General features: G+C 42.8%; 53 protein-coding genes and 1 other RNA gene. 32 read left to right on the top strand and 22 right to left on the bottom strand.

The annotated features are described in order from the left end of the window. Positions 1 to 129: 129 nt before the first annotated feature. The 8 genes from recG (at position 130) to C6H00_RS00440 (ending at position 6,881) form a co-directional block, all read left to right on the top strand. Entirely contained in the window at positions 130 to 2,007 is a 1,878-nt protein-coding gene (gene recG, locus C6H00_RS00405; RefSeq protein ID WP_104749088.1) for an ATP-dependent DNA helicase RecG, read from the top strand. Positions 2,008 to 2,102: 95 nt separating this feature from the next. Further along, positions 2,103 to 3,605, top strand: coding sequence for a cytochrome-c oxidase, cbb3-type subunit I (gene ccoN, locus C6H00_RS00410; protein ID WP_104749229.1), 1,503 nt, complete (start codon positions 2,103 to 2,105; stop codon positions 3,603 to 3,605). A gap of 9 nt (positions 3,606 to 3,614) precedes the next feature. After that, positions 3,615 to 4,358 carry a cytochrome-c oxidase, cbb3-type subunit II gene (gene ccoO, locus C6H00_RS00415; RefSeq protein WP_104749089.1) on the top strand — a complete coding sequence of 248 codons (744 nt, stop codon included), beginning with the start codon at positions 3,615 to 3,617 and terminating at the stop codon, positions 4,356 to 4,358. A gap of 2 nt (positions 4,359 to 4,360) precedes the next feature. Beyond that, on the top strand, positions 4,361 to 4,570 hold the full coding sequence (locus C6H00_RS00420) for a cytochrome c oxidase, cbb3-type, CcoQ subunit (RefSeq protein ID WP_104749090.1): 210 nt from the start codon (positions 4,361 to 4,363) through the stop codon (positions 4,568 to 4,570). Then, complete coding sequence (ccoP, locus tag C6H00_RS00425; RefSeq protein ID WP_104749091.1) at positions 4,571 to 5,434, top strand: cytochrome-c oxidase, cbb3-type subunit III; 864 nt, start codon at positions 4,571 to 4,573, stop codon at positions 5,432 to 5,434. It abuts the gene before it with no gap. Further along, entirely contained in the window at positions 5,434 to 5,628 is a 195-nt protein-coding gene (locus C6H00_RS00430; protein ID WP_104749092.1) for a DUF4006 family protein, read from the top strand. Before ccoP ends, C6H00_RS00430 begins: the two co-directional genes overlap by 1 nt. 106 nt (positions 5,629 to 5,734) lie before the next feature. Beyond that, a complete protein-coding gene (locus C6H00_RS00435) occupies positions 5,735 to 6,340 on the top strand; it encodes a hypothetical protein (protein WP_199769129.1) in 606 nt (201 codons plus the stop codon). Further along, positions 6,330 to 6,881: a hypothetical protein gene (locus C6H00_RS00440; RefSeq protein WP_104749093.1), complete on the top strand. Its 552-nt coding sequence runs from the start codon at positions 6,330 to 6,332 to the stop codon at positions 6,879 to 6,881. The genes C6H00_RS00435 and C6H00_RS00440 overlap by 11 nt, the downstream gene beginning before the upstream one ends. On the opposite strand, the gene C6H00_RS00445 is transcribed toward C6H00_RS00440, so the two are convergent. Both C6H00_RS00445 and C6H00_RS00450 read right to left on the bottom strand, forming a co-directional pair. Continuing rightward, positions 6,871 to 7,722, bottom strand: coding sequence for an outer membrane protein (locus tag C6H00_RS00445; RefSeq protein WP_104749094.1), 852 nt, complete (start codon positions 7,720 to 7,722; stop codon positions 6,871 to 6,873). The genes C6H00_RS00440 and C6H00_RS00445 overlap by 11 nt on opposite strands. 88 nt (positions 7,723 to 7,810) lie before the next feature. Then, the gene (locus tag C6H00_RS00450) at positions 7,811 to 8,485 is read right to left on the bottom strand and encodes an outer membrane protein (RefSeq protein WP_233704344.1); all 675 of its coding nucleotides are present in this window, start codon (positions 8,483 to 8,485) and stop codon (positions 7,811 to 7,813) included. A 503-nt stretch (positions 8,486 to 8,988) separates the two neighbouring features. On the opposite strand from C6H00_RS00450, the gene C6H00_RS00455 reads away from it, so the two are divergent. Next, entirely contained in the window at positions 8,989 to 10,692 is a 1,704-nt protein-coding gene (locus tag C6H00_RS00455; RefSeq protein ID WP_104749096.1) for a BspA family leucine-rich repeat surface protein, read from the top strand. Here the strand turns inward: C6H00_RS00455 and pseC are convergent. Together pseC and C6H00_RS00465 are read right to left on the bottom strand one after the other, a co-directional pair. After that, the gene (pseC, locus tag C6H00_RS00460; protein WP_104749097.1) at positions 10,689 to 11,813 is read right to left on the bottom strand and encodes a UDP-4-amino-4,6-dideoxy-N-acetyl-beta-L-altrosamine transaminase; all 1,125 of its coding nucleotides are present in this window, start codon (positions 11,811 to 11,813) and stop codon (positions 10,689 to 10,691) included. The two genes, C6H00_RS00455 and pseC, sit on opposite strands and share 4 nt — an antisense overlap. Positions 11,814 to 12,088: 275 nt before the next feature. Then, a complete protein-coding gene (locus C6H00_RS00465) occupies positions 12,089 to 12,628 on the bottom strand; it encodes a phosphorylase family protein (protein WP_104749098.1) in 540 nt (179 codons plus the stop codon). A gap of 52 nt (positions 12,629 to 12,680) precedes the next feature. Between C6H00_RS00465 and C6H00_RS00470 the strand changes: the two genes are divergently transcribed. The 8 genes from C6H00_RS00470 (at position 12,681) to C6H00_RS00505 (ending at position 22,059) form a co-directional block, all read left to right on the top strand. Then, positions 12,681 to 14,294 (top strand): inorganic phosphate transporter, encoded by a 1,614-nt coding sequence (locus C6H00_RS00470; protein WP_104749099.1) that lies wholly within the window; start codon positions 12,681 to 12,683, stop codon positions 14,292 to 14,294. Between the two features lie 61 nt (positions 14,295 to 14,355). Then, the gene (locus tag C6H00_RS00475; RefSeq protein WP_104749100.1) at positions 14,356 to 15,645 is read left to right on the top strand and encodes a hemolysin family protein; all 1,290 of its coding nucleotides are present in this window, start codon (positions 14,356 to 14,358) and stop codon (positions 15,643 to 15,645) included. 30 nt (positions 15,646 to 15,675) lie between these two features. Continuing rightward, positions 15,676 to 17,100, top strand: coding sequence for a TolC family protein (locus C6H00_RS00480; RefSeq protein WP_407645514.1), 1,425 nt, complete (start codon positions 15,676 to 15,678; stop codon positions 17,098 to 17,100). Positions 17,101 to 17,107: 7 nt separating this feature from the next. Beyond that, entirely contained in the window at positions 17,108 to 18,094 is a 987-nt protein-coding gene (locus tag C6H00_RS00485) for an HlyD family secretion protein (RefSeq protein WP_104749102.1), read from the top strand. Continuing rightward, positions 18,094 to 19,161 carry an ABC transporter permease gene (locus C6H00_RS00490; protein ID WP_104749103.1) on the top strand — a complete coding sequence of 356 codons (1,068 nt, stop codon included), beginning with the start codon at positions 18,094 to 18,096 and terminating at the stop codon, positions 19,159 to 19,161. The genes C6H00_RS00485 and C6H00_RS00490 overlap by 1 nt, the downstream gene beginning before the upstream one ends. Further along, positions 19,146 to 20,243 carry an ABC transporter permease gene (locus C6H00_RS00495; RefSeq protein WP_104749104.1) on the top strand — a complete coding sequence of 366 codons (1,098 nt, stop codon included), beginning with the start codon at positions 19,146 to 19,148 and terminating at the stop codon, positions 20,241 to 20,243. The genes C6H00_RS00490 and C6H00_RS00495 overlap by 16 nt, the downstream gene beginning before the upstream one ends. A gap of 531 nt (positions 20,244 to 20,774) precedes the next feature. Beyond that, positions 20,775 to 21,284, top strand: coding sequence for a hypothetical protein (locus C6H00_RS00500; protein ID WP_104749105.1), 510 nt, complete (start codon positions 20,775 to 20,777; stop codon positions 21,282 to 21,284). 301 nt (positions 21,285 to 21,585) lie between these two features. Further along, positions 21,586 to 22,059: a lecithin retinol acyltransferase family protein gene (locus tag C6H00_RS00505; RefSeq protein WP_104749106.1), complete on the top strand. Its 474-nt coding sequence runs from the start codon at positions 21,586 to 21,588 to the stop codon at positions 22,057 to 22,059. 19 nt (positions 22,060 to 22,078) lie between these two features. On the opposite strand, the gene C6H00_RS00510 is transcribed toward C6H00_RS00505, so the two are convergent. The 8 genes from C6H00_RS00510 to C6H00_RS00545 form a co-directional block, all read right to left on the bottom strand. Next, entirely contained in the window at positions 22,079 to 22,405 is a 327-nt protein-coding gene (locus C6H00_RS00510) for a hypothetical protein (RefSeq protein ID WP_104749107.1), read from the bottom strand. A 2-nt stretch (positions 22,406 to 22,407) separates the two neighbouring features. After that, positions 22,408 to 23,274 carry a 16S rRNA (cytosine(1402)-N(4))-methyltransferase RsmH gene (gene rsmH / locus C6H00_RS00515; protein ID WP_104749108.1) on the bottom strand — a complete coding sequence of 289 codons (867 nt, stop codon included), beginning with the start codon at positions 23,272 to 23,274 and terminating at the stop codon, positions 22,408 to 22,410. A gap of 10 nt (positions 23,275 to 23,284) precedes the next feature. Then, positions 23,285 to 23,604, bottom strand: an RNA gene (rnpB, locus tag C6H00_RS00520) — RNase P RNA component class A. 30 nt (positions 23,605 to 23,634) lie between these two features. After that, a complete protein-coding gene (locus C6H00_RS00525) occupies positions 23,635 to 24,183 on the bottom strand; it encodes a hypothetical protein (protein WP_104749109.1) in 549 nt (182 codons plus the stop codon). A gap of 33 nt (positions 24,184 to 24,216) precedes the next feature. Next, positions 24,217 to 25,773, bottom strand: a complete 1,557-nt coding sequence (locus C6H00_RS00530) for a phospholipase D family protein (RefSeq protein WP_104749110.1) — start codon at positions 25,771 to 25,773, stop codon at positions 24,217 to 24,219. A 17-nt stretch (positions 25,774 to 25,790) separates the two neighbouring features. After that, positions 25,791 to 26,519: a fumarate reductase iron-sulfur subunit gene (locus C6H00_RS00535; protein ID WP_104749111.1), complete on the bottom strand. Its 729-nt coding sequence runs from the start codon at positions 26,517 to 26,519 to the stop codon at positions 25,791 to 25,793. Next, positions 26,516 to 28,501, bottom strand: a complete 1,986-nt coding sequence (locus tag C6H00_RS00540; RefSeq protein WP_104749112.1) for a fumarate reductase flavoprotein subunit — start codon at positions 28,499 to 28,501, stop codon at positions 26,516 to 26,518. Before C6H00_RS00540 ends, C6H00_RS00535 begins: the two co-directional genes overlap by 4 nt. Next, positions 28,498 to 29,274, bottom strand: a complete 777-nt coding sequence (locus tag C6H00_RS00545; RefSeq protein ID WP_104749113.1) for a fumarate reductase cytochrome b subunit — start codon at positions 29,272 to 29,274, stop codon at positions 28,498 to 28,500. The genes C6H00_RS00540 and C6H00_RS00545 overlap by 4 nt, the downstream gene beginning before the upstream one ends. On the opposite strand from C6H00_RS00545, the gene C6H00_RS00550 reads away from it, so the two are divergent. From C6H00_RS00550 to C6H00_RS00560, 3 genes are read left to right on the top strand one after another with little or no spacing between them, the layout of a single operon-like run. Beyond that, positions 29,273 to 30,103, top strand: a complete 831-nt coding sequence (locus C6H00_RS00550) for a triose-phosphate isomerase (RefSeq protein ID WP_233704332.1) — start codon at positions 29,273 to 29,275, stop codon at positions 30,101 to 30,103. The two genes, C6H00_RS00545 and C6H00_RS00550, sit on opposite strands and share 2 nt — an antisense overlap. Then, the gene (gene lpxD / locus C6H00_RS00555; RefSeq protein ID WP_104749115.1) at positions 30,100 to 31,119 is read left to right on the top strand and encodes a UDP-3-O-(3-hydroxymyristoyl)glucosamine N-acyltransferase; all 1,020 of its coding nucleotides are present in this window, start codon (positions 30,100 to 30,102) and stop codon (positions 31,117 to 31,119) included. Before C6H00_RS00550 ends, lpxD begins: the two co-directional genes overlap by 4 nt. Beyond that, the gene (locus C6H00_RS00560) at positions 31,107 to 32,363 is read left to right on the top strand and encodes an MFS transporter (protein WP_104749116.1); all 1,257 of its coding nucleotides are present in this window, start codon (positions 31,107 to 31,109) and stop codon (positions 32,361 to 32,363) included. Before lpxD ends, C6H00_RS00560 begins: the two co-directional genes overlap by 13 nt. Here the strand turns inward: C6H00_RS00560 and murA are convergent. Genes murA through gltX form a run of 6 tightly spaced genes read right to left on the bottom strand, consistent with a single transcriptional unit; the run spans position 32,352 to position 38,129 of the window. Continuing rightward, positions 32,352 to 33,629, bottom strand: coding sequence for a UDP-N-acetylglucosamine 1-carboxyvinyltransferase (gene murA / locus C6H00_RS00565; RefSeq protein ID WP_104749117.1), 1,278 nt, complete (start codon positions 33,627 to 33,629; stop codon positions 32,352 to 32,354). The two genes, C6H00_RS00560 and murA, sit on opposite strands and share 12 nt — an antisense overlap. A gap of 8 nt (positions 33,630 to 33,637) precedes the next feature. Continuing rightward, positions 33,638 to 34,036, bottom strand: coding sequence for a hypothetical protein (locus C6H00_RS00570; protein ID WP_104749118.1), 399 nt, complete (start codon positions 34,034 to 34,036; stop codon positions 33,638 to 33,640). Then, positions 34,036 to 34,857, bottom strand: coding sequence for a UTP--glucose-1-phosphate uridylyltransferase GalU (galU, locus tag C6H00_RS00575; protein WP_104749119.1), 822 nt, complete (start codon positions 34,855 to 34,857; stop codon positions 34,036 to 34,038). Before galU ends, C6H00_RS00570 begins: the two co-directional genes overlap by 1 nt. A 1-nt stretch (position 34,858) precedes the next feature. Then, a complete protein-coding gene (locus C6H00_RS00580) occupies positions 34,859 to 36,499 on the bottom strand; it encodes a lytic transglycosylase domain-containing protein (protein ID WP_104749120.1) in 1,641 nt (546 codons plus the stop codon). Continuing rightward, entirely contained in the window at positions 36,499 to 36,792 is a 294-nt protein-coding gene (locus C6H00_RS00585; RefSeq protein ID WP_104749121.1) for a YggT family protein, read from the bottom strand. Before C6H00_RS00585 ends, C6H00_RS00580 begins: the two co-directional genes overlap by 1 nt. Continuing rightward, entirely contained in the window at positions 36,792 to 38,129 is a 1,338-nt protein-coding gene (gltX, locus tag C6H00_RS00590; RefSeq protein ID WP_104749122.1) for a glutamate--tRNA ligase, read from the bottom strand. The genes C6H00_RS00585 and gltX overlap by 1 nt, the downstream gene beginning before the upstream one ends. Before the next feature lie 104 nt (positions 38,130 to 38,233). Here gltX and rpmE point away from each other — a divergent pair, with 104 nt between their 5' ends. From rpmE to C6H00_RS00635, 9 genes are read left to right on the top strand one after another with little or no spacing between them, the layout of a single operon-like run. After that, entirely contained in the window at positions 38,234 to 38,437 is a 204-nt protein-coding gene (gene rpmE / locus C6H00_RS00595) for a 50S ribosomal protein L31 (RefSeq protein WP_013468550.1), read from the top strand. Between the two features lie 4 nt (positions 38,438 to 38,441). Then, positions 38,442 to 39,290 (top strand): 16S rRNA (cytidine(1402)-2'-O)-methyltransferase, encoded by an 849-nt coding sequence (gene rsmI, locus C6H00_RS00600; protein ID WP_104749123.1) that lies wholly within the window; start codon positions 38,442 to 38,444, stop codon positions 39,288 to 39,290. Next, positions 39,287 to 39,970, top strand: coding sequence for a TrmH family RNA methyltransferase (locus C6H00_RS00605; RefSeq protein WP_104749124.1), 684 nt, complete (start codon positions 39,287 to 39,289; stop codon positions 39,968 to 39,970). The genes rsmI and C6H00_RS00605 overlap by 4 nt, the downstream gene beginning before the upstream one ends. Next, positions 39,970 to 40,923 (top strand): hypothetical protein, encoded by a 954-nt coding sequence (locus tag C6H00_RS00610; protein WP_104749125.1) that lies wholly within the window; start codon positions 39,970 to 39,972, stop codon positions 40,921 to 40,923. Before C6H00_RS00605 ends, C6H00_RS00610 begins: the two co-directional genes overlap by 1 nt. Continuing rightward, positions 40,923 to 41,753 (top strand): hypothetical protein, encoded by an 831-nt coding sequence (locus C6H00_RS00615; protein ID WP_104749126.1) that lies wholly within the window; start codon positions 40,923 to 40,925, stop codon positions 41,751 to 41,753. Before C6H00_RS00610 ends, C6H00_RS00615 begins: the two co-directional genes overlap by 1 nt. A 60-nt stretch (positions 41,754 to 41,813) precedes the next feature. Beyond that, the gene (locus C6H00_RS00620; RefSeq protein WP_104749127.1) at positions 41,814 to 42,368 is read left to right on the top strand and encodes a YceI family protein; all 555 of its coding nucleotides are present in this window, start codon (positions 41,814 to 41,816) and stop codon (positions 42,366 to 42,368) included. A 1-nt stretch (position 42,369) separates the two neighbouring features. Then, positions 42,370 to 43,683: a glutamate-1-semialdehyde 2,1-aminomutase gene (gene hemL, locus C6H00_RS00625; RefSeq protein WP_104749128.1), complete on the top strand. Its 1,314-nt coding sequence runs from the start codon at positions 42,370 to 42,372 to the stop codon at positions 43,681 to 43,683. Further along, positions 43,673 to 43,936 carry an AtpZ/AtpI family protein gene (locus C6H00_RS00630; protein ID WP_104749129.1) on the top strand — a complete coding sequence of 88 codons (264 nt, stop codon included), beginning with the start codon at positions 43,673 to 43,675 and terminating at the stop codon, positions 43,934 to 43,936. The genes hemL and C6H00_RS00630 overlap by 11 nt, the downstream gene beginning before the upstream one ends. Further along, positions 43,929 to 44,297 (top strand): hypothetical protein, encoded by a 369-nt coding sequence (locus C6H00_RS00635; RefSeq protein ID WP_104749130.1) that lies wholly within the window; start codon positions 43,929 to 43,931, stop codon positions 44,295 to 44,297. Before C6H00_RS00630 ends, C6H00_RS00635 begins: the two co-directional genes overlap by 8 nt. Here the strand turns inward: C6H00_RS00635 and C6H00_RS00640 are convergent. The 4 genes from C6H00_RS00640 to mltG form a co-directional block, all read right to left on the bottom strand. Further along, positions 44,287 to 45,018: an outer membrane protein gene (locus C6H00_RS00640; RefSeq protein ID WP_104749131.1), complete on the bottom strand. Its 732-nt coding sequence runs from the start codon at positions 45,016 to 45,018 to the stop codon at positions 44,287 to 44,289. The two genes, C6H00_RS00635 and C6H00_RS00640, sit on opposite strands and share 11 nt — an antisense overlap. 344 nt (positions 45,019 to 45,362) lie before the next feature. Continuing rightward, on the bottom strand, positions 45,363 to 46,514 hold the full coding sequence (locus C6H00_RS00645) for an amidohydrolase (protein WP_104749132.1): 1,152 nt from the start codon (positions 46,512 to 46,514) through the stop codon (positions 45,363 to 45,365). A 12-nt stretch (positions 46,515 to 46,526) separates the two neighbouring features. Beyond that, positions 46,527 to 46,763, bottom strand: a complete 237-nt coding sequence (locus tag C6H00_RS00650) for a hypothetical protein (RefSeq protein ID WP_104749133.1) — start codon at positions 46,761 to 46,763, stop codon at positions 46,527 to 46,529. A gap of 91 nt (positions 46,764 to 46,854) precedes the next feature. Further along, on the bottom strand, positions 46,855 to 47,769 hold the full coding sequence (mltG, locus tag C6H00_RS00655) for an endolytic transglycosylase MltG (protein WP_233704333.1): 915 nt from the start codon (positions 47,767 to 47,769) through the stop codon (positions 46,855 to 46,857). On the opposite strand from mltG, the gene C6H00_RS00660 reads away from it, so the two are divergent. The 3 genes from C6H00_RS00660 to nth are packed head-to-tail and all read left to right on the top strand — an operon-like array spanning position 47,756 to position 51,553. Next, positions 47,756 to 50,731: a YhdP family protein gene (locus tag C6H00_RS00660; RefSeq protein WP_233704334.1), complete on the top strand. Its 2,976-nt coding sequence runs from the start codon at positions 47,756 to 47,758 to the stop codon at positions 50,729 to 50,731. The two genes, mltG and C6H00_RS00660, sit on opposite strands and share 14 nt — an antisense overlap. Continuing rightward, the gene (locus tag C6H00_RS00665) at positions 50,685 to 50,912 is read left to right on the top strand and encodes a FeoA family protein (RefSeq protein WP_104749135.1); all 228 of its coding nucleotides are present in this window, start codon (positions 50,685 to 50,687) and stop codon (positions 50,910 to 50,912) included. Before C6H00_RS00660 ends, C6H00_RS00665 begins: the two co-directional genes overlap by 47 nt. Beyond that, positions 50,909 to 51,553 carry an endonuclease III gene (gene nth, locus C6H00_RS00670; protein ID WP_104749136.1) on the top strand — a complete coding sequence of 215 codons (645 nt, stop codon included), beginning with the start codon at positions 50,909 to 50,911 and terminating at the stop codon, positions 51,551 to 51,553. Before C6H00_RS00665 ends, nth begins: the two co-directional genes overlap by 4 nt. Positions 51,554 to 51,644: the final 91 nt, after the last annotated feature.

The following is a 51,644-nucleotide window of genomic DNA, read 5'->3' on the forward strand; positions in this document are numbered from 1 at the left end:
GACTTGGCCGTATCCTTACAAGCTCCCAACAGTAATACGCACAACACGGCAAAGGCGCAATATTGAAGCAAGCCGGCCATGGATCTCCTTTTTGGGCTATAATAACATGAAAACTTAAATGGATGTGGTGTGCCAAAAATAATTGAGGAAACAGATTTAAATCTTAGTTTGCCCCTATCTGATTTTTTGCAGCTTCTCCTCCAACCGCCTAAAGGTTACACCGCTTACACTTTATTAGAAACACTTCAAATTGGTCAAGAGGGTTGCCTAGAAGTGCGTAAACTTGGCACTCATGCGGGCAAAATTCTTAAAATCAAAGCCTTAGCTCTTGCCTTTAATCAAGAGATTGATCTCATTTGTTTTAACTATACCCCTTACCATAGCAAGGCTTTTTCACAATCTCGCTATTTTGTCTATGGCAAAATCAGCGTAAATCCCTATTCTAAGAACCTCCAAATTGTTAATCCTACAAGAATCGATCAACCTCAAAGTATCGCCTTACATTTTAAACCAAATGCACGGCAAATCCCCGCCTTCAAAGAGCAAAAAACTAAGAATTATCAAGCGTTTTGTCTAAGTGTGATCCATGCTAATAGTCTTGCTAAACTGACACAAATAGGTATCCCTGCCAAAATCATAGATGCGTTAGAGAGGATTTTTTACCCCACTTTGGAATTCGTAGAGCAATTCAAAGCGCATAAGGGATTTTTTGGAATTTATCTACAAGCACTCAAGTATATAGAAGCTTTTGTTTATATGCGTGCCTTGAACACTAAGAAGTGGAGGTTTCAAAGCAAATTTAGCGGACATGCTAACTTAGAAACCCTGCAGAATTTTCTTACAGCCCTACCCTTTACTCTCACCTCAGATCAACAAAAAGCCATTGCAAACATCCAAACAGATATGCAAGGCGAAATGGCGACAAAAAGACTCATTATGGGTGATGTGGGATGTGGCAAAACAATCGTCATTCTAGCTAGCGTGGCTTTGACCTTCCCTTATAAAAGTCTTTTGATGGCTCCTACGAGTGTACTAGCCAAACAACTCTATCAAGAAGCTCTGAAATTTCTCCCCCCCTATATTAAGGTATCTCTTCTCTTGGGAGGCAACACATCTAAGAAAATTAGAGAAGAGGTGAATCAAAGCACTTTTATTGTTGGCACCACTACCTTACTATATGCCTCATTGGATACAAAAGAAGTGGGGCTTGTGATCAGCGATGAGCAACACCGCTTTGGAAGCAAGCAACGCCATGATTTGGAACTCTATGCGCGCTCAGAAATAGGGGGTTTGGTCTGTAGCCCGCATTATTTGCAGTTTTCAGCCACACCTATCCCACGCACTTTAGCCATGATGGAGGCGAAGTTTATTAAAACAACCTTGATTAAGAATAAGCCCTATGCAAAGGATATTGCTACAATTCTTATTGACAAGACTCATTTTCAAGCTCTCTTGCGCCACATCCACGCTCAGATCAATTCTAGTAAACAGGTCGCTATTATTTACCCTCTTGTTGAAGAGAGTGTGCGGCAAGATTATATGTCTCTTAGACAAGCAGAAAACTATTGGAAGACACATTTTGAGGGTGTGTATACCGCAAGTGGTAAAGATGCTAACAAAGAGGAAATCTTAGAAAGTTTTGCCAAAGAAGGACATATTCTGCTAGCTACAACCCTCATTGAAGTGGGGATTAGTTTACCTAAGCTCTCAACCATTGTCATTGTTGGGCCTGAACGCTTGGGGCTGGCCACTCTGCACCAGCTTAGAGGTCGTGTGGCAAGACTTGGAGGAAAAGGGTATTGTTTTCTATTCACTCATCATATTCACGACACTCGCTTGCGCGCTTTTAGTCAAACCCTAGATGGGTTTGAAATCGCCAATTTAGACCTTAAGCACCGGAGTGCAGGCGACCTTCTGCAAGGTACACAACAGAGCGGGGCGCATTTTGATTATTTGGATTTAGCCACCGATCAAGATGTGATCGCACAAGCGAGCATTTTATTTTAGATATGAACCTAAAGACTATTGTATTATCCATGTCTATTGTGCTATACTTAACTTTTCAAACTCTAGTTTATTGAGGAGCATATATGGATATTAGCATGCAAGGGAGCTATGCCAAACCCACTGAAGTGGGTCGCGTAGCTGAGTACGATTACTCCATCGCCCGCCTTTTCATTATCGCTATGATCGCCTTTGGTGTCGTTGGCATGGTGATTGGCGTTATTTTGGCTTTTCAATTGGCCTTTCCAAAGTTGAATTATATTTTGGGTGAATATGGCATCTTTGGGCGTTTACGCCCCTTGCATACTAATGGGGTAATCTATGGTTTCACTTTAGGAGGCATTTGGGCAAGTTGGTATTATATTGGACAAAGAGTCCTAAAAATTACCTACCACGATCATCCTTTCTTAAGAGCTGTGGGCTACTTGCATTTTTGGCTTTGGATTGTTGCTCTTGTGTTGGGTGTTTTGAGTCTGTTTGCAGGCATTACGCAGAGTAAGGAATACGCCGAATTGGCTTGGCCTTTGGATATTTTGGTCGTGATCGTGTGGGTGCTTTGGGGAATTAGCATGTTTGGGAGCATGGGTGTGCGCCGTGAAAATACCATTTATGTTTCTTTGTGGTATTACATTGCCACCTATGTGGGTATTGCTGTGCTTTACATTTTTAATAATCTTTCCATCCCAACTTATTTTGTTGCCAATATGGGAAGTCTTTGGCATTCTATTTCTCTTTATGCGGGTAGCAATGATGCTTTAGTGCAGTGGTGGTGGGGGCATAATGCTGTAGCCTTTGTTTTTACAAGTGGCGTGATTGGTACAATTTATTATTTTTTGCCCAAGGAAAGCGGACAGCCTATTTTTTCCTACAAATTGACTCTTTTCTCCTTTTGGAGTCTCATGTTTGTCTACATTTGGGCAGGCGGACACCACTTGATCTATTCCACCGTTCCTGATTGGGTACAAACCCTCTCTTCTGTTTTTTCTGTGATTTTGATCTTGCCCTCATGGGGGACAGCGATCAACATGCTTTTGACCTTGCGGGGGCAGTGGCATCAACTCAAGGAATCTCCTCTTATCAAATTCTTGGTTTTAGCTAGCACCTTTTACATGCTCTCTACCCTAGAAGGCTCTATCCAAGCGATCCGTTCAGTGAATGCGCTAGCTCACTTCACCGATTGGATTATTGGACATGTGCATGATGGTGTGCTAGGTTGGGTAGGTTTCTCCCTCATTGCTGCGGTTTACCACATGGTGCCCCGTGTTTTCAAAAGAGAAATTTACTGCGCCAAATTGATGGATATTCAGTTTTGGTTGATGACTTTGGGGATTGTGCTTTACTTCTCCTCAATGTGGGTAGCAGGTATCACGCAAGGAATGATGTGGCGCGATGTGGATCAGTATGGCAATTTGGTCTACCAGTTTATTGATACTGTGCGGGTGCTTATCCCTTACTATGTCATTCGTGGAATTGGAGGCAGTCTCTATCTTGTAGGCTTTTTCATCTTCCTATATAATGTGTTGATGACTATCCAAAAAGGACGCGTGCTTGAAAAAGAGTCTGCTTACGCCACCCCCATGCACGGCTGTAGCTCGCATTAAGGAGACCTCATGTTTAGTTTTTTAGAAAAAAACCCTTTTTTCTTTACTTTAGCATTCGTAGTTGCTTTTGCGATTGCGGGGATCGTAGAAATTCTGCCTAACTTTTTCAAATCAGCGCGCCCCATTGAGGGACTCAAACCCTACAGCGTTTTAGAGACAGCAGGTCGCCAAGTTTACATTCAAGAGGGATGTTACAATTGCCATTCTCAGCTCATTCGTCCTTTCCAAGCAGAAGTGCAACGCTATGGAGCTTATAGTTTAAGTGGAGAGTACGCCTATGATCGCCCCTTTTTGTGGGGGTCTAGGAGGATTGGCCCTGATTTACATCGTGTGGGTGATGTACGCACCACTGCATGGCATGAAAAACATATGTTTGATCCAACAAGTGTTGTACCCGGAAGTATCATGCCTGCATATAAACATCTCTTCAAAAAAGATAGCGATTTTGAAACGGCTTATGCTGAAGCCTATACAGAGAAAAAAGTCTTTGGCGTGCCCTATGATGCACCTAACGGAGTTAAGTTAGGAGATGTCAAAGAAGCTAAGGCGCGTTTTTTAGCCGAGGCTAAAGCCATTGTTGACAACATGCAAAACCCTCAAATTGCCGCGGCACTTAAAGAGGGAAAAGTCAAGGAAATCGTAGCTCTGATTGCCTATCTTAATAGCTTAGGTCAGGCTAGAATTGATTTTGCTGGGGCACATGCAGGTTTAGCCTCTTCTGCTTCAACACCTGCTAATGCTAACAAGGAGTGAATATGGATTTAGATGTGATTAGAGGGTTTGCCTATGCCTTTTTTACGATCCTTTTTACCATTTTTCTTTATGCCTACATTGTAAGCATGTATATCAAGGACAAAAAGGGCATTACTGATTACGAACGCTATAGCCAGTTGGCATTGCAAGATGAGTTACACGATACGCCCATTGAACCGCGTTCCTCCCTATTCCAACACAAAAGAGGCTAAATGGACATCCTAAAAGATCATATTAACTCGTTCGCACTGGTTGCAGCTCTTGTGATTTTGGTCGTAACTTTGAGCATCAGCTCTTCTTTATTTAAGGCGATGCGTGAGAAAACCAATGAGGGCGTACTTTACAACAATGGACATAAGTTTGATGGCATTGGTGAGTTTCTCAATAACATTCCTACAGGTTGGGTTGTGAGTTTTTTAGTGGCTATTACTTGGGGTGTGTGGTATATTTTTCTTGGTTACCCAGTATTTAGCTACTCTCAGATTGGCGAGTATAATAAAGAAGTTGCTCACTACAATGAGAATTTTGAAACTCGCTGGAAAAATCTTAGTAAAAAAGACCTTGAGCAAATGGGACAAGGGATTTTCTTGGTTCAATGTTCGCAGTGTCACGGATTAGAAGCAACAGGTTTGGACAATACGGCTAGGAATTTGGTCAAATGGGGCAAGGAGGAGGGAATTATGGAAGTCATTGCACAGGGTTCTGTGGGCTTAGGCTATCAAGCAGGAGAGATGCCTCCTCTTGAGATGTCTGCTGAAGACGCTAAGGCTGTGGCCAGTTTTGTAATGGCCAAAATTTCTGATTTAAAACATACAAAAAATCCCCAACTTATCCAAAAAGGTGCCACTATTTTTGCTAACACCTGTGTAGCCTGTCATGGCGTTGGTGGCAAGGGACAGGGGGGTATGGCAGCCGACCTGACTCATTATGGCACTCAAACCTTTTTAAAGGAGATTTTAGACAAGGGCAAAAAAGGACATATTGGAGAGATGCCCAGCTTCGCCTATAGACACTTCAATGATATACAAGTGAGTGCGCTAGCACACTATATTCAATCCTTGCAAGGAGAAGAGTAATGAATGGTTTGTTTGGTTTAAATGGAATCTTGGGTTGTTTAATAGTGGTTCTCATCCTCTTGGGTGTTGTAGGCTTCTTTGGTTTTCAGGCTGTTAAAATCCAACAGGTAGAGGCCACACACCCTTACCACCTCAATGCTGATAAAATTGAGATGTTTGAAAAAAATCACCAATTCTACCAAGTTAAGGAATAAATATGTTTACAGGGATGGAAAAACTGCTCGGCTTGTTTTTGTTCGCTTTATTTATTATTACCGTGGTGCTCTATTTCTTAAAACCAAGTTTTCTTTTTGCTGTCTGATGCCTAGAGGCAGGCGCATTCTTTTTGCGCTTCTTTGCGCCTTAAGTTGTCTAAAAGCCCAAGAGAGTTTCGTGCAGGATAATCGCGATCAGCATCTTGTGTCTAAAAGTGCGTCCTTGATAGAGCGTGTTTCTGACGAACTCTTAAAAAAGTCTGGGGTGCGCTTGGTGGTTTTTTTAGGAGGGGATCGATTGCAGACAAAACAAGAACGCTTGTCTTATCAACACACACGCCTACAAGATTTATCTGCACCCTATGTGGCTCTTTTTGCCTATTATCAGGCTAAAAAAATTGCCATCGTATCTAAGCCCGCAGATTTAATTGATATAGACGAGATTTTCTTTGAACGCATCGCTCCTTTTTTACCTAGAAAGTGGGAGGATGACATGGCTAAAAACAATGCTCGTTTTTCTTTTGCATTGCTCAATGGTTACACCTATATGGCCGATGCGCTTGCACAGAAGTATCATATACACCTAGAAAACAATATTCAGGAAGAGCGCGCGAATAGTTGGGTAAAAACCACGCTTTATGTATTGCTCTGTACCCTTTTAGCTCTGTTTTTCTATGGGTATTTTTTTGGAGTCAAAAGACATGGAGACTAAAGAAAAAAATTACTGGCCTTTGGGTATTTTAAGCGTGTTGCTTCTGGGGGTATTATTGGTAAGCGCGCTAGTAGTGGTGGCCATCAAGTACACACCTAAAAGCGACAATTCTTATTTAAGTCAGCACACTTATACGGATGCGCACATTAACACTATGATTGCCCATTACCGCGCTTTTCTACAAAATTACAATCTCACTCTACAAAGCACAGATCAGAGTCTCACCCCTCCATTTCCCTATTATCTCAACTCTAGTACCCCTCTTTTACATCTACATCTTAGAGCCAACAAAATGCGACTTGTCTTTGCAAAACTTCAAGAGACTACCCCACCTTTGAATGTTTCTGTGATACTGGTAGACATGGCAAAAGCACGCCCCCTTGAGCAACCTAAATGTTTAGAAGATCCTAAAGAGATCGTTTGCACACTCAATCCCTTCAACCTCCCTAGGGAGGGGAACTACAAAATTCTAGTTAGAGTAGGCTTTGACAAGGGTTACATTCCCCTCATTCAGCCCGTTTACGCGCGCGCTAAAAAGTAAAGGTGTAGTTGATATACCAAGAATAGAGTCTCCTGATATATAGCGTTCCTTCATTTTTAGTTCTTAGGAAAGGGTTGTTTTTGAGCATAGGGAATTTGATCCCTCCCTCTATACTGCTATGTTTTAGAATACGCAACCTGCCTCCAACGTTCAATAGATATTGAAAAGCCGTAGGTTTTTTATTGAGCCCTACATAAGTCAGAGCAAGGTCTTTAAAATCGGGTGTCGCCAAAAGCCAAGAATTGCCTGCAAGTTGCACACCCCCAAATACCCCTAAGGCAATCGCCTGATTATTAATGATATTAAAGATTAAATCCACTCCACCGCCATAGGTGAGCATGTTGGGTTCAACAGGTTTGTTGCTACCGACAAGTTGCTGCAAAATTCCCATAACATTAATCTGACAATTAGGCATGTTAAATTTAGGGGTGGGAACAGATGGGATACCACCTCCTACCTGAGGAATACCGGGAATATTCTTAGGCACACCTGCGGGAAAGCCGGGAATAGTAGCAAAAGTGAATGGGCTTCCACCTTGAAAATCACATTTAATTGGGTCGGGACTAGCCGTATTCTGACGACTGAATTGGATACCAGAGGTATGGGCGTAGTCAAAAAAACCATAGGCTTTTATGCCTATAAATCTACCCATGAAAAACTGATAGCCAAGCTGTAATCCAAAACCCTTCATAGGAGCCTCAACTTCGGTTGTTTGGCCTCCATCTTGCATACGCAACTGCGCCTTACCTTGTTGGTAGCCACCTCCGATGAAAATTCCACTTCCATCTGCAGCCCCCAAAAGAGAAGTCAAAAAAAGAGCAATTGGCGATTTAGTGCGCATGCTTAATCCTTTTTATTTAGATTTAAATTAAATAAATTTTTACTAAATCGGCCAATCGTTGCTAATTTTTAGTTTAAAAAATTAAACTTTAGAAGTCGCGCAAATAACTAATTTGAAATGCATATAAACGGCGCACATCTGCGCTTAGAGTTTCCCCCTGCGCATTGGTAAGACTAAAATAGCGATGCGTGATAGTGGGTACTTTGATACCTAATTCTACCCCATTATGTTTAGCAAATTGTGCCCGAAGAGCAAAATTAACAAGAAACTGGAAGTTAGCGGGGCTATAGCTAGAATTTTTATGCGTACTCGCATAACTTCGAAGGTCTTTTTGAATGGAGCTCGCCCAACTATCCCCTGCAAACTGAATCCCTAACGCCATACCAAAAATAAAACGCTTGTTGGTGTAAAAGTTATAGAGCATGTCTATCCCAACACCATAGGTATAAAGATTAGCATAGTATTGCCCGGCATAGCTATCTTTTTCTGTAAAAGTAGTGTTTCCAAATGCAAAAGGATTGTCGCTCGATCTAAGCACACCAAAACGACTATGGTTATAGTCAAAAAAGCCAAAATAACGCACACCGATATTGTGTTTTTTACCAAAGAGTTGCTTATACCCGATGGAAACCCCTGCACCCATCAAAGGAGGAAATTGCATAGTGGGGTTGACAACCCCACTAGAGCTAGCATAGTGTATCATATTGGCAATCGAGCTAGCTTGATAATTGAAGCCTGCAAAAAAACTCGAGTGTTCCCCAATCCAAGCATCTTTCTTGGCGGGGGCTTTTTTAGCAACTACCGCTGTGGGCTGTTTTGCGGTTTTTTTTTGTGCTTGTTCATGTCCATGCTCATGCTCCTCCTCATGGTCATGGTGTTCAAGCTCTTGCATTTTTTTGGCATCTTCAAGAAGCTGATCACCTCCGCTACTTCCGCTAGGAATACCTGTAAGAGGTGTATCTCCAAAACCTCTGATTCCCACAGCCCCTAAAGAATTAAGTGTCAATGCGCCTAGTGCTATGCTTTGCATCCATAGCAAACAAGGCCTGTAGAAATTGCTAAAAATCTCAGTCTCATGGTTATCCATGTGCGGAATCCTTGCTCAATTATTATTAATTGATAATATTATCATATTACTTAATACTTGCTAAAGTCTAAAAAAAAATTTTATTTTATTTTGTAATACTGAATATAAACATTAATTTAGTATTCTAAGTTATTCTATGTTAGAATGGACTAATTAATATTGCGCCTTTTGGGGGTTGCATGTTTTTTACTTTAAAAAGTTTCGGTCTGGCGTGTTTGGTGTTGCTTCCGTACGCTCTTTTTGGTTTGGATCGTCATGTTTTTGTACCTAGGACTAAAGCGCACCTTAGGGAACTTTTAAAAAATCCGAAAATCTCTCTTTCTAAGATCAACACTCGCTATATCAAAGACATGAGTTATCTATTTTGCTTACGAGCACCCTTAGAAAAGAAAGGAATCTGCACTCCTTATCGAGAAAATTTTTCTGGGATTGAAACTTGGGATGTGAGCCATGTGGAAAATATGGAGGGTATGTTTATGAATCAAGTGCGCTTTAATCGCTCCCTGAAACGCTGGAACACTAGCCATGTCAAAAATTTTAGCTACATGTTTGCCAATGCCACTAGCTTTAACCAACCCTTAAACTCTTGGAACACTTCTAGGGGTGTGGATTTTAGCTACATGTTTGCCAATGCCACTAGCTTTAACCAACCCTTAAACTCTTGGAACACTTCTAGGGGTGTGGATTTTAGCTACATGTTTTATCAAGCCAAAAGTTTCAACCAACCTCTTAACCGCTGGAATCGTTGGCAGCGCAACAATACCACCCCTCAAAAATTTAGCTACATGTTTGCCAATGCCACGCAGTTTAAACAGAATGTCCGCATGTGGAAAGATTTAGAAAATGCCCAAACACAGGGTATGTTTTTGGGTACAAAAGTTAAACCTCTTCCATCTCTCTCTCAAAATACACCTCCTAATCTTTTAAAATTCCTCCACTATCCCAAAAATAAACAAGAGCTCATCGCCCTTTTAAAAGACCCTACAATCCCCCTAGAAAGTATTAATACGGGTCTTATTGAGGACATGAGCTATCTTTTCTGCGACAAGGAAAGTATTTACACGCGCCTAAAACAACTTCCTATTAAAAATGGTTCTTTGTGGGCAACACGAGATAGCGAATATAACCAAATTTTGGAATTTTATAACCATTGTAGCACCTTAGAAAATCGCACAAATTTGGAGGGGATTGAGACTTGGGATGTGAGTCATGTTAAAAATATGGAAGCAATGTTTATGGGGCGTAAAGTGGAAGTCTCGCTCAATAACTGGGATACAAGCAGTGTTATCAATATGAAAGCAGCATTTGCCTTTACCACCTTCAACCAACCCTTGGATGCGTGGGAAATGCAACATGTGCAAGACAGCAGCTTCATGTTTTATGGTTCTCGAGACTTCAATCAATCTTTAAATGATTGGGATGTGAGCCACATTCAGAATATGAGCTACATGTTCAGCCTCACTTACCACTTTAATGGCAATATTACCGCATGGAAACCTATGAGTGCGACCAATCTACAGGGCATGTTTAAATACGCCACCGCATTTAATCAACCTATCGGCTCTTGGAATGTCAGTCATGTTAGTAATATGTCCTATCTTTTTTATGGGGCTTTTGTGTTTAACCAACCTCTCAATACTTGGAATGTGAGTCATGTAACTGACATGCAAAAAATGTTTTTTTACGCTAAAAGTTTTAATCAGGATATTTCTAATTGGAATATCCAAAAAGTTACCAACATGTACAAGATGTTTGCCTATGCTCAAAGTTTTAATCAAGATTTAAGTAGGTGGCATCTTGATCAGGCAAATGCGCAGTGCATGTTTTTCCATGCAAGTGGGATGAAAACCTTTGTTGCCACCTATAATCTAAACTGCACTTAACCTAGAGTTTGACACAAATTCAAAAAAGTTTCCATCGTATGCTTGGCTAGGGCGCGTGTCATTTTTGGATGGCATGGCAAAGAGAGAGTGGCCTTATAAAAATCTTGGGCTTGGGGCAAATGTATTGTTCCTAAGCGTTCCTGATAGAGCTTAAAGGTATGTATGGGTTTGTAGTGTACTTGCACGCCAATTTGTGCCTTCAATAAGCTCTCTAGGAGTGCAGATTTAGTGTCCCAAAGAGTAGGATTGAGTAAGACAGAGTAGAGGTGATTAGAACTTTTGATGTGGGAAGGTAAACTAGCATGAATAGAAGTAGCACACGAGCTATTTTCTAAAAGGCTGTCATAAAGGGCCGCAATTTCTTCACGCACAGCCACAAAACGATCGAGTTTAGAGAGTTGGCTCAAACCCAAAGCACTTTGAAGCTCGTTCATCCTAAAATTATAGCCATAGTCTAAAACCTCCACATTAAAACCTTCATTCCTAACCCCGTGCGATCTAAGTAACTTGAGTTGTTCATAAAGGGATTGACTATTTGTGGCGACTAAGCCTCCTTCAGCGGTTGTGATAGACTTAATAGCGTGCAGACTGAAAATAGTTGCATCAGCCAAAGAACCTATCTTTTGTTGCTTGTAACTCCCTCCTAAAGCATGAGAACTATCTGAAATAAAAAAAAGTTTGTGCTTTGCACAAAACTCTTTAATGGATTCCACTTCCACACTCTTACCTCCATAATCTACGCTAATGACAGCCTTAATTTTTTGGCGATCGGGACATAGATTGTATGTTTCTTCTAACAAACTAGGATCAAGGTTGCCATCTTTGCCAATATCACAAAATACGGGGGTCGCTTGACAAGCCAACAGCATATTAGTAGTGGCTACAAAGCTGATGGGTGTGGTGATAGCGTATGTATCGGAGAACCCTAAGGCCTTATAAGTCATAAATAGGGCTGAGGTTGCGCTATTGCAAGCGATCACATATTGTACCCCTAAGTAGCTAGCTAATGCACTTTCAAAAGCAGTTAATAAAGACCCCTGCGTCAGATGTGTGCTTTGCAAGGCGCGCGCCACAGCCTCTATGTCTTCTTGATCGATACACTGAGTGCTATAGGGATTCACAGACTTTCCTTTTAAACATCATAATTAAAGAGGTGATTTGAAAAATTTACCGGAAGCAGAAAGTTTTAAATCCAGTGGGTGAAAAACAAAAAGTCCCCGCATACGCGGGGAAAAATAAAACGATCTTAGTTGTTTTTACCACAACCACAACCGCCACTTTTATTGTGAGATTTATCGTGGTTGGTATTGCAACTATTGTTGTTATTATTGCTATTGTTCATAGTGTTCTCCTTTCTAAAAAATATCGGAAACTCAAGTTTCCATGCTCAGTATAACTAAAATTCTTTAATGCAAGTTTCTAAGATTTGCCTAACTTGTGCGTTATGTTGTAAAAATTCTTGATGTGCCTGTGGTCCAACATAGTTGCTCACACAAAAAACCCCCATACTAGGAATTTTAAATGCTTGCGCCACGCTGAGCACCGCGAAAAACTCCATATTTTCTAAATCGATACCAGCATGACACATCTGTTTAGCAAAGCTAGAATCGGTGTGGATGTAGTTACTAGAATTGAGTTTGGCACTAGGTAAGTCTTTAGATTCAAAAAGCGCGCTCTGCACCTCAAGGTAATTTTCTAGGGGCGTGTAACTTTGCGCTTTAGCAAAGCTTTGCTCAATTTGGTAAGCCTCTTTGCTCTTGAAGAGGTGCAAAAGGGGGACTTGTTTAGAATACGCTCCCGCACTGCCCACAAAAATTAACTCTGAAGGTCTCTCTAAAAGGCAAAGTCTAGTTAGACAAATTGTGCTCTCAATCAGTCCTACACCAATGCTTTTAGCTCCCGATAAACTTTCCATTTTGCCCGCACATACAAACATAAATGTCCCTTTAAGCAGTTCTTAGACTATTTTATACTAAAGTGCGCCCATAATGAAAGCCAAAGACGCTTCTCCACTTAAAAAAGCCTTTAAAGACCTCCAAAGAGACAATGTCAAGATCACTTTGGCGATTGTGTTCGTGGTATGTATTGCTGGCATGTCTTTAATTCTAGGGCATGCGCATGCACATCTTCCTCTGCTAGCTTTAGCAGCTGTGGTAGGGGGATATATGGCCATGAATATCGGAGCCAATGATGTCGCCAACAATGTAGGACCTTTAGTCGGTTCACAAGCGATTACCTTGAGCATGGCTATTTTATTGGCAGCTCTGTGTGAGGTTTTAGGGGCAGTACTTGCCGGATCAGATGTGGTGCAAAGCATCAAGGGCAAAATTATTAATCCTATGCATGTTCATGATGGCGTTGTTTTTGTGGGCATGATGCTCTCAGCCTTGCTTTCTGGGGCTATTTGGCTACATTTAGCTACAGCTATTGGTGCGCCCGTTTCTACCACACACTCTATTGTGGGCGGAGTGTTGGGCGCGGGTTTGATGGCTGGAGGTATGAGGGCTGTAGAATGGCATTTTTTAGGGGGAATTGTGGCAAGCTGGATCATCTCTCCGGTAATGGGGGGAGGTATTGCTATGGGTTTGCTTGCAGGAATTAAGCATGTCTTAAGTGATAAAGAAGATAAAAAGCAAGCCGCCTTGCATGTGATGCCTGTTTTAGTAGGTGTCATGGGTATGGCTTTCACTTGGTATATGTTTGCTAAGGTTTTAAATCAAAAATTGCCTTTCTCCATGCAGGGATGGCAGGATGTTCTTTTGAGTTTTTTTGTAGGTGTGCTTGTTTTTGGAATCTTTAAATCCTATGTGTCTAAAAAACTTCCTAATTTGGAAAATACTAGAGAAAGTATACACACTCTTTTTACTTACCCGCTTATTTTTGGTGCGGCGTTATTAAGCTTTGCACACGGAGCTAACGATGTCGCTAATGCCGTAGGACCTCTAGCTGCCATTGTGCAGAGTTTACAACAATGGGGACAACATGCCATTCCTACAAGCACTTATGCGCCTATTTGGATCATGCTTATTGGAGGGATGGGCATTGCTTTGGGCTTAAGTCTTTATGGGCCTAAACTCATTAAAACCGTGGGAAGTGAGATTACAGAGCTGGACAAAATGCAGGCTTTTTGTATCGCTATGGCTACGGTGATCACGGTGCTTTTTGCCTCTAAATTAGGCTTACCTGTTAGCTCAACCCATATTACGATTGGGGCGGTTTTTGGAGTGGGTTTTTTGCGCGAGATTTTACACAGACGCACCCTAGAGATGAAACAGATGATTTTAGATGCCCATGCGGGCGAGGATGCCAGTGTAATTAAAAATTTCTTAGAACGCTTTGAAAAGGCTAACCCTCAACAGAAAAAAGAGATGCTGGTTTACCTTAAAGCACTCAAGAAGAACAATAATACCCTAGAGTATTCCATAGGCCTAAGTAAAAAAGAACGAAAATCGCTCAAAAAAGCCTATAAAAGCGAGCTTGTCAAACGATCTGTTATTAAAAGGATTATTACAGCTTGGGTGGTAACCGTGCCTATTTCTACCTTGTTAGGAGCATTGGGGTATTATCTCATCGATGTCTTTGATATTGTGGGGCGACTTTGAAGTGAGCCCACACTCCACATTTTAAGGAGTTATCCTCTTGGGGTTATATGAACCGCTATTAATGCTTTTTTTAGCTTTTCTACTAGTTTTGCTAAACGCTTTCTTTGTGCTTTCTGAATTTGCTATTGTTAAGGTGCGCCGTTCTAAACTTGAAGAGCTCAGTTTGCACAACAATCAAAATGCCACTTTAGCACTCAAAATTAACGCTTCTCTTAACACTTATTTAAGTGCTACGCAGCTAGGAATTACGCTAGCATCTTTGGGTTTAGGTTGGTTAGGCGAACCAGCTATTGCGCATTTCATCACACTATTTTTAAGAAAGTGGGTTCATTTTGAGAGCTTATACATTGTCGTACATAGTATTAGTGTGATGATTGCCTTTAGCTTTATCACGCTTTTACATGTAATTTTAGGAGAAATTGTGCCCAAATCCATAGCCATCGTGCGATCGGAGAGTGTGGTTCTTTGGATTGCGCGCCCCTTACATGCTTTTTGGCTCATTTCCTATCCAATTGTGAATCTTTTTGATTTTTTGGCTAAAATCGTACTCAAGATTTTTGGCATTGAGTCCCAGCACGATAGTACACATTCTGAAGAGGAGCTAAAAATTATTGTGGGCGAAAGTCTTAAAGGTGGAGTGATCGATTTTGTGGAGGAGGAGATTATTAAGAATGCGGTGGATTTTTCTGACACCAGTGCTAGAGAGGTCATGACTCCTAGAAAGGACATGATATGCATTGATTTGAAGTGTGCCTACAAAGACAATATTCAAACCATGCTCAGAAACCCTTTTACGCGTTATCCCTGTTGTGAAGGTAATAAAGATAATGTTTTGGGGATGATTCATATTAAGGACATACTTTCGGCATCTTTGCTCGATTCAAAAGACACGCAGGATTTTAGGCATTTGCTTAAAGAGATGCTTATTGTTCCAGAGAGCGCGTCTATTTCTCAGATTTTGCTCAAAATGAACAACAAGCGGGTCTATACGGCTTTAGTTGTGGATGAATACGGAGGAACCTCCGGATTGCTGACTATGGATGACATTATTAAGGAGATCATGGGTAATATTTCAGATGCGCACGACTTGAACAAAGAGGGAATTAAGCGGTTAGATGAAAACACTTTTGAGTGTGATGGAATGGTGGATTTGGAAAATATGGCGGAATTACTTAGAATCAAGTTTGATCCTGATTATGAACAGGTTACTTTGGGGGGCTATGTCTTTAGCTTGTTGGAGCGCTTACCGGAAGTGGGGGATGTGGTCGGAGACGCGCATTGTATCTTTGAGGTGCTTGACATGGACAAAGCTCGCATTAAAAAACTTAAACTCATGAAGAAGAATCTGTAAGTGCGGTATTTAGTCGGAATTTTATATGCGATGGGGTTGCTTTGGGGTGCGCCTATTGAGATTAATGAATCCACAAAGGTTTCTCTCAAAGAGGCTTGGGGAATTGTTTTGAACAATTATGATGGGATTAAGGCACAAGATTATGCACAAAAAAAGGCTAAAAAACTCAGCACGGCAGCCAAACTTTCCTTTTTGCCCCAAATTGATCTAAGTGCCTTTTATGTGCATTTAAATAAGCCCATTGAACCAAATTTACTTAGTCAGACCGCCCGTGCTGATTTGCAAAGGCTAGGCAAAGGGTTGGCCACCACTCTTAATACACCTCCGCTTAATGCACTTGGAAACACAGCTGCTTTGGCAGGAGGTTTGGGAAGTGCACTAGGGATACTAAACCAACCCCTTCTCTTTTCAAAGCAAGATGTGGTTTTGGGGGCTTTAAGTATTATTTATCCCCTTTATATGGGCGGTGCGCGTTTTTATATGAGCAAACTCGCATCTTTAGCACATAAGGAATCTATGGAGGTTTCTCGTTTAAAACGGCTTTCCACATTCCAAGAGTTAGTGAAAATCTACTACGGCTTGGTGCTAGACAGAGAGGTCTTGAGTGTACTGCAAGATGTAGAAAAAGGACACTTAGAGCATTACCAAAACGCGCTTAAACGCCAAAAGGCAGGACAGATCGCACGCATAGAAGTACTCAGTGCCTCGGTGGCCTATGAAAAAAGTAGAATCAAAACAATGCAGGCCAAAGATGCCCTAGAAATAGCCCGTTTGGCATTTAATACGATTCTTTCCAAACAAGACGCTTCTAGTGCGCATTTCAGTCCTGTAGCTAATTTAAATATTCATCCTAAGAGTTTGCCCAATCTCAATTTTTTTATTCAAGAAACTCTAAGTTCTTACCCCGTACTCAAAAGTTTAGCGATCAAAAAACAGAGTGCGCATGAGATGGTCAAATTGCAAGTTTCTAAATTCCTCCCTCATTTTAACTTTTTTGGGGCTTATGTGATGAAACAAAATAACTCCACCTTAACAAACATGATTCCAGAGTGGTTTGTGGGTGTGGGAGCACGCCTGCCCATTTTAACTCCTACAGGGCGCATTTTACATTACCAAGCTGCTAAAATTGATGAGCTTCAAACTAGCGCGCTTCAAAGTCAGGCCAGAAAGGACATGGAGCTTTTGGTACATAAAACCTATTTGCAGTGCCAAGCTGCTTTGCGCGAATACAATAGTCTTAATACAAGCATTGAGCTAGCTAAAGAAAATCTAAAACTTCAAGAAGAAGCTTTTAAGGAGGGGATTGGCACAAATTCTCTAGTAATCGATGCGCGCAACGCTCTTTCTGGCGCGCTCATCGAACAAAAAACAAGTGCCTTTAAATATATTAGCGCGCTTGTGGATCTGATGGCTTTAGGGGATCACATCGATCTCTTCTACGATTACGCACACTAGGATCAACATGGCAAAGACATCAAATAAGGGCCTTTTAATTCTTATCGCGGGAGTTTGTTTAGGGATTTTTGGATGGCTAGGTACTCTTTATTACCAAGCTTATACTCACAAAGAAGAACGATTGCAGGGTTTTATCGAAGCTAGAGAATATAGCGTGAGCTCTAAACTTGCTGGACGCATTGAAGAGGTGGTTGTCAAAAAGGGTGATTTTGTAAAAAAAGGCGATCTTATTTTTAGTATCAGCAGTCCAGAAGCGGAAGCTAAACTTTTGCAGGCCAGCTCTAGCCACAAGGCAGCAGCAGCCTTAAGAGATGAAGTACTAAAGGGGAGTCGCACTCAAAGTATTCAGGGTGCAAGGGATATGTATCGAGCTGCTAAAGCACAAAGTGATTTGGCACAAGAAACTTATAGGCGAGTCCAAGAACTCTATAATAAGGGCGTAGCGAGTCTGCAAAAAAGAGATGAGGCCTATGCCGCCTTTCAGAGCGCAACCTACAACAAAGAAGCCGCTTTTCAACAATACCAGCTGGCGCGCGAGGGGGCCAGTCATGAGAGTAAAATTGCAGCTAAAGAAAAAGAGCAGGCAGCACTAGGGCAACTCAATGAAGTACAGGTATTTTTGCGCGACAAAAATGCCTACAGCCCCATAGATGGCGAAGTGAGCAATGTAATTCTCTATGGAGGTGAGTTAAGTCCTAAAGGTTTCCCGGTAGTTTTGGTTACAGACACTGCGCATGCGTGGCTTAATTTAAGCGTACCTGAAAAATATTTAAAAAAGTTCAGTGTGGGTTCTGTGTTTAAGGGCTATGTGCCAGCTTTGGATCAAACTTTAGATTTTAAAGTTACCTATGTGAGCGTAATGGGAGATTTTGCCACTTGGAAAAGCACAAGCGCGAGCAAGAGCTATGACATGCGCTCTTTTGGCATTGAAGCAACCCCTTTAAATGAAATGTCCCGTTTGCGGGTGGGCATGAGTGTTTTGGTCAATCCCTAATGCCACAGCTAGGACAGGATAAATTCACCCTTGTTTTACTTTTTGGCTTGCCTTTATTTTTATGGGCTTTAGTGGTGGGGATTTTTTATAAAGAGCTTCCCACCAAGCTCAATATCGGAATAGTGGATTTAGATCACAGCCATTTGAGCTTGGAGATCAAAAGTGCACTTAATGCTCATAGCCGTTTGCGCATTTTACACTTTTATCCCTCTTTAAACCAAGCAAAGGGAGATTTGGCTAGTAAAGTCGTTTATGCGGTGGTAGTTTTGCCTAGCGGTTTGGAACGGCGCACTAAACTAGGCGTAAAAACTCCGATTGCTCTCTACTATAATGCTGAATTTGTGCTGGTAGGCAAGGCGATCTCTGGTGCTTTTTTGCAAACCCTCATGACCCTCAATGTTAAAAATGATGTTATCATGAATTTGGCGGTGCAGAGTAATTTAAATATCGCTAAAGCACTCGCTTTCCCCGTGCATGCCAAAATCCACCCTCTTTACAACGAAGACAGCAATTACGCGCAATTCCTATTGGGGGTGATTCTGCCATGTATGTGGCAAATTCTTGCGGCTGTGGGCATGCTCAATCTCTTAGAAAAGAGTCGTAATTTTAAAGAAATCTTAGGTGCATTTGCTTGCAACACGGCGATTTTTAGTCTTTGGGGAATTTTGATGTTAGGCTCTTTACAGCCCCATTACACTCATTTAGGTCTGTTGCTTGCTGGAATAGTATTGATGGTACTGGGCATTTCTAGCGTGGCATTGAGTTTATACGCTATTTTGGGCGATCCTATCAAGGTCGCTTCAGCTCTAGCAGCTTACACTGCTCCTTCCCTAGCCTTCGTGGGAGTAACTTACCCTGCTTCCAACATGTCCACACTTGGGGCTTTTTGGGGTTCTCTATTGCCTGTAAGTTATTTTATTAAGATTTTTATTGCGCTAGGGCACTACAGCGATGGACTTATACTAGCTAAAGAGTATCTGCTCAAACTCCCTTTCTTTTTACTCTTTTTGCCATTAGGACTGGGAGTCGCCTATTTAAAAGCGAGAAAAGCGTGCACACCTTTTTAGAAGAATTTAAAGCGATATTAGGAAATGCGGGGGTGCGTTTCATTATTTTTATAGGCCCACTTTTCTACGCCCTTCTCTACCCCCTCCCTTACAAAAACGATATTGTAACAAAGCAGAGCGTGGCTGTAGTAGACACGGATCACAGCACCCTCTCAAGAAAATTTATCCGCATGCTAGAAAGCACTCCGGGGGTGTCAATCAAGACTTTTAGCCATTCTTTGCAAGACGCTAAGAAACTCTTAGAGGAAGAAAAAGTTTATGGGATTGTGTTTATTCCTGAATTTTTTGAACGCTCCTTGTACACCTCCACTCCAGCACAGATTGAACTCTATGCTAATGCAAACTACTTTCTCATCTATGGAGCAATTGCCAATGCGGTTGTAGATGTCAGCGATGCGCTCAGTAATGAAATCAAGACTTACAAAAGCCACTTAATGGAAATTCGCCGCGATCATAATCTTTTCATTTTAAAAACCATTCCTCTTTATAACCCTTCCATAGGTTACCTCAACTACGCTTTAGCCAATGTCTTTATCTTTATTTTGCACCAAACTTTGCTGATGGGTGCAGGTTTGCTCACCTGTGCACAAAAGCGAACCTACGCGTCTTTTTTAGATGCTATCTATGCTATTTTTGCGCGTGTCATGTGCTTTAGCATTTTTTATTTTTTCTTCGTTTTTCTGTACTTTGGTGTGTTTTTTCCCTACTATGGTATCCATATTCATGCCCCTCCCACTGCCCTTTTGGGGATAGCCCTTCTCTTCTTGATGGCAACGGCTAGTTGTGGTGTAATCTTAGGTACTTGTGTAAGTAGACCTGTTTATGTTACTCAGATCATCTTGATCTCCTCTTTGCCCCTGATTTTTATGGTCGGCTTTATTTGGCCCTTAGAGCTTTTACCGACTTCCTTGCGTATTCTACTAGAGATTGTACCGGCCTATCACGGCATTTCTGCGATGGTTATGCTCAATCAATTAGGCGCATCTTTAGTAGCAACTTTACCCCACTTAATGGCCTTGGCAGGAATCTTAATTGGCAGTTCTCTCTTAGGGGCGTGGCGACTCTCTAGGAAATATGCCTAGCAAACTTGGCTTAAAAGATATTGAAGAATCGCTACTAGATCATTTCATCGTTTTGATGGCATTCTTATGTATCAAATCCATAACCATGGAGTACATGCAAACTAATTTTAGGGAAATTTCTTAGATTCAACACAGAATTTTAAGCAAAGTTACAAAGCTCCAGATACCCTCACCCTAACTATCTATTCTATTTTTAGGGAGCTTCCTAATCTTAAACAACACTAAATGGTTTAATGTTGGTTATGTATTCTTGTAAGATGCCCAAGTTTCTATAAAGCACGCGCAAACCAAAAGTCCTGTTTTTGGAAATGATTTTACACAACACGCCCAAACAAACCAAATGCATCCACTTACTTTTGCTCAATTTTAGCCCTAAGAAGTATTGTCTTTAGAGGGGGTTACACTTTGCTGTATAACTCTCTTACAATGACAAACATACAGCTTTAACCTTGTAACTCCCATTTCTTAGAGCTTTACTTGTGATAGAATTGGCGCGGACAAAAGTAGAAACTTATTTAGAAAAGGAAAAATATGTTGCCATTAATTTTAGGTGTCCCTGCTGCACTCAACTTTGCAGAGTCTTTTATTGATAATGTGTTTAGAGATAAGGTTGTGCCCAAACTAGGGAGTATTCTGTATTGTCGTTTGTATGGTCCTACAACTCACACTGGAATTTATGTAGGTGATAAGCAGATTGTAGAGTTGCTAGGCTCTGGGGAAGTGCGCCTTTCCTCGCCCAAGCAGTTTATTAGTGGGACGCAAGCGATGAGTATTTATGTAGCTTGCAAGGGGACACAGGCGGTAGGTTTCCCCCAAGCGGCCACGCGTGCGCGCGCCTTAGTGGGTAAAACTTTAGATTATCCTTTGGCAGGTGTGCCTACAGAAAAGCATGAGCGCAATTGTCATTGCTTTGTTTATGAGTGTCTCACGGGTGAACATGACAGCAGTAAATGGACCTTGCTAGACATTGAAAATAAATTTCGAGGGGAGTTTTTTGACAACTGGCGGGTATGGAATTTACAGAGCGAAGATTTGTTTTAATGAGGTGAATCCAGCACAGAACATATGCTAATAGTTTAAAAAGTTTTTAAGCTTTTATATGTAATCATACCCTCATACCCTCATACCCTCATACCCTCATACCCTCATACCCTCATACCCTCATACCCTCATACCCTCATACCCTCATACCCTCATACCCTCATACCCTCATACCCTCATACCCTCATACCCTCATACCCTCATACCCTCATACCCTCATACCCTCATACCCTCATTGGGCAACTGACAATATAGAGGGCTGGGGGTGTTGGCGAGGGGAAATTTCAGTTAAGGAGTTATGGTGGCAACGGATTTAGATCGCTTTTTTAAAAAAGGTTCAGTGGTTTATTGTGATCTGAGCACTTTTGTAGATCACTCGGGGATTTATGTAGGTAATAATGAATTTGTCGAACTGGGCTCTGATGGGGTTGTTAGAAAGGTTGGAGTTAAGGAATTTATGACATCCCTAAGCGATCAAGAAAAGGGTAAATTTAAACTTAAGGGGAAAATTTATGTTTTTTGCCAACACACTAGTGATGGCAAATGGTCTTCTATAGAGTTTCCACAAGCCTACGATCGCGCGCGAAGTCAGGTAGGAATCACTAAAAAATACGGGGCTATTATGGATAACTGCCATATGTTCACTACAGGGTGTGTTACGGGAAATTTTGCTAATACAGCCAACACAACAGATGGCATCAAAAAAGCCCTTCAAAAACATTTGGGCTTGGATAAAGAGTCAAGCGATTGGGCTAGCGTGGATGTAGAGGCTTGAATTGATTGAGCGGAGGGGCTTATGGCATATTCTCTACGCTATATTTGTAGCGTTGTTTCTCTAGTTGCAACTGGAGTTGTCGTTTCTCTTCCTTTAATAAGTCTTCTTGTCCTTTGAGCTTTTGAATAGTACGACTAGTGTAATAAATGTTATTTGCTAAGTAAATTTTGGGGGCAAAAAGCACAATGGCAAGTACAAGACCTATGATGGCTAAAAGCAACCAAGATAAAGGAATTCCTTGAGCGTTCTCTGTGGTTTGCCCAAAAAGCGCATAGCGTTCATGCTCGCTAGTGCGTAAACGGCGTTCTTCAACTTGCTCGCCTTCTAAGGTAGATTGGTGTGGCATACTTAACCTTGAAAATGAAAGATACGCATTTTAGCACTTCTGGATCGGGGATTTTTTTGTATTTCTTGCTTGCAAGGCGTGATAGGTTTTTTATTCAAACAAACTCCACAGGATTTTGCATATTCTTTAAAAGCGCGTTTAACTTCTCTATCTTCAAGAGAGTGAAAAGAGATAATTGCCAAGCGTGCGTCTTGAAGCTGTCTAGCATATTCTAAAAGTGTGCGCAAATTCTGTATTTCTGCATTGACCTCCATACGGACAGCTTGAAAAACTAAAGTAGCAGGGTGGTGATGGGTGCGGCGCAGATGTTGGCTTAAAAACTCCGCAAGCTCCATCCCACTTTGAAATAAGGATTTATGCCGCCTATTTACAATGAGATGGGCGATCTTCTTAGCCCCTCTTACCTCTCCCTTTTCTAAAACCTGTTCTAAATCATAAAGGCTATAGTGGTTGATCACTTTAAAGGCATCTAGGCTAGCTTGCGCGTCCATGCGCATGTCTAGGGTATGGGAGGCAAACCCAAAGCCTCGAGAAGGGTTATCTAGTTGCAACGAGCTTACGCCCAAATCAGCTAACACGCCATGGCAATTTTGCCAAATGCCCTCATCAATGAGTTGGGCGATCACTTCCGCATAAGTCCCATAGCGGTAAGTAAAACGGGAGGCATAGGGGGTAAGGCGTTGTTTAGCCAAAGACCCTGCCTCTAAGTCACGATCAATCCCAATAACGCGCAAATGTGAATAAGCTTGCAATAAGGCTAGGCTGTGCCCGCCCAAACCTAGGGTGCAGTCGATCAACAGAGGATCGCGCGCATGTGCAAGTGGTGCAAACGCTTGAATCACTTCCTGCAATAAAACACTTTGGTGCATGTTGTCCTTTAATAGTGCATGGGCATAAGCCGAGTTCTGTCGCGGGTGGTTATTTATCTAGGATGGGTTTTACAACCCACCTCTTGCGAAGCGCTACATCTAAGACTCACCATGCGCTTCTTGCTACGGATTGGGTTTACCTAGCCACGCCCAATTGCTTGGGGTGCGGTGGGCTCTTACCCCGCCTTTTCACCCTTACTCTTTAAGAGCGGTTTGTTTCTGTGGCACTTTCCCTTAGCTTACGCTAGCCATCCGTTAAATGGAATCCTGTCTTAGGTAGCTCGGACTTTCCTCTTTGGGTGATTCCCAAAGCAACCACCGCCCATGCGAGGGCATTCTAACCAAAATTAGCTTAATTCCTTAGCAGTTCTCATCGCGACCGATTTTTCCACTTTCTCTAGTCAACAAGGATTTTAGGGTTTGCTCTGCCATTCTCTTTTGCAAAACGGCCAATATTTCTTTGGCAAATCCTGTAGTGCTCTCTTTGAGCCTAGAAACTTCTCCTTGAAGCTCTACAACCTGTTTTTCAAGCTGGGCGTTTTCTTGCCTAAGCTCTGTATTCTCTTTGGTCAAAGTTTCGTATTTGCTTGTTAATTTCATATTTTTGTGCTGGATTTCTTGGATATTTTCACTCAAGAGAGCTTCATTTTCTTCTTGAAGTTGTGCGTTTTGCGTTTTTAGTGTAGAAAGTTCAGCTTCTAAGACTTGTTGCTCACGGCGTATTTTATCTAAACACATTGCGCGATCTTTTAATTCGTGTGTCAACCGATCCCGTTCATTTTGTAATGCATCTAAATGTTCTTGATATTTTGTCAACGCGTGTTGAAATGCCTCCCGTTCTTGATTTGCCTCTTCTATTTCACATTTAAGCCTTTTAATTTCTATCTGCATCTTCTCTTGCTCATTCATAGGTATTTCCTTATGTGGCGAAGTCAATATTAATTATAACTCGCTCTCTGGCAAAATCTTGGACCAGTTTTTAATGAAGCGCAGGAAGGCAGAGGTGTTAGGAGGTTTATCATGGACGATCACATGCCCATTTTCCACGCCCTCCCATAAAAGTTTTTGATGCAGGTGATGTTTTTCCAACACCAAGTGCCAGCTCTCTTGCATCTGCTCTTGCATCAAATTCTGCAGATAACCCGCAAAGCGCTCATTTTCAAACACCACCACCGATTCAGTATTAATATTTGCAGAGCGTGCGTCTAAATTGAAACTTCCAATCCAAACCTTACTCCCATCAAAAATCAAAGTTTTGCTATGGAGTGAGTTTTTAAGTCTCCCGCGTATTTTGAATTTGAGTCCTCGTGTGGTGTAAAAAGCGTATTTTGAGAGATCGCTTTTAGTCTCATAGACATTCGCCCCTGCCTTAACAAGTTTTTTAGCATACCGCTCCCAAGCTCCATAGACAACAATCGCATCGGTAGAGGCGAGCGAGTTGGTGAGGATATTGATCTCCAAACCTCTTTGAAGTTTCTCTTTAAAAATCTTTAAAAGTGTTTGTCCGGGAACTAGATAAGAGGAGGCGATATAAAGAGTGTTAGTCGTATGATTTAAAATCTCTTTTAAGGCTTGTTTAATGGGTGATGTGGGGTGATGGGCGTGGATTTTATAGGGGCTATCGGCAATAAAAGTTGCCTTGCCTTGATAAACAATCTGTTTTTGATGCACAAAATCTTGCATAAATTCTTTGATATGAGCCTCGTAATGTGTGTGGCGATTTGGAGGGTAGAGAATCTTTGAAAGGCGATTTTGGTAAGTTTTGGCGTATTTTTTAAGTTTAGAATGGCTGGGAAGCAGGTGGACGGGAATGGAGTTGGGAAAATTCCAATATTGTAAAAAGCTCTGCTTGGCCTGCAGGCTTACTGGACCTAAAAAAAGCGCGTCAATGTCTAAAAAGTTTTCCTCTAAATCATTATCAAAATACACATCAGCGATATTGCGCCCCCCAATCACTAGAGCGATATTATCCACAATAAAAAGCTTATTATGCATGCGTTTTTTAATGCGATCGTAATCGGCTAACATCTCAAAAATACGCAAACCCTTGTTGCGCACGCGGTAGGGATTAAAAATTTTCACTTCAATATTAGGATGGGTGGAAAGCATGATAATATCAGACATATCAGAATCCAAGCCATTATCATCAATCAAGAGTCGTACATGCACACCCCTTTGGGCAGCGCGATAGAGCTCAAACATCATGGCACGCGAAGCGATGTCGTTTTTGTAAATATAGGTTTGAATATCAATATTGTGCACCGCCATGCGGATCAACACAATGCGTTGTAAAAGAGCTTCATCTCCCTCTTGTAAAAGAAAACCTAGACTTTGATTGGGGTGTTGTGCTAATTGTGTGGAATAAATTTGAGCTATGGGAGTTTGTAGAGGGTTATAAGCTTCTAGTTTAGAGTGTGAATAAGGGGCTTGCTGACGGATGATAGTGCACCCGACCAGCAAAAACACCCATAGAAAAGCAAAAAGACGGGAAAAACGCAAGAGAGGAGCTTAATCCTTTAACGACTCTTACCAACCTTCACCATACGATTACGCAGTTCCGCTAGGCTATCCTTAAGAGGGATTTCCTTAGGGCAAGTGTCATGGCAACCAATCAAACTCATGCACCCAAAAATCCCATCATCATCGCCCACTAATTCGTAAAAATCCTCATCAGTGCGTTCATCATGAGAGTCAATCAAAAAGCGCATGGCACGATTGAGTCCAGCAGCACCTAAGAAGTTTTCACGCATTAATTTAGTCCCACAGGCAGCAATACAGCACCCGCATTCAATACAGCGATCCAGCTCGAACACCTCTTGAGCCTCATCTGGATCGATGCGCTCTTCAGGCTTAGTGATGTCCACTTCTTTGCGGTGATGTGCCCAACTCTCCACGCGCTTAGTCATGCTAAAGAACCACTCACCCGTATTTACGCTCAAATCTTTAATGAGGGGGAAAGAAGGCATGGGCATAAGCGTAATCACGCCCTCACTAAAGCTAGAAGTGAGGGTTTTACACGCCAAGCGCGGGCGGCCATTGACCATCATCGCACAGCTCCCACAAATCCCCGCACGGCAAACAAAATCAAAACTCAAATCCGGATCCAAAGTTTCGCGGATAATCCCCAGCGCAATAAAAAGGGTCATCGAAGGGGTTTCTTGGAGTTGGTACTCTTTAAAATGGGGTTTAGACACCGCGCTTTGGGGGTCAAACTTTAGGGCTTTAATGGTGATCGTGCGACTCATTGCGCGTCTCCTAGTCGAATGTTGCGGGCTTTATACTGGGGCTGTAGATCAAAGGGCATGAGGGCTTCTTGCAAAGCGTAACGATCTCCTCCGCGCGCCTTAATTTCCTCTGTGATTTTAGCAATTTGGGCATCTCTCTCTTCTTTAAGGGGATGGGGGATGAAGTTGCCCTTAGCCCCATAGCCCCTAAAGTCGGGGCTAATTTCCATCGCCATGATGTCCAAATCCTCATATTCTAAAGTGGGCAAAGTTTGCTCTGGGTCGCTCCAAGAGGCGAGTGTGCGTTTTAACCACTTAGCGTCATCGCGTTTAGGGAAGTCCATGCGCGTATGCGCCCCGCGACTCTCTGTGCGATCTAACGCGCCCTTAGAAATACAAAGGGCAAGTTTAAGCATTTTTTGCGTGCGGTAGGCATCTTCAAGCTCGGGATTATTGTGGGTTTTTTTGTTCTTGACATGGATGTGCAAAGAGCGTTTGTAGAGTTCCTCTAGTTCATGCACGGCTTCCTCAAGCCCCGCACCCTCTCTAAAGACTCCAACTTTTTCATCCATGATCTCACGCATGCGCTCTCGAATCATATAGACATCCTCTTTGCCCTCATTGTGTAAGAGACCTTGCAAATGATCCTCTGTCTTTTTGATGAAGTTTTGCGCGATTTGGGTGCTAATTTCAATGCTAGCTTGTGCGCAGTGTTGGGCGAAGTAATCTCCAATGATCATCCCAGCAACCACTGCTTCACTCACAGAATTACCTCCCAAGCGGTTAAAGCCGTGCAAGTCCCAACAAGCTGCCTCGCCCGCGCAAAAGAGCCCTTTTAAATAGCTCTCACCCTTGTAATTGGTGCGTAAACCACCCATAGAATAGTGTTGCATGGGCTTAATGGGCACCCAACCTTTAGAGCCTTCATCGGCTGGATCGATGCCTGCAAAGGTTTTAGCGATGTCTTGCACATCGCGCAGGTTTTTTTCTACATGCGCGCGCCCTAAGATGGAAATGTCCAGCCACACATGCTCACCATAAGGGGAGGGCACGCCCTTACCGCTTTTAATATGCTCCAAAATGCGCCGACTCACCACATCCCGACTGGCCAACTCTTTTTTCTCAGGCTCATAATCAGGCATGAAGCGATAACCATCTTTATCGCGCAACACGCCTCCATCACCTCGACAACCCTCTGTCATCAAAATCCCGCTAGGCACAAGCGCAGTGGGGTGGAATTGTACCGCTTCCATATTGCCCAGCTTGGCCACTCCAGTTTCTAAAGCGCAAGCAATCCCCACACCATCACAAATCACCGCGTTAGTGGTGTGCTTATAGACCCGTCCATATCCCCCGGTAGCTAAAAGCGTGCCTTTAGATACATAGGCACTTAACTCTCCGGTGATAAGATCGCGCACCACGGCACCATAGCACACACCCTCATGATGGATAAGGGTTAAAATTTCCTTGCGATCCTGGATATCTACATTGTAGCGTAGAGCTTCGTTGGCCACCGCATAAAGCATGGTATGCCCGGTCGCATCCGCAGTAAAACAAGTGCGCCATTTTTTCGTGCCCCCAAAGTCGCGGCTTTGAATATAACCATGACGATCTTCTCTTTCGGTAATGGTTACATGTTCGCCATTAATCACAGCAGGACGATCGCCCTTTTTAATGCGTGTCCAAGGCACGCCCCAGCTAGCCAGTTCGCGGATAGCTTTAGGAGCGGTGGTTACAAACATGCGCGCCACTTGTTGATCACAACCCCAATCGCTCCCTTTGACGGTGTCTAGGAAGTGCAGATCTTCATTATCCCCCTCGCTCATTTTGGCATTCCCTAAACTCGCCTGCATGCCTCCTTGCGCAGCTGCTGAGTGGGAACGCCTGACAGGCACTAGAGAAAGTACAATAGTATGTAACCCGCGCTGTTTGCACGCAATGCTTGCGCGCAAGCCCGCCAATCCGCCACCCACTACCAACGCATCACAATAGATAATCTTCATTCTTTTCCTTCCTTGTGCAATTGTTCATCTAACTGAACTGCCTGTTGTATGCTCATAATGCCCTGACTTTTTTGAGCGATCCCTTTTTTGACATACGCGCCATAGGTGAGCAAGCCTAACACAATGAAAAACACGCTCATACTCCATTTGGCTTTGCGTAAACCCTCAACACCCAAGTTTTTAAACCAACCCCATTTGATCGCCAAACGATACAGCCCAATAGAGCCATGCAATTCCACCGCAAAGAGAAGAAAAATATAGAGTAACCAAAAATGTTGGCTCACAAAGCGATAGGAGGAAGCGTGCGGTCCGATGCTATGAGGTGCAGTAAGCATCACAAAGAGATGCACGCTCGCTAAAAAAAACATGGCAAAGCCTGTACCTACTTGCACAAACCATAAAGAGGTGTCTCCGTGCTTCATCAGGTATTTGTGAGTTGTAAAAATTTTATATTGGCGGTAGTTGATAGGAAACTTCCTAAGTGCCAAGAAAGCATGGATGACTAAAATAGCGATCACCACTGCAGCTACCGCGCTTACTATGGCTGGCTCACCTGCCTTGATAAATAAACTGCCCTCAAAGAACTTTGTAACTGCATACATAGCGCGATCGCTAATTAAAATACTGCTCACAAAAAACATGTGGGCAATCATGAACAACGCTAAAACAAGACCAGTCGCACTCTGCAGAAAGTCTAATTTAGCGTAAGCCCCACTCTTTTTACGCTCGGTAGTAAGCCCATAGTAGCCCTCTATAATTTCCTCTTGTTGCATGCCACTCCCTTCTTATTTTCTTAAAATGATAGCAAAATTCTTATACTTTTTGGGTTATCTTTGCCATCTTTTGCTAAGATTCTTGGAGTTTATCCATGTGGAGTCTGCTATGAAATATATTTTAGCCAATCTCAAGTCTTACAATTTAGACCTCAAAGCCTATTTAGATACTTTAGAAAATCTGCTTACCCCTGATAGTGCTCCCTATGTGAGTGTTTTCCCCCCCCTCTTGGAATTAGGCGCAATCAACACCCCTTATAAACATTTCCACTTGGGCACACAAAACGCTTACCCTGCCCTAGAGGGCGCGTTCACTGGGGAGGTTACCCTACAAGCTTTACAAAAAAGGCAGATTAAGAGCGTGTTGATTGGGCATAGTGAAAGGCGTTTGCTCTTGAATGAAAGCCCTGTACTCTGCCAACAAAAGTTTGAGTTTTTTGCCCAACATGGGTTTCAAGTCGTCTTTTGCATTGGAGAGAGCCTGGAATTACGCCAGCAGGGTGAGGAGGCACTTTTAAAACATCTCTTAAGTCAGCTTCAAGGTGTGGATTTGGAATATCCCAAACTCTTGATCGCCTATGAACCCATTTGGGCGATTGGTACAGGTGTGAGTGCTAGCTCTGCAGACATCGCTCAGACCCTAGAGTGCTTGCGCGCCAAACTCAAACCTAACCCTCTAATCGTCTATGGGGGCAGTGTGCAGTGTGGAAATGTGGCAGAAATTTTAGATTTAGACGCGGTCGATGGGGTTTTGGTGGGCAAAGCCAGCCTAGAGGCACACAATTTAGCTAGAATGGTAGAAATTTCTGCTACAAAGGAGTTTGCATGACTTTAAGCGCGCTATTACAACAATACCAGCCAGAGATCAGTCTCCCCGTTGGTTCTAAAGATTTTGAAGTGGCAGGAGTTGCCCCCCTAGAGGAGGCGACCCCTCAGCACCTAAGTTATGTCGATCAAAAGTCTTATTTGAAAAAGCTCAAAGACACGAAGGCGGGCGCGATTTTTATTCGCGCTGAACATGCTAGCAAAATCCCCTCTAGCTCTCTAGCCCTCATCACGCCCAACCCTCATTTGGCTTTTGCGCGTATTTCAGAGGCGTTTAAAACCGAAATGTTCACCCGCCCCATTGAGCCCAGCCCCCCCAAGTTGGGCGCAGGCGTAGTGCTCATGCCCGGAGTGGTTTTGGGCGAGGGGGTAGAAGTGGGTGAAGGGAGCGTTCTTATGGCCAATGTGGTGGTAGGTGATGGGGTAAAAATTGGGGCGCATTGTAAGATTTATCCCAATGTTACCATTTATCAAAACACCCAAATTGGCAACCATGTCTACATCCACGCCAATAGTGTCATCGGAAGCGATGGCTTTGGTTATGCCCACACGCCAGAGGGCACGCATGTCAAGATCGAACATACGGGCATTGTGCGTATTGACGATCATGTGGAGATTGGCGCAAACACGACCATTGATCGCGCAGTTTTTGGGGTTACCCATATCCAAGAGGGGGTTAAGGTAGATAATTTGGTGCAAGTGGGACATAATTGCGTATTGGGCGCGCATTCCATCATTGTCGCGCAAGTGGGGCTTTCTGGCTCTACAACGATGGGGCGCAATGTGGTTTTAGGCGGGCAGGTGGGCACGGGGGGACATATGCACATCGGAGAGTTTACCCAAATTGGGGGCAAGGGCGCGGTGGGCAAGGACTTGCCTCCTCATACCAATTATGCCGGGGCGATCCCAGCGATGGAAATCCACGAATGGCATCATTTCCTAGCCACCCTGCGCCGTTTTGCTAAAAAGCAAAAACCCAGTTTGATTGCCAAGGGCTTATCTAAAGTATGGAAACGCTAAAGGATACACGCAAACGCTCCATCATTGCAGCAACTAGCGGGAACTTGGTCGAATGGTTTGATTTTTATATCTATGCCTTCAGTGCCACTTATTTTGCCCATGCCTTTAGCGAGTCTTCTAACCCCATTATCCAACAAATTCAAGCTTTTGGGATTTTTGCGGCGGGCTTTTTTATGCGCCCGCTGGGATCATGGTTTTTTGGCGCGTTAGCCGACAAAATTGGGCGCAAAAAGTCTATGGTGATCTCTGTGATCACGATGGCTTTGGGCTCTTTTATGATTGCTGCACTGCCTAGCAAAGAGTTGGTAGGAGATTATGCGATCTTTTTTCTTTTAATAGCTAGGTTAATTCAGGGCTTGAGCGTGGGGGGAGAATATGGCATTGTGGCGACCTATTTAGCCGAATTGGCAGGTAAGAATCGGCGTGGATTCTATGGCTCTTTCCAGTATGTAACTCTCATTGGCGGGCAGTTTTTAGCCATAGCTAGCATTAGCGTCTTGCTTGCCATTTTTGGAGTGGACCAAATGAGTGCTTTTGCGTGGCGTTTTCTCTTTGTCTTGGGCGGGGTGTTGGCTCTAGGATCGCTTGTGGCGCGTAAATTCATGGAGGAGAGTTCTAGCAATTTAGAAGCGCATGAGCAGCGGGGTACACTCAAGGCGTTACGACCTCATTGGCACGCCTGCGTGCTGGTAGCCGGTATCACGGCCGGAGGCTCGCTAGGCTTTTACACCATCACCACTTACGCTAAAACTTTTTTAGAAAATTCGGGCATGCCTAAAGCGGGGGTGAATAATCTGTTTTTGATCGCGCTGGCGATCTTGATGTGTCTTCAGCCCCTCTTTGGTTATATCGGGGATAAGATTAGCTTTAAACGCTCCATTGTGATCTACACTTTTTTAGCCCTCATAGGCATTTACCCCCTCTTTGTAGGTTTAGCGCACTATGCCCACCACCCGCCTATCGCCTTTAGCTTGGTGCTGTGCTTATTTGGCATTTTAAGCTTTTATACTTCTGTCTCAGGAATTGTCAAGGCCCAGCTCTTCCCCCAACATGTGCGCGCGTTGGGCACGGGCTTTAGCTTTGCAATCGCTAACGCCATTTTTGGAGGTACGGCCCCCTATATCGCCCTAAAATTCAAAAACACCCACTTAGAAAATGGCTTTTTTGTCTATGTGGCGGTGGTGATAGGTGTTGCCTTCATTTGCGCCCTCTATTTACCAAAAGCCAATGAATTAAGACTTTAATCGCTTGATTTTAGCCCCTAGGGCATGCATTTTACCTTCTAAGTTTTCATAGCCACGATCTAGGTGGTAAATGCGATGGATGCGGGTTTTACCCTTAGCCACTAAGGCTGCTAAGACTAAGGCTGAAGAAGCTCTTAGATCAGTAGCCATCACATCTGCCCCCACGAGCGCGCTCTCTCCTTTAATGCGCGCTAGCGCACCTTTGAGCGCAATATGTGCTCCCATGCGTTGTAATTCACAGACATGCATAAAGCGGTTTTCAAAAAGGCGTTCTTCAATTAAACTTTCCCCCTCACATTGTGTGGCCAAAGCCATAAATTGGGCTTGCAAATCTGTAGGAAATCCCGGGTATTCCGCTGTATTAATCTCAAAAGAAATCCGTTTAGAGGCGGGTTTTAAAGAGATCGCATGCCCTAAGGAATCCATCTCGTCAAAAGTTAAATGAAAACCAATTTCGCTTAACTTAGCTAACACCATCTCTAAGTGATGGGCATTGGCATGAATACAAGTTAGAGGGGAATTTGTGATTGCAGCTGCACATAGATAAGTGCCACATTCAATGCGATCGGGAATGATGTTAAGAGGTTTGAAATTTAGGGTTTCTCCACCCGTTCCCCTGATATTGAGTTCGGCACTTCCTACTCCGTCTATCTCTACCCCTGCTGCTTGCAAAAACTCGCAAAGTTGCACCACTTCGGGTTCTCTGGCCGCATTGATGATCCTGCTCTCACCACTAGCCAAGCTCGCTGCCATTATGATATTTTCCGTGCCCGTAACGCTGATCTTGTCAAAAACAAGATCGCAACCCTTAAGCCTTTTCTTAGCTTTTGCTACGATGTAGCCTTGATCGATGTGTATTTGCGCTCCCATCTTTTCTAGGGCTTTGAGATGTAAATCTACTGGGCGCGCGCCAATGGCACAACCTCCGGGCAAACTCACTTTGCAACGCCCCAAGCGCGCCAAAAGAGGGCCGAGTACTAGAATGGAAGCGCGCATCTTGCGCACAATCTCATAGGGCGCGTCCATGTGAGTGATTTGGCTCGCGTCTAAATGAATTTCATGGGGGTTTTGCCACCCAAGTTGCACGCCCAAATGCGTTAAGAGAGTAGCCATAGCCTGCACATCAGCGACAGCGGGCAAATTAGAGATGTGTGCCATATGGCCTAAAAGCGTGCAGGCCAAAATGGGCAAAGCGGCATTCTTAGCCCCAGAGATGGGGATTTGTCCCTCCAAACTCTGCTGACCCTTAATCTCTAAATAATCCATGATAACCCTTAATCTTTTTTCTTGTGTTTGAGAGCTAGACCCACCGTATTGGCGATATTTTTTTGTAACTTTGGATTTGCATCCTCTAATTCGTGTCCAAACTTGATTGTCGAGTCGATGTCGATATACTCATTTTCAGCGATCTCTTCTATAAGACTTAGCCATTCCCCCTCTTTGACATTTTTGGGCAAAATGAAATAGTATTTGGTGAAATTCTGAAACAGAATGTCAAAATCTTCTTGTGTCTGTAATTTCTTGACATTGCTACTAAGCTCCCTGATGGAGGGTACTTTGACACGAGGTGTGGGTGGTTGGAAATAGGTGTAGATGAGTCCGATGATAAAAATAGGAAAAGCTAAGAAAAACCCCGCACTCCAGTAGATTGCATAAAACCAAATGTCGCCCATCAATCCCTCATGAGCTGATAAAATTCATTTGTAGCCTGTATAAAACCATCCATGCTGCCACAATCATAGCGTTTTCCTTGAAATTTGTAGGCGAGCACCAGTTTGTTTTGTGCCTGCTCTAGCAGAGCGTCTGTGATCTGTATCTCTTGATTTTTTCCCGGTTTGGTGTGTTTGAGTACGCTAAAAATATCCGGTGTGAGGATGTAACGCCCAATGATGGCTAGATTACTGGGGGCTTGCTCGGGCTTAGGTTTTTCCACCATATCTATTACCTGATAAACACCATTGGCAATTTCTTGTCCTTTGATCACGCCGTATTTGTGCACCTCCTCCATAGGCACTTCCTCAATGGCCACAATGCAACATTGGTATTTAGCATAAAGTTCTACCATCTGTTTAAGCACGCCAGGGCCTTGATTAAGACAAAGATCGTCAGCTAAAACTACACAGAAAGGTTCATTGCCAATGAGGGTTTGAGCGGTATAGATAGCATGCCCCAAACCCTTCATTTCATTTTGACGGGTATAAGAAAAACTGCAAGTCTGCATAATGGCGCGGATGCTTTCAAGATATTGCTCTTTATTAGTGCCACTAATTTGGTGCTCTAACTCATAGCTAATATCAAAATGATCCTCAATAGCGCGCTTACCCCTCCCAGTAACAATGGCCATAGCCTGACACCCTGCTTCTATTGCTTCTTCAACGCCATATTGAATTAGAGGTTTGTTGACAATAGGCAACATTTCTTTTGGCATCGCTTTTGTAGCTGGCAGGAAGCGTGTTCCATAACCTGCTGCAGGGAAAAGGCATTTTCTGATCATTCTATCTCCTTGTTTGCAATGTAGTGCTGAAAAAGTTATCAATATCAAAGGGTTTAGCTTTAGGGTTTAAAACCCATTGGTAGAGAATATAGTTTGCCATTACCTTTTGCCCATAAAGACGGGTTTCCTCGTAAGGAATAAGTTCCATACTCAGCCATGGTTCAAAGTGCCCACGCCTGAAAAAATGCCTCTCTTGCAAAAGACGCCTAAAAAATCCGGGACCAGCGTTGTAGCAGTAGGCAACAAAAAGAGGATGTTTAAATTCCTGTTTGAGAAAGTTAAGGTAGTGATTGCCAAAAGGAAGAGCAATGGTGGGATTAAACATATCTGTCAGCTTAGTAGCACCTACCCCCATTTGTTTGGCAAAATGATCCACATTGAAGGGCATAATTTGCATCAGTCCTAAAGCGTAAGAACGCGAAATGAGCGCGGGCAATAATAAGCTTTCTTGACGGGCGATAGCATAGGCAAGAGATTTTTCTTGCAAAGAGCTCCACGCAATGATGTTTTCATAGGGGGTTAAGAAGTAATGCTGATCGCTATTGTAAAGGCTTAGAAAATAGGCTAAATGTGGGAGAGTAGTAGGGGTTTTAAGACTTTCTAGTCTCTGGTGCAGTTGGTTTTTGTTCTTGAGCGCGAGGGTTTTATCCCTAAAAATCTGCCAAGCAAAGGGGTCTGTAATATCAAAAGGGGGTTTTTTGTGCGAGATAGGTAAGGAGGTAACTAATTTATAATCTAGTTTTTTCTTAAGATTAAGCCGTGCGTACAGACTAAAGAGATTGGGATTAGGGCTCTGACTTAGAGTTTCAAGAGTGGCCTTGTCTTGACTAACCAAATATTGCCAAAAGAGAGCCTTATCTTTGAGAAATGCGCTAGAAGCTTGATAGGCAGTGCGTTTGAAATAATCAAGAGCTTTTTCATATTTTCCATGCATCACAGCATTCAAGCCCAAAGCAAAAAAAGTCTTATCATCACTATTGACAATATTAGCCTGTGCCAAAGACTTTTTAAAGTGTAAAAAACGGCTATCAAAAATAATGCGTTGGATGATTTGATTGAGAGAAAAATTATTTTGATTGAGAGATTTTTCTAAGAGTTTTGCGCTAATGTGGTGATCGAGAAGCTGGAGGCGTTGCTCATAGGGAAGAGCATTATAGATAAAGGCTAGGGTTGAAGCTGTCGTGCTAAAGAGTTCTTTGAGAAGATCGTGGCTGAGTAAAATCCCTATAGAAGTGCTGAGCTTAACGTGCTCTTTGGTAAGTTTGGTGCGCATAGTTTCTAAAAGGGTTCGTTGAGAATGATTTTTAACCGCCTCAAAAACTCTAGTTATTTTAAGACCCAGTGCAATGCAGGAAGCATCTTTGAGGGCGAGCTCTTTTAAAGGAAGATGTACGCAGAGGTTAGTTGGGCCTAGAGTGAGTGCTTTTTTAGCGCGCATGGCCTCTTGGATCGCCACACTATTGCGTTGCACGAGTGGATAAACAGCTTTGGCATCTTGTGTAGTGGTGTTAGGATTTTTAAGAAAAAGCCAAATATAAAAATCTCGTGCGATGCCCGGGGGCTTACTCTTAAGAAAAGCAAGGCTGATCTCTTGTGCGCCTAGCACACATACCAGCCCCAATAAGCATAAAATGCGCACCATTAACCCCGCGCGTAGTCAAGGAGAAGTTTGACCAAAGTCATATCTATAAATTGCAAAGCAATAATAATCGCTAAAGGCGAGAGATCGATGCCATTAAAGACTAAAAAGGGCAACCAAGCACGCACTTTGGCAAAGAGGGGCTCTGTGAGACGATAGAGCATTTGGACAATAACATTACTAGGATCGGGGCGCAAGAAGCTTAATACAGAGGCGATGATAATAACCCACATATAAGTGGTGATGAGACCACGCAAAATAGTTCCAATAGCTACAAGAATCGCGCTCATAACCATTAAATGCCTTTCAGAGTGAGAATATCTTGAGAAAAATAGCGCACGAAAGGATAGAGGCGGTTGAGCTCAACCCCATGTGTTGTGCCTGTAAATAAAATTCGTAAGGGTTTAAAAAAATCCTTACCCTTGAGTTGGCTTTTTTGCATGGCTAATTTTTTAAACTCTGTAAAATCCTCTAGGGTTTCTAGGGGGAGACTTTGAAGTGTGGCATGCAAGCGCAAACAGCGATCGTAGAAATTTTCATTTTCGTAGTCTTTATGGATATCTTTAGGGGCGAGCATGGCTTCTAATTTAGTGTGCAATTCGTTTAAGGTACTAGATTCCTCTAAGAAAATTTGAGCAAGCTGGGCTTTTTGTAGCGAGTCTAAGCCTAAAATTTCTTGGAGCTGGTGTGTTTCCAAAGCTTGGAGGTGTGCATGGTTGAGGTGGCGCAAATAAGAGAGGTTAAAGCGTGCGGGCGCAGCACTGAGTTTGTGCAAATCAAACCATGCGCAACTCTCCTCCAAGCTAAACACCTCGCTAGGAGGTGCGTATCCTAAAGAAATAAGATAATTGGCAATGCTCTTGGCTAAAAACCCCTCTTTTAAAAGCCATACCACACTAGAAGCTGCGTCTCGTTTGCTCATCTTTTTTCCGCTTTCTTGATCAAGAATAATAGGCAAATGGGCGTAAGCTATGGGCTTAAATGGCTGATCAAGCACCTTGGCTAGGGCTTGTTGGATAAGAATTTGTTTAGGAGTGTTGCTTACATGATCTTCGCCACGAATAATGTAGCTGATCTTGTAAGTGAAGTCATCACAAGCACAAGCAAAGTTATAGGTAGGGGTTTTATTAGATCGCAAAATCACAAAACTATCAAGTTCATGGGGTTCAAAATGAATTTTACCCTTAATGGTGTCTTCAAAGCAAAGACCTACAGAGCTTCCCCTCAAGCGCACTACCGGATTAGGGTTACTCTTTTCTTGCAGACGCGCCCAAGCATCGTGGTAGCGAAAAGGGCGTTTTTCACGCAGGGCTTGTTGTTTTTGTTCCTCTAAAAACTCAGGGGTGCAATGGCAATAAAAGGCGAATCCTTGATCCAAGAGTTTTTGTGCATATTCTTGATGTGTGGGTAGGTTTGCGCTTTGGTAAACCAACTGATCCCAAGAAATCCCCACCTTGCGCAAAAGATCTAAAATTTCGCGATCTTTATTGGGAATATTGCGCTCGGTATCTGTATCTTCAATGCGCAACATGAGGGACTCACCTAGCTGTTTGGCTACAAGCGCATTGAGCAACGCCACACGCAAATTCCCGATATGCATATCCCCAGTGGGCGAAGGCGCAAAACGAAGCATCTTAAAAAAGCCTTTTTATGCGCTATTATAGCTCAAACACTTTAAGCCTGACCATTACTAAGCAAAATTTAGCTAGAATAGGGAAAAATTTCTGGAGAAAATGAATGAAAAAAGGTATTCATCCTGAATATGTGCCCTGCAAGGTTACTTGCGTTACAAGTGGTAAGGAGATTGAGGTTCTTAGCACCAAAAGTGAGCTACGCATTGATATTTCTAGCTTTTGTCATCCTTTTTATACTGGTAGCGATAAGATTGCTGACACTACCGGACGCGTAGAGAGATTCCGCCAAAAATATAAAATGCAATAAGTCATTGCTCAGTTTAATACCCACCCCCATCGGGAATTTAAAAGATATTACTCTGCGTAGCCTAGAGGTTTTGGCTGGTTGCGCTGTACTTTTATGCGAAGATGTGCGTGTAACTAAGAGGTTGCTTTTTCTACTTGAAAAAGAGGACTGGGTCGAGTCGGTGTTGAGGGAAAAACGAAAGTCTTTGCGTCAAAAACGCTTTTTATCTTTTCACTCTCACAATCAAGAAGAGTTTTTGAAAAGCGTGGAATCTTGTTTTTTTACTAACCAACATGTGGGTTTTGTGAGCGACGCGGGGATGCCCTGTGTGAGCGACCCGGGAGCTAGACTGGTGCGCTTTGCTCAAGAACATGGAGTTTCTTATGAGGTTTTGCCCGGACCTAGTGCTTGTGTGAGTGCTTATTGTGCAAGTGGGTTTGAGGTTGCAGAGTTTCATTTTGTGGGGTTTTTGCCTCCAAAGAGTGTAGCTAGGCGCGCTAAAATCGCTAGTTTAATGGGCTCTCAGAGGGCGTTGGTAATTTATGAAAGCCCTAGACGGCTTTTAGAAACTCTTGGCGATTTGGCTTCAATGTGTCCTGAGGGGGCTCTCTTTGCGATTAAGGAGATGAGCAAGCTCCATGCCTGCCATTTTAAAGGCACGATTTTGGAGGTGTCTACACAACTCCAAAGTGTCCCCTCTAAAACTTTGCAGGGGGAGTGGGTGTTAGTTTGTCTCTTGCCACAGCAGGAAATACCTAGCCTCTCTCTTAGAGAAATTGAAGACATGGATTTACCCCCCAAAATTAAAGCGAAGTTACTGAGCAAAATTAAGGGAATCTCTCCCAAAACTCTCTACGCTCAGGATTTTACATGATTATTTTTGGTAAGCAGGTGGTTCTGCACTTACTAAAACACTATCCTAGCTATATTTTAGAGTTTTATTTGGTTAAAGAAATTGATAAAAAAACTTTTAGTTTGCTACAAGCACACCAGCAAGAGTATCATAGCGCACTTTTGCGCGTGGACTTTAAAAAAGCTCAAGCAATGGCTAGGGGAGGCAATCATCAAGGCTGGCTTGCTAAGGTTCTCCCACCCAAGCCTAGCACCCTAAGCGTACTTAAAAGTTTGGATAAGCTCCTTGTACTCTGTGGCTTGAGCGATGTAGGGAATGTGGGCGCACTTTTTAGAAGCGTGGCTTGTTTGGGCTTTGATGGGATTGTCATGGATAAGTCCCTACCCTTTGAGGGACTGGCGCGTACCAGTATGGGCGCGCTCTATGAAGTGCCTTTTTGTATTTGCTCTAATCCCGCGGACATTTTGCAGACATTTAAAGATGTTCGTGTGCATTGCTATGGAGCGCATACAGAAGGACAAGATGTAAAAGAGGTGAACTTTAAAATTCCTTTAGCAATTTTTTTAGGGAGTGAGGGAGCAGGTCTAGCTTCTAAGTTGGTACGGCGCATGGATACCTTGGTGCATATTGGCATGAAAGGCAAGATTGACTCGCTCAATGTGAGTGTAGCAGGAGCAATTTTAATGGATAGGGCAAGATAATGGACACACAAGATAAACTCAGTGAGTTGGATAAGAATTTGGCCTTCTTAAGAGAGAAAGGTCTCAAAGAAATCAATAAAGCAACTAAAATTGCTAACCCTAAACTTGAGGCAATTTTAGAAAAGCGTTTTGAAGACTTGCAGCGCGTACATGCAGTGGGTTTTTTACAAATTTTAGAGAAAGAATATGGATTGGATTTAAGTCAGTGGCTTGTCGAGTATGACAAGATTCTCTTTGTTAAACCTCCTTCCTCTTTAGAAAGCGATGTTGCCACTCCCTCAGAAGAGCTCCCTTTCGTGGATACCAAGCGTTCCGATCCTGAAATTCTCAAGACTTTCCAACCTAAAAAAAGCTCCAAGTGGGCTTGGATTGCGCTTGCAATTTTGCTTGTAGGTGCAGGAGTTTATGTTTACCGCACCAAGATTTCCTTTATGACCTCCGACACCGATCAACAACCCCTTCAAATTTCAAAGACTCCCCCACCTCCAAGCCAGCCCCAGCCTCCTACTTCACAAGCTGTGCCCGCGCCTCAACCTGCTATCACTCCCCCATCTCCTCCTAGTTCTGTAGATACACCCTTACAAGCTCCTGCACCATCTGCCCAGGAGGCACCTGACACACAACAACTCTCAACACAAGAGCAAGAGGATTCTGTTCCACAAACTCTCAGCGCAAAACCTAATACCATTCTTATTATTCCTAAAGAGGAAATGTGGATGGAGAGTATAGATTTAACCACCAAACGCAAAACTCAAATGACTCTCAAAGAGCCCTTCAGTCTAGAGACTAAAGAACATCGTTGGCTTTTGGCTTTTGGGCATGGAAGTTTGTCTTTGGAGGCTAATGGTCAAACTCTTGATTTTGATCAAAAACGCCCCTTGCGTTTTTTATACACGCCTAAAAATGGCCTAAGGCGTGTGAGTTATACACATTATCAAGAGTGGAGTCGCTAATGCCTTTGCTCAGATTTTATCTCTTGCTTGGGAGCTTTATCGCGTTTTTAAGCGGAGATTTGTTAGATGAGAAAATCAAAAATCTTGTAGGCAATCGTTTTTATCAAACTAATAAGAATTTTATCGCTAGAGTGTTTCAAAACCGGCGTTCTTTTTATATCCAAGACACATTACAGGTTAAAAAGGTCGTAGATACTCTTAAAGATAACGGGCTATTGCCTCTAAAATTTGGAAAACCGGGTATGCTTCATGTGAGTTTTCAGGCTAAAACTTCGCCTTTGCTGTTGCTTAAAACCACCCAGAGTGTGCTCGCTTCTATGGGTTATGCGTATTTCATGGTTTTAGAAGTGGACTACAAAGATTCTTGGAGCAAGGCAGTTTTTGCCCTCAAAACAGAATACGCTCTTGATCCAAGCCTTATTGCTACCCTTTTTCACAAAAAGGGTTTTGTTTTTGCCGATCTCAAGCGAGATAGCCTTCAAGATTGGAGCTATTATTTTGGGGTACGCATTCCAAAACTTGCCAATACAACCACAATTATCCCTTCAGGGAGCTATCTCAATCTCAAGGAAATTAGCGGAGAATATTGGTTAGACATGACTTATGGTGGACGACTTAAAATTGTGGCTAATACCTCTGTTTGGCATCCTCAAATTAGTTTTTTTGACGCATCTCTACATATGATTGATTTTACGCATAGCGCAAACCCAACCTCCAAAATCAGTGTTGATGTTCCCGATAATGTGCGTTTTATCAAAGTGAGCGATGTAGAAAATCCCCTTGTGCTTAAAGGAGGCATCAGAGTTCTTCTAGAACCATTGCAACATTAATGCCCCGTATTGAGGTTTTTTGTAGTATCATAGTACATCACAATCTACAAGGAGTTCTGAATGAAAAAAGTTGTTTTGGGTGCTTTGCTAGCTACGGGTTTGGTTTATGCGACCTCCATTGATACCAGCAAAGTTAGCATGAGTTTTACTGCCTTTAAAACTCCTAAAAAAGTGGGTGTAGAGGGTACTTTTGATGGTGTGCAATACCACTTTAATAAAGATACTTCAAGTGTAGCACACATGTTAGATAAGGCTACTGCTAGTATCGATGTAACACATGTCAATCTGCATAACGAGCTTAAAAGCAAAAATGTTAAGGAGGCTTTCTTTGATCTCTTTAAAGAGAAGAATCTCAAGGTGATCTTTAGAAATGTGGTTGCAGGCGAAAATCAAGGGAGTATCTTAGCCACCGTGCGCATGAATGGTAAGAGTATCAAAGTGCCCATGACTTATACTATTGAAAATAACGAGCTTACAGCAACAGGACTTTTAGATGTGCTAGAATTTGGTCTTAAAGACGCATTTGCTAAACTGGCTCAGGCTTGTCAAGCCCAGCATGAAAAACTCACTTGGTCTCAAGTGCGCATCACTTTTAAAGCAGGTCTTAAAGACTAATATGACTAAAAAGCAACTTGGCCACGCTCTATTACATAGTATCAATGATTTTAACGAAGCTAAACAGGTGATTGTAGGGGGGGTTAACTCCCCTGTACGCGCCTTTGGAAGTGTTGGAGGTACACCACCTTTTATTTTTAAGGGCGATGGGTACTCTCTTTATGATGTAGATGGGAATTCCTATATAGATTTTGTGCAGAGTTGGGGGCCCTTGCTCTTTGGCCATGCCGATGTGCAGATTCAAGAAAGAGTGATCGAAGTTCTAAAAAGAGGCATGAGCTTTGGTGCACCTACAGAGCTAGAAACCACTTTAGCTAAAAAGCTTGTTTTGAGTTATGAGGGTGTAGAAAAGGTGCGTTTAGTGAGTAGCGGGACAGAAGCGACCATGAGCGCGATCCGTCTTGCGCGCGCTTTCAGTGGCAAGGATAGAATTATCAAGTTTGAGGGGTGCTACCATGGGCATAGCGATAGCCTGCTTGTGGGAGCAGGGAGTGGGTGTGCTACCTTTGGCGCGCCTAGTTCTTTAGGCGTGCCAAAAGCTATCAGTGATCAAACTCTTATTGCTCAATATAATGACATTGACTCTGTAAAAGCTTGTTTTGAAGCAGGGGGTGTGGGTTGTGTTATCATCGAACCCATCGCCGGAAACATGGGCTTAGTGCCTGCAAAACTTGAGTTTTTGCAAGAACTTCGCCATCTTTGTAGCAAATATGAAGCTGTGCTCATCTTTGATGAAGTGATGAGCGGGTTTAGAGCTGGTGTTAATGGCTCACAAACTTACCACCGCTTAGTGCCCGATCTAGTTACCTTTGGTAAAGTTATTGGGGGCGGATTGCCCCTAGCGTGTTTTGGAGGTCGGGCGGAAATTATGGAAATGCTCGCCCCTGTGGGGGGGGTGTATCAGGCCGGGACTTTGAGTGGCAACCCTGTAGCAGTGGCTGCAGGCATTGTTGCGCTTGAAAAGATCGCTCAAGAACCCAAGCTTTTCTCTCGCCTTGAAGAGTTAGCCCAACACTTTGTCAGGGGGCTTGTAAAAATTGCAACTTCTCATGGAATTGCTCTGCAGGGCTGTGTGAGAGGGAGCATGTTTGGCTTCTTTTTTAGCGAACAAGAAGTGCAAGACTTTCAAGGGGCTAAAAATTCCAAAACAGATCTTTATGCGCGCCTGCACCAAAAAATGCTCCAAAGAGGTGTGTATTTAGCTCCCTCAGCCTTTGAGACCGGTTTTATATGCGCGCCCATGCATATGGATATTATCGATGCCTGTTTGCAGAAAGCCCAAGAGAGTTTTTCTGAAATCGCGCATGGAATCTGAACCCAGTTTTAAGCGCATTGTGGAGGGAGCGAGCGTTTTAAGCTTAGGGATTTCTATTGTAGTGGCCGTTTTAATTGGAATTGGGATCGGCTATGGGCTCAAAAAACTCACCGGAGTCGCATGGTTGTTTTGGTTGGGCGTGTTTTGGGGAGTGGGGGGGGCTATTTTAAATGTGTACAAAGCCTACAAAAAGGCTAAAAAAGATTTAGACGCTCTAGCTCAAGACCCCAAGTATCGTCAACACGATGTGTAGCTTTAAGTGCGCCCTCTTTGTGGTGCTGTGCAATGCAATCGGTGTAGGGATAGTAGGCTATTTTTGGGGATTGTTAGGTGCACTCAATTTTGAAACCAGTTTTGTGGGTTTTTTCTTGATTCTCTTAGCGGGTTATCAAAAACTCAAAAACACTTTGGGGCAAGCCAAAGAAAAAGCAACCTCTAAATTTATGTTAGGACTAGGAACTAACTTTAGTTGGAACAAGATAGGGGCTTATGCTCTCTTTTTGGCGGGCCTGCTAAGTTTGACCCACTTTAGGGTCTTTGAGCCCATCCCCTACTTAGTGGGGTTGGGTGCGTGCTTGGGAAGCGTCTTAGGAAGCTATACTCTTAGAAATTAAAAATATAGTTGATATAAAGGGAAGCGTTACGATGGTAGGAGAGAGAAACATCATCGCCTTTAGAAGCCTTTTTGTAGAAAGAATACGGGACAACGGGGACAAGCGCGCCTAGCTCGATGCCTTGTTTGTCAGAAAAATTTGCTCTAAGACCAAAGCTAATGGGAAGCTGGAAATAAGCAATATTGGGCTGACCTTTAAGGTTGGGTGAACCAAAGCCATGCGCCACTTTCTCAATCACCCCATCGATTGGACCATTCATTCCATCCCCACCTGCCATATAAGAACCTATCCAGCTACTGCCAAGGAGTTGGAAGCCCACGAAAAACCCTACTGCATAACTATTATCTTTGGGAACAAAGAAATCCCAAAGAAAATCCATGCCAGCCCCGTAGTTAATGTCTGCAAGATCGCCCGTGCCAGACACGCGCCCCACAGCGTTATAGTCAAAGGTAACATAATAGCGCAAACCAACGCGCTTTGACTGACCAAAAAACTGCTTATAGCCCGCTCTAAGATTAAAGCCCCACATGTCGCCAGAATAGTGCTCGTTATGAAGAACTTCAGAATCAACTTTGAGATATTCCTTAGTTTCCATACGCGACCATTGAAACCCCCCCGCAAGATAGGCGGCGTTGCGTTCAGCCAATAGAGGGGATAGGGCAAGCGTGCTCAAGAAGCTCAGGGTAGCTACAGAAGCCAAGCTCTTAGGTAAAATAGCCATCGACAAACCTTTATTCAGTGAAAATGGAGATGAATCTCTTAAGCGGGGATTCTAAGATAAATACATTAATTTTTTTCTTAAATTTCTTAAGAAAGTTCAAAAAAAGAAAAAATAAAATTTGGCAAAAATTGGAGTGATTCAAGGATATTTTTATTCTTTCTGATCCCTGCAAAAATGGCACGGATGCCCTACTGCACGCAATACTAAAAAAAACTAACCTCTTTTTTCGTTGCTAAAATGCCAAGAAAAATACAACATATTAATTACTATATTTTTATAATAATCCCTAAAGTGGCTCTAGTTCGTTTTTAGGGATTCACTTAAGAACTATATGTCTGCAGAAATTAACCTAAATACTTGAGTACTAGGCCCGCATAATAACTTGCTGCACGGACTAAAAGGGCATCATTAAAGACATAGTTTGAAGTGTGGATATAGTTGGTGGTTTCGTTTTCAAAAAAAGCATAGGCACATTTACGCAACTCGCAAAAATAGCCAAAATCCTCACTTCCCATTGCAGGCCTGTGATCAAAACAACAACCTTGCACCCCAAAAATATCTAGGGCTACCTCTTGAGCTAGGGCAGTGGCTTCAGGGTGGTTATTTATGATAGGGGTAGCAAAATCGTGCGTCATAGTGATTTCCACCCCTTGAGCTAAAGCAATACCTTGAGAAATTTCTTGAATGCGCTTGGCAACTAGCTCCCGCGTCAAAAAGTCTAATGCCCGCACGCTCACTAGCAACACAGCGCGATCAGGGATAATATTATGCGCACTCCCTGCATTCAAAGCCCCTACGCTCACCACCGCGCTATTTTGCGGGTCCACATTCCTAGATACAACACCTTGTAGTGCCAACACTAACAAAGAAGCCACTAAAATCGGATCTTTGGTTTTCTCTGGCGCGCTAGCGTGCCCGCCTTGAGCCTTAATTTCTAGGGTATAAGCGTCTGAGCTGGCCATCAAAACGCCAGTTTTAAGATAAATTTTTTTATCACTCCCTAATGGCATGTTATGCCATCCAAAGATTAAATCACTATCAAACTTTTCTAACAGACCCTCTTCAATCATAGCCCTTGCACCGCCCAAATTTTCCTCAGCCGGTTGAAAATATAAATTCAAAGTGCCCTTAAAATCTTGAGTAGCTAGGTATTTGGCTGCCAGCAGTAAAGACGCGCTATGCCCATCATGTCCGCAGGCGTGCATGCGTTGTGGGGTTTGGCTTTGATAATCTAGTCCGCTGTCCTCTTGGATGGGCAGAGCGTCCATATCTGCGCGCAAACCAATTTTTTTAGCTGAATCGCCCTTTTTGAGCACCCCTACCACGCCGGTTTTACCCACTCCCGTATGCACTTCATAGCCAAATTCTCTCAATTTGTCGGCCACTAACTGAGAGGTTTTTACTTCTTTAAAACCTAATTCTGGGTGTCGGTGGATTTTGTGGCGGATGGCTATAAATTCCTCTTGCATCGCAACAATTTCTGGGATTAAATTCATAGAGCTTCCTTGTTAATCTTTCTTAAAAATGCGTTTGATTTTATACCACAAGCTTTTTTGGCGTTTTTCTTCCTCTATTTCTTTCCTAATCTCCTCTACAGGTCGATCAAAGACAATCTCTATATAATCTCCGCTTCCATCCTGAGTTTCAATGCGGATTACATTATCCGGGGGTTCTGGAAGTTTCTCCATCGTAGCCCGTTGCTCCGTTGAATCTGCGGGTTTTTCAGATTCTGCTTCTTTTTTCATGTTCTCCTCTTGCAAGACTAAACTCTTTCCATTTTACCTAGCCAAAGCACACGCTAAAACAATATACGAGAATCGTAGCATAGAACAGCCCTCACTCTTCGTGGATATGACGGACATGATCGCTGTAGCGTTGGCTAAAGACATGTACACCCTCTTTGTTTTTAACAAAGTACAAAAAAGGGGTTTTCGTGGGAAAAATTGCCGCCTTAATGGCTTGTAGACTCACGCTACCTACAGGCGCATCAGGTAGACCCTTATGTTTATAGGTGTTATAAGTACTATTGTCCTCGAGAATACGCGCGCGGGTAACTTTGGTGTGGGAAAATTTGCCATAATTCAAACTCCCGTCCATCTGTAAAGGCATACCTTTTTCAAGGCGGTTATAGATCACACCAGCAATGATGGGCATTTCTTTAGTGTTAGCCGCCTCTTTTTGCACAATGGAAGCGACAATCAAATTTTTTTCCCATTCCTTTTTGTCATAATGCCCTAGTAATTCTCGACTCAATTTTTCATACTGCTTGCTCGTGTGCTTGATAAGATAATCCATCAGCGAGTCCGCAGAAATACCTAAGGCAAAGCGGTAGGTGTCAGGAACAATAGCTGCTTCTTGAAAAGGAGCTTTGGCTTTATAGGCCTTGTAAAGGTCTGCTTCTGGTAGCTTGAAAGTGGTTGCCAAATTTTGAATAAAAAAGTAAAGGGTTTCGCCCGGTATCAAAGTGGCGTTTTTATAAATCTTTTTAGAAAGACTGAGAGCGTATAAAAAATTTCCCTTATTGATCTCTTGATGGGCGTTAACAGGAATGGAGATATAACCACTTTTTGGAGTTTCCCATAGACCCAAAGCTCTCATCGTGCGTAAAATCCATAGATCCAAGGTATTGAGTTCTCCCTCTAAACTTCGGACTATGCTACGCAATGAGCCACTTGGAATGTAAAGCGCGTCATGTGATTTTATGGGTATACTCAAGTAAAACAAAAACGAAAGCCAAATGATCAAAGCCATCTCTAAGAGAATGCGTTTTCCGGTGATTTTATGCGGAGTTTTAGGTGCTTTAGTGTGGGGCGTATTTGCGGTTTTCAAAAATGGCATCCTCATCTCTTCATTGCAGCTAGGAAAACTACACATCAATAAATTCTATCTAAAACTTGATAATAAACTTGTGTTGCAGATAGGACGACTTGATTTAAGTGAAGCGTTAAAAAAAGACCCTAAAAAGACTCCTCCAAGCCTCAATACCATCATTCAGGGCGTACGCTATAGTTTGTGGGTTCTCTCTTATTTTCAGGAGCTTAGTGTCCAAGAGATTATTTTTAACCCAAAGACTAAGGCTCATGTACTTTTTGATGGTAAAACTTACGAGCTAGATTTTCCGGGCATTCAGGCTAAATTTTTGCTCCAAGATCAAAAAAATCTCTCTTTAAAACTACTTCAAGCCACCTCAACCCTTTTTCATGCGCGCGCTCAAGGGCAAGCGTACTATAACCCTCATACAAAACAACTGAGTTTTGATTTTGATTTTTCTCCTCTTAATGATGTTGCCAATTTGAGAAAATCCCAACTGGTCGCGCATGCGCAAGGCTTGACAGATTTCAACACTTTGGCTCTTAAACTCAGCACGAATGAAATCCATCATTTAGACTTTCTCAAACCCTATTTCCCTGATGGTAGCCATCCCGTGGTGCAGGCTTGGCTCTTTGATAATATTGTCTTTTCTGGTGTTAGAGTAAGCTCGGCTAAAGCCATCTTAAACCTTAAAGATAAAAACATGGCCAAGACACTCTTAGATCGCATTGGCGTACAAGCTATTGTAAAAAATGCGTATGTACGCTTCCACAATAAACTCTCCCCCATCTATGCTAAGGAAGTTGCCCTAGAACTCAAAGATCGCGCCCTTATCATTGAACCCAAAAATGTTATTTATGAAACCATGCCTTTGGATAACTCTAGGGTGCAAATTAACCATCTTGGTAAGGGATCGTCTTTGAGTGCGGATATTAGGGTAGCCCCTAGTCTTTCTTTTCAAAGCACCAAAAGGATTCTTCAAGCTTACGATATCTCTTTACCCATTGCCAAGTTGAACGCGCCTTTAAATGCTAATCTTCTTTTGGGCGTACAATTTCTCCCACATGGCCACTCTTTATTTTCTATACAAGGGAGCATAGATGTGAGTGCGGGCTCTTTTCTTCTCTATGACACCCCCTTTTATGCCCAGCAAGCTCATATCAACCTAGACATCACACCCGAGCGCAAGTATGTTTCTATTTCAACTTCCCACACACGATATCACAACATGGTCGATGTGGACGCTGACCTCATGTTAGATTTTGTAACCAAGCAACTTAAAGGCAACTTTGGCGTGCATAAAATCCAAATCAACACTAATAACGCGATCAACATGCAACCCTTTAGCCCCTCAAGAACTCTGCCAAAAACCCTGCCAGCCCCCATTAATGCTGCACATCTCCCCAATATTGTTGCTCAAGGGAAACAAGTACTAGAAAAACATATTTTGGCTAGTATCAAGGCGCAAAATAGAGAGGTTTTCAGCAAAGATGTGATCTATGCCAATGCCACTAACTTACCCAGCTTAGAATTTAGTTTAAATTTCTCAAAATCCCAAGAGCTAGCGTTTAGTTTAGGAAATTTGGGCGTGGAAGGTAGGCTGAAGAATGGAATTTATTCTTTAGATGCTAAAGATTTACACAAGCTCTTTGGCATCTCTCCTATTTTGCGTTACTATGGCATCAAGAAAGGCACTTTGCATGTTAGCAGTCCAGATTTCAAGAATGTGAAGTTTGTAGGTATTATACATCAGCCATTTCCACTTTATCGCCACGATGGTAGGCGAATCAATAGTATTTCTTTCTTAGGCACTTTCAAACCTGAGGGCGTGGAGATTTTTAGCGATGATGGGGCCATTATGGGACGCATTCAAGGCAAACAACAAATTTTTTTCTTCAATGATATTAACTTTAATATCGATGAATTTTTACAAGCTAAGATTCCCTTTATCAAAGACATGCTTGCTCCAGACTCCACACGCCCTACAAAAGCTCAAATTCGCGATGAGAGCGCGTTTATCCGCGCCAAACAACATTACGAAAAATTACACAATATCCAACCCATATCCACAATTATCAGTGCAAGCAACACCACTCTTAGGCTCAAGTCGTTTCCTTTAGCTCTGAATAATATCCGTCTTGTTGTGCGCGATGGACGCACTATGATTGATGGAAATTACCACCATGCCATGTTGAGCGCGGATATTGTACATGGAGATGTGATTGTGCGGGCGCGCAATTTCAGTGGAGACTATCTCAACCTGGCTATCCAGAGTGTTACCTCTCAAAACCTTATTGGGGGTGGATTGTATGGCTTGACAGGGGTCTATCGCAATCGGGTCTTCAATGGGGAATTGCGGCTACAAAACACCATTATTAAAAACTTTAAAGTCTTGCAAAATATCGTCAATATTATCAACACAATTCCTTCCCTCATTGTTTTTAGAGATCCCCGTTTGGGGGTACATGGTTATGAGATTTCTAAAGGTCGCGTGCTCTTTGGGGTGAGCTCAGACTATCTAGGATTAGAACATATCCAGCTTTCAGGCACCACCTTAGACATAGATGGTAATGGAATCATTGAGTTATCTAATAAAAAAACAGATCTTTCCTTAGATATTTCTACAATCAAGGGGTTTAGCAATGTGATCAATAGAATTCCCATCATTAATTATCTTATTTTGGGCGGAAGTGGTAAAATTTCTACCCATGTCCATGTAAGTAAGACGCTAGACAATCCTGCTGTTAAAGTTACTTTAGCTAAAGACATCGCTCAAGCTCCTTTTAAGATTCTACGCCGTATTTTTACCCCCATTGATATTATTGTAGATGAAATCAAAAAAGGACTCGCCAACCATGACTCTGCTAGACTGCCAGAAAGATCATCGCTACACAATCCTTGAAATTCAAGGCGCAGACTCTGCGCTTAAAGATCGTTTCTTATCCTTTGGGATTCGTCCGGGCGTGGAATTTACACTTTTACAACATTCCTTGCGTCGCGCTACATTTAGTATCTGTATCAACAATGCCCAGATTGCTCTGCGCTCCCATGAAGCCGCTTTGCTCTGCGTTTCCCCCCTATGAAAAACAAAGCCCAACACATCAAAACCCGCCTTTTAAATCACTTTGGCAACCCAAGTACAGAGCTGCGCTATGACAACGCCTACCAACTTCTAGTTGCCGTCATTCTCTCCGCCCAATGCACAGACGCACGCGTGAATGCCACCACCCCCGCACTTTTTGCACTCTATCCAAGTATTGAAAGTTTGGCACAGGCTAATTTGACCCAACTTAAAGAATGTATCAAGAGTATTTCTTACCCCAATAACAAGGCTAAACATCTCATCAAAATGGCGCAAAAAGTCTGCTCACACTTTGGGGGCGTGATCCCCCACACTCAAGAAGAGCTCAAAACTCTCCCGGGCGTGGGGCAAAAGAGTGCTAATGTTGTGCTTTCTGTATGCTTTGGTCAAAATTATCTAGCTGTAGATACCCATGTATTTCGGGTTGCACACCGCTTAGGACTAAGTCAAGCTAAAACCCCGTTACAAACAGAAAAGGAATTGAGCGTGCTCTTTGAGAGCGATCTAGCACGACTCCATCACGCATTGATTCTTTTTGGGCGTTACACTTGTAAAGCACTCAAGCCTCTTTGTAAAGATTGCTTTTTAAGAGACCTCTGCATGCATAAGGCAAAATCTAGTATAATAAGCCCAAAGACTTAAGGGCAATCATGGATCAACAAGGCAATAAAGAAACACAAGGTGYGAACATCCAATCTAATCCCTAAACCTTAAACATTCTCACGCCTGTTAA

This window comes from Helicobacter cynogastricus (genome assembly GCF_900197855.1).
Classification (GTDB): Bacteria; Campylobacterota; Campylobacteria; order Campylobacterales; family Helicobacteraceae; genus Helicobacter; species Helicobacter cynogastricus.

Coding starts and splice junctions, on each gene's coding strand:
- mltG (WP_233704333.1), bottom strand. CDS start 47,769: ATGGCTTTGATCATTTGGCTTTCGTTTTTGTTTTACTTGAGTATACCC.
- C6H00_RS00490 (WP_104749103.1), top strand. CDS start 18,094: ATGCCACAGCTAGGACAGGATAAATTCACCCTTGTTTTACTTTTTGGC.
- C6H00_RS00465 (WP_104749098.1), bottom strand. CDS start 12,628: ATGTTTGTATGTGCGGGCAAAATGGAAAGTTTATCGGGAGCTAAAAGC.
- C6H00_RS00640 (WP_104749131.1), bottom strand. CDS start 45,018: ATGGCTATTTTACCTAAGAGCTTGGCTTCTGTAGCTACCCTGAGCTTC.
- C6H00_RS00420 (WP_104749090.1), top strand. CDS start 4,361: ATGGATTTAGATGTGATTAGAGGGTTTGCCTATGCCTTTTTTACGATC.
- C6H00_RS00610 (WP_104749125.1), top strand. CDS start 39,970: ATGGACACACAAGATAAACTCAGTGAGTTGGATAAGAATTTGGCCTTC.
- ccoO (WP_104749089.1), top strand. CDS start 3,615: ATGTTTAGTTTTTTAGAAAAAAACCCTTTTTTCTTTACTTTAGCATTC.
- C6H00_RS00480 (WP_407645514.1), top strand. CDS start 15,676: ATGGGGTTGCTTTGGGGTGCGCCTATTGAGATTAATGAATCCACAAAG.
- C6H00_RS00435 (WP_199769129.1), top strand. CDS start 5,735: ATGCCTAGAGGCAGGCGCATTCTTTTTGCGCTTCTTTGCGCCTTAAGT.
- C6H00_RS00485 (WP_104749102.1), top strand. CDS start 17,108: ATGGCAAAGACATCAAATAAGGGCCTTTTAATTCTTATCGCGGGAGTT.
- C6H00_RS00470 (WP_104749099.1), top strand. CDS start 12,681: ATGAAAGCCAAAGACGCTTCTCCACTTAAAAAAGCCTTTAAAGACCTC.
- C6H00_RS00455 (WP_104749096.1), top strand. CDS start 8,989: ATGTTTTTTACTTTAAAAAGTTTCGGTCTGGCGTGTTTGGTGTTGCTT.
- gltX (WP_104749122.1), bottom strand. CDS start 38,129: ATGCTTCGTTTTGCGCCTTCGCCCACTGGGGATATGCATATCGGGAAT.
- rpmE (WP_013468550.1), top strand. CDS start 38,234: ATGAAAAAAGGTATTCATCCTGAATATGTGCCCTGCAAGGTTACTTGC.
- C6H00_RS00615 (WP_104749126.1), top strand. CDS start 40,923: ATGCCTTTGCTCAGATTTTATCTCTTGCTTGGGAGCTTTATCGCGTTT.
- C6H00_RS00645 (WP_104749132.1), bottom strand. CDS start 46,514: ATGAATTTAATCCCAGAAATTGTTGCGATGCAAGAGGAATTTATAGCC.
- lpxD (WP_104749115.1), top strand. CDS start 30,100: ATGACTTTAAGCGCGCTATTACAACAATACCAGCCAGAGATCAGTCTC.
- C6H00_RS00630 (WP_104749129.1), top strand. CDS start 43,673: ATGGAATCTGAACCCAGTTTTAAGCGCATTGTGGAGGGAGCGAGCGTT.
- ccoN (WP_104749229.1), top strand. CDS start 2,103: ATGCAAGGGAGCTATGCCAAACCCACTGAAGTGGGTCGCGTAGCTGAG.
- C6H00_RS00635 (WP_104749130.1), top strand. CDS start 43,929: ATGTGTAGCTTTAAGTGCGCCCTCTTTGTGGTGCTGTGCAATGCAATC.
- C6H00_RS00550 (WP_233704332.1), top strand. CDS start 29,273: ATGCCACTCCCTTCTTATTTTCTTAAAATGATAGCAAAATTCTTATAC.
- C6H00_RS00660 (WP_233704334.1), top strand. CDS start 47,756: ATGATCAAAGCCATCTCTAAGAGAATGCGTTTTCCGGTGATTTTATGC.
- C6H00_RS00430 (WP_104749092.1), top strand. CDS start 5,434: ATGAATGGTTTGTTTGGTTTAAATGGAATCTTGGGTTGTTTAATAGTG.
- hemL (WP_104749128.1), top strand. CDS start 42,370: ATGACTAAAAAGCAACTTGGCCACGCTCTATTACATAGTATCAATGAT.
- C6H00_RS00475 (WP_104749100.1), top strand. CDS start 14,356: ATGCTTTTTTTAGCTTTTCTACTAGTTTTGCTAAACGCTTTCTTTGTG.
- C6H00_RS00560 (WP_104749116.1), top strand. CDS start 31,107: ATGGAAACGCTAAAGGATACACGCAAACGCTCCATCATTGCAGCAACT.
- ccoP (WP_104749091.1), top strand. CDS start 4,571: ATGGACATCCTAAAAGATCATATTAACTCGTTCGCACTGGTTGCAGCT.
- C6H00_RS00605 (WP_104749124.1), top strand. CDS start 39,287: ATGATTATTTTTGGTAAGCAGGTGGTTCTGCACTTACTAAAACACTAT.
- C6H00_RS00540 (WP_104749112.1), bottom strand. CDS start 28,501: ATGAAGATTATCTATTGTGATGCGTTGGTAGTGGGTGGCGGATTGGCG.
- murA (WP_104749117.1), bottom strand. CDS start 33,629: ATGGATTATTTAGAGATTAAGGGTCAGCAGAGTTTGGAGGGACAAATC.
- C6H00_RS00570 (WP_104749118.1), bottom strand. CDS start 34,036: ATGGGCGACATTTGGTTTTATGCAATCTACTGGAGTGCGGGGTTTTTC.
- galU (WP_104749119.1), bottom strand. CDS start 34,857: ATGATCAGAAAATGCCTTTTCCCTGCAGCAGGTTATGGAACACGCTTC.
- C6H00_RS00535 (WP_104749111.1), bottom strand. CDS start 26,519: ATGAGTCGCACGATCACCATTAAAGCCCTAAAGTTTGACCCCCAAAGC.
- C6H00_RS00620 (WP_104749127.1), top strand. CDS start 41,814: ATGAAAAAAGTTGTTTTGGGTGCTTTGCTAGCTACGGGTTTGGTTTAT.
- C6H00_RS00545 (WP_104749113.1), bottom strand. CDS start 29,274: ATGCAACAAGAGGAAATTATAGAGGGCTACTATGGGCTTACTACCGAG.
- C6H00_RS00445 (WP_104749094.1), bottom strand. CDS start 7,722: ATGCGCACTAAATCGCCAATTGCTCTTTTTTTGACTTCTCTTTTGGGG.
- C6H00_RS00650 (WP_104749133.1), bottom strand. CDS start 46,763: ATGAAAAAAGAAGCAGAATCTGAAAAACCCGCAGATTCAACGGAGCAA.
- rsmH (WP_104749108.1), bottom strand. CDS start 23,274: ATGCACCAAAGTGTTTTATTGCAGGAAGTGATTCAAGCGTTTGCACCA.
- C6H00_RS00585 (WP_104749121.1), bottom strand. CDS start 36,792: ATGGTTATGAGCGCGATTCTTGTAGCTATTGGAACTATTTTGCGTGGT.
- C6H00_RS00440 (WP_104749093.1), top strand. CDS start 6,330: ATGGAGACTAAAGAAAAAAATTACTGGCCTTTGGGTATTTTAAGCGTG.
- C6H00_RS00525 (WP_104749109.1), bottom strand. CDS start 24,183: ATGAATGAGCAAGAGAAGATGCAGATAGAAATTAAAAGGCTTAAATGT.
- C6H00_RS00580 (WP_104749120.1), bottom strand. CDS start 36,499: ATGGTGCGCATTTTATGCTTATTGGGGCTGGTATGTGTGCTAGGCGCA.
- C6H00_RS00665 (WP_104749135.1), top strand. CDS start 50,685: ATGACTCTGCTAGACTGCCAGAAAGATCATCGCTACACAATCCTTGAA.
- C6H00_RS00500 (WP_104749105.1), top strand. CDS start 20,775: ATGTTGCCATTAATTTTAGGTGTCCCTGCTGCACTCAACTTTGCAGAG.
- nth (WP_104749136.1), top strand. CDS start 50,909: ATGAAAAACAAAGCCCAACACATCAAAACCCGCCTTTTAAATCACTTT.
- C6H00_RS00510 (WP_104749107.1), bottom strand. CDS start 22,405: ATGCCACACCAATCTACCTTAGAAGGCGAGCAAGTTGAAGAACGCCGT.